Consider the following 57,281-nt stretch of genomic DNA (forward strand, 5'->3'; position numbering starts at 1 on the left):
GGCATCCGCGAGGGCCGCTGAACACGTCGGCGCAGCATGGTCTTTCGGTCGGGCCGTCCTGTGCGGCGGTCCGGCCGTCCACACGTCAGTGCGTCGCCACCCCTCGCCGGACGTGAGCGGTTCCCCGACGTGCGGGGCCGATCTGGAGTGGTGTTCCTCTTCCGGTGCGGTGGGACTCGGAGCGGACGTGCTCCCTGGACGTGAGGAGGACCCGTCACGGCGCGGCCGACGCGCCAGGGTTGATGCGCGGCGCGGGACAGATGCGTGGTCAGCGGACACGACGGTCGCAGCATCCTCCCTCGAGTAGTGTGGTTTGAATGTCAAACCACACGAAGCATACACGTCATGGTTTGGAATCCAAACCTCAAAGGGATGTGCTGGCAGTCGCCTTGGACGCGATCAGCGATCGATGGTCCTTGCACATCGTGCGCGCCGTCGCCTTCGGCGCCTCCCGCTACACCGACATCCTCCGGGACGTCGGTGCTCCCAGAGACGTCCTGTCCTCAAGGCTTCGAAAGCTCACCGCGTCAGGGATTCTGCAGCCGCACTCGCCCGAGAAGGGCCGACTGGCCGGGTACGAACTCACCCGGAAGGGGCGGGAACTCGGACACGTCATCCTGGTGCTCAAGCGATGGGGTGATACCCATGGCGAGGAGGCAGTGCCCCGGGGCGACTTCCTGCATGACGTCTGCGGCGCGGTGTTCGTCGCCGAGGTCTGCTGCCAAGCGTGCGGCAGGCCGGTCCGGTCGGGAGAGATCTCCGTCCATGCGTCCCAGGGGTGCTGACGAGGCGCAGGTTCCCGACTTCGGGCCCCGCGGGCCTCAGGTGGCCTCGTAGAAGGCCCGGTTCTGGGCGACGAAGGATTCCGCGGTAAGGGGGTCGGCGCCGCCGATCCTCTTCACCACGTCGTTCATCCCGGAGAAGACGCCGTTGCGGTAGTCGACCGCCACGGCGAGGAGGTGCTGGACGAGGTGGGGCGAGGCCCCGCGCTTGTCCAGGATGGCGGTGAACTCCTCAAGTTCGATGGGCGTGTAGGTGACCTTTCGGCCCAAGGCCCGGGACATCGCCTCGGCGATCTCGTAGTGGTCGAGCTCGACGGCTCCGTGGAGCGGGTAGGTCCTGCCGGCGTGCGGGTCGGGATCCGCGAGGATCGCCGCGATGACCCTCGCCTGGTCGGCGGCGGCGATCGGTGCATGCCGCGCGTCGGCGAACGGAAGACGCAGTTCGCCTGTCCCGTCCCACATGTTGGTCAGCCATTCGGCGAAGAACGTGGGACGCAGGTGGGTGACTGCGGCCTGAGCGCGGTCCAGCAGCCGCTCGGCGACCCAATGCTGCCGTGCCGCGTTGCTGCCGGCCTCGCGGCGAGCGGAGATCTGGGACATGTTGACGATCGCGCCCACCCCGTTCTCCTCGGCAGCCTGGGCGAGGTTCGCGGTGGCGTCCATGAGGCCGGGGGCGATCGGGTAGGTGAAGTAGACGGCGTCGATTCCTTCGGTCGCCCGAGCGAGGGAACCGAGATCGTGGACGTCTCCGATCGCAATCTGCGCACCGAGGCCGGCGAGCTTCGCGGAGCGCTCGTCGGCCCTTCGGGCGAGCGCGCGGACACGGTGGCCGCGCTGGAGGAGTATTTCGGTGGTGTGCCGGCCGGTCTGGCCGGTCGCTCCGATGACCAGAAGATTGCGCGTCATGGACAAGGGTCTCCTTCTCCTCGATGTGCTCCGCTCCCCGCGTTCAGGGGCGGAAGGTGGTGTGCGTGTGCTTGCGGGGCGGGGCGCGTACGGCCATGACCGGCGTGGTGGCCGGCATCAAGGCAAACCGTCGAGGCGTGCCCGTTCGGGCTCGCGCACCGTCGCCGGAGGCAGGATCAGTGAGAAGGCGCTTGATGGCCGTCGGGCAGGGTGAACAGCGCAAAGAACAACCGTGCGGTGGCAGGGTCGCCCTCGACGACGAGGTCTCCGCGAGCAATCGCGCCATCGACATCGGCCTGGCCCTTGGCGAGGGCGAAGAGCGTGGTCTTCCCGCAGGTCAGCCGCATACCCGGTGCCACCGGTGCAGGCCCGATCCCGGCCCGAACCTGCTCACCGTCGCCTTGCAGCCACAGAGTCTCCTCGCCCACGACCAGCTCCGTGAGCGTGGTGAAGCCTGCCGCCTCCCCGGGAGCGGTGAGGCGCATGGCCACCAGACTCCATGCGGCACGGTCGGTGTATCCGGGCGGCGAAGGCTCAAGGCCTCCGCCCCAGGAGGCCAGGGAGGCCAGGAGCGGCATCAGGGCCTCGCCCCGGGTGCCCAGCTCGTAGGCCGCGGCGCGTCCCGGGCCGGGCAGTGTCGTACGGCGCACGACGTCGTATTCGCCCAGGTGCTTCAGCCGTGCGGCGAGAAGGCTGGTACCCATCCCCGGCAAGGCATCGAGCAGATCGCTGTAGCGGCGTGGCCCCAAAGTGAGCTCTCGCACGATGAGCAGCGTCCACCTCTCGCCCAGCACGTCGAGTGCGCGGGCGATGTGACACACCTGCTCGTAGGAGCGGCTCATGACGCGTCCCGGACGAGTGAGGCGCCCGACCCCTCGAGGGGCAAGGGGGCGGACAGTCCGACCCTGCCCAGCGGGTCCCGCACGACGCGCTGCACCTCCACGTGCAGAGTGTCGTGCGCGGCACCGTGCCGACCCGCAAGATCGGCAGCGTGCCCGGCCTCGCTGACGGCAGCGCTGCGTGCTTCCACGACGCTGACCGCCCCGTCCACCAGGTAGAAGTGGCGGACTGCGCTCCGTGCGGCAGAGGGGAGGCGGACTCCCACCATCCACGTGCTTCCCCGGTCCATGAGCCCGTCCTTCCGTGTGCGGTCAAGCATCTCGACGCAAGATCGAAAGATGCTTCTAAAACATATAGTCAATGCTACTGGTTTTAGAACTACCGCACGAGCGGAAACCTTCCCGACCGGCCTAATGGAGATTCGTTCGTGTTTCAACATGTCATCGGTCCGTCGGTGACCAGGAGGGAGCGGCATGAACGTGGCGGGCACCCGGAGTAAGAGGCGCGCGGGGTCTCCGTCCTCGCCGTCATCTGCCTCGCCCGTGTGCGGGTCGAGCAGCCGCCGGACACGGCACGGCCGCGAACTGCTTGACGGCGGCGTCGGTGTACAGGCTGTCGAAGAGCACTACGGCAGGGCCAGGCCGAGTGCGTCGAGCCTGCCCTGTCCGACATGGCCGACTCAGTGGCAGGTCCGCCTGCGATGCCGAAGTTCAGCGGGAGGACATGCTCCACGACGTCCTCGGCCAGGATCGTCGGCCCGGGGTGTCGGACCAGGAGCCACGGGCGACTCGGGTCACCAGGTCGCTCGCAGCCGGCGACGGCGTTGGCCGTGGCCGACCGCGGCGCCACGGCGGATATTCAGGCTTCGGATCCCGGGATGTTCAGCAGGGCCAGTGCCTCGGTGCCGGGGGATCCTGGTGGCGCGCTGTAGAGCACGAGGTACTGGTCGCGGTCGGTGAGGGCGAGCGTGTCGCAGTCGACGGTGATCGGTCCGACGACCGGGTGGAGGAAGGTCTTGGTGAGCATGGGTGCGGCCTGTACGTCGTGCCGTTCCCAGAGCCGCGCGAAGACGGGGCTGGCGTCGCGCAGTTCGTCGACGAGGCCGACCAGTACAGGATCCGTCGGATAGTGGGCGAGGGCGGCGCGCAGCTGCATGACCACCTGGTGGCGGAATTCGGCGGCGTCGGAGATCCCGTACAGCGGCGCCTCGGTGCCTTGCGGCTCGAGGAATGCGCGGCGTGCGAGATTGCGGTCCTCGGGGGCGCGCTGGGCGAAGTCCTCCATGAGTGCGGCCGCGAGGTCGTTCCATGCGAGCACCTCGAACGCGGCGGACATCACGAAGGCCGCCGTCTGCGGCAGCCGCTCGAGGAGCGCCAGGATGCTCGGGCGGACGTCGCGTCGGTGCATCCGGTGACGAGTCGGCGCGGTGCCCGCGAGGACGTGGAGGTGGTCGGACTCGGCGTCGGTGAGCCGCAGCGCGCCCGCGATCCCGGCGAGGACCTCGCCCGACGGCCAGGGGGCCCTGCCCTGCTCGAGCCGGATGTAGTACTCCGTGGAGATGTGCGCGAGGACCGCGGCCTCCTCGCGGCGCAGCCCCGGTGTCCGGCGTCGTGGTCCGGAGGGAAGGCCGACATCCTCCGGCCGCAGCCGCTCGCGACGGCTGCGGAGGAACGCCCCGAGTTCCTGCTTGTCCATACCCCGAGTCTGCACGCTGTGCGGTGAGGCATCCTGGTACAGCCTGTGCCTCCATCCGGCCCGCGGCCGATCTGACACTGGCGTCATGACGAACACCACTGACCTCGCACCCATCGGCCTGCTCACCGGCAAGGTCGTTTTCATCACCGGCGCCAGCCGCGGCATCGGGGCGGCTGCGGCCCGGCTTTTTGCCTCCGAGGGCGCCGCCGTCGTGCTCGCCGCGCGCAGCACCGACGCCCTCGATCGCCTCGTCACCCAGATCCGCGCCGACGGCGGCCTCGCCGACGCCGTCACCCTGGATCTCGCCGACACCGCGAGCATCCGCGCAGCTGTCGACCACGTCGAAAAGCTGCACGGACGGCTCGACGGCGCCTTCAACAACGGCGCGGTCCCTCAGCAGCAGTTCGGCCCGGTCGAGACCACCAGCGACGAGGACATCGACGAGCAGTTCGCCGTGAACTTCCGCTCGCACTGGACCGCCATGACCGCCGAGGCCTCACTCATGCGACGGGGCGGCGGCGGGGCGATCGTCAACACCTCGAGCATCGGCAGCCGCCGCGCGAACCCCGCCCTGCCCGCCTACGGCGCCATGAAGCGCGCTCTCAACAGCCTCACCGAGACCGCCGCGGTGAACTGGGCCGGTGACCGCATCCGGGTCAACGGCATCACCCCCGGTGGCACCTCCACGGAGATGATCGACACTTGGGAGGCGGCGACTCCCGGCGTCGTCGAGCAGATGACCGCGAAGATTCCGCTCGGCCGGATGGCCGAGCCGCGCCAGATCGCCGAGGCGGCCGCGTGGCTGCTCAGCGACCGGGCCTCGTACGTGACCGGCGCGATCCTGCCGGTCGACGGGGGCGCCGGCGCCTGACAAGAACGGCCCGGGCCGTGGGCCGCCGGGTCCCCCTGGGCGAGAGCAAGCCCCGCAGCGCCATCGCGGCGGGGTCCGGATCAGGTGTCGTAGGAGCATTCCCAGGGTGCGCTGAGTCCCAGGCGGTTCGGGTGGACCCGGACGTTCACAGGTCCTGTGTCCATACCCCGCCAGGGTGTTTGTCGGGGTGCAGGTCCAGTCGGGGTTGGAGATCCAGGAGGTCTTCTCCGCCGGACTGCCAGGGGTAGGTTCCGTCGCGGTTCGGCCAGACGACTTGGAGGAAGGGGAAGGGCGGCTTGGTGTAGTAGCCGATTGCGGCACCGAAGAACGCCTTGTACCAGCGGTAGTCGACGGTCTTGAGCACGACGGGCACGCTCGCGGCATCGTCCCGTTTCTGGTCGGCCCCCAGGGAGTGCCCTTCAACAGCGCGCTGTCCGAGGTCGTTGAGGACCGTCTGCATCAAGCGGATGTCCAGGCCGAACATGGCAAGCCCGGGCATACGGTGGTTGTGCCAGAGGCCGATGGTGTAGGCCCAGCCGGGTCCCCGGTCGTCGGCGGGGACCATCATGACCTGCCACCCGTGCTGATGGATGGCGTTGACAGTCGCTCGGGTGCGGGGATCCAGTTCGGTGTTGTCCTGGCAGACGACGCAGTGGCAGGCGGTGTGACCGGTGGGCATGGCCGTGAGGATACTTGTATGGCTTGGCCCCAACTCCCGATTCCTCGCGCCACAACGACCCCGCACGTGCGCACACAACCACGGACGCTCGCGGACGGTCCGCCCAGGTCACAAGCGGTTCGGCTGCAAGTCGCACAGTCGCTCGCAGTGCTTCGGGACGAAGAAGTCCCGGGCTAAAGGCCGTCGCGTTCGATGAGTGAGCCGTCAGGGCCCAGAGAGAAGAAGCGTGGTGGGCCCATGACTTCCATGGCTCTTTGCAGTGCCGCTTCCCGCTCCGCGGGGTCAGGGCCGTGCGGGTCCCGGACCCGGAAGCCGTGCAGTCGGATGCTGTTCGCGTTGATGTCGGCCGGCTCGGGGCGGCCCTCCCGTACGAAGCCGCAGAGCGCGCGCAGTGCTTCTTCGCCCAGTTCCAAGGGGTGGAACGGCAGCGGGTAGGGCTCTTCGTCCTCGTCAGGCCAGGGGATGACGTCGGCCGGGCGGTCTCCGGCCCAGTAGGGCAGCTCGAAGGGGAGAGGTTCGCCGATGTTCTCCATGATGCCGCTGTCCGGGGACAGGCTCAGAGAGCGGACGAGTCGGCCGTCCTCCCAGACAGCGAACGCGAGCCAGTCCACAACGCTGTGCATCGCGTGCAGCACGAGCCGCCGGCCGGCGCTTGCCGCCACGAGGTGTTCCGGGAGCTGGGAAGGAAAGTCGATCATCACCCTCTGGTCGCCGATAACCTCGACGCCGGGCCAGCTCGCCGCGTACGCCGTCCCCTCCGGGGGGTATACGCCGTTCCAGAGAGTCGAGCCCGCGCTCTCCTCTATCTCCCAGCCCGGGTAGAGCAGTCGCATCATGTCGGCCGTGCGTGCGAGGTCCGCTGCGCCCGCTTCTCGCAGCAGCACCGGTACGTCGCCTTCGGCGTACACGAGAAAGCCCGTCTTGGCTCCCAAAACCCCTCCTCAGGGCGTGGCCCTCGTTGGTGGGTGCACAGTAGCCGCCCCCACTGACAACGCGAGATGGGCCGGCTCCGGTCCATTCGACTCCGGGACGAAGGGCGCACTCGACCAAGGCCCGATCGGCAGTCAGCCCCAGCACCGCCGGGCCCACCGACCCTCATCCGGGGAGGCATAAGGGCCAGGCCAGGTCCGCGCCACATAGAGCGCGTCAAGCGGAGCGACCAAGAACCGAAGTTCACGCGCCGGCCGTGAAGGCAGAGCATGAAGCGCGAGTTCGAGGACTGCGCGTTCATCGGTCTTGTAGAAGGGATTGCACAGCGGGCAGTCGCGGTCGCCGGACAGTCCTAGAGCCGGACGGCGAGCTGTACGTGACCATTGGAGGAAGGCTTGGGCCAGCGCACCCGGCCACAGCCGCTCGCGTTCCAACTGGGCGGCAGCAGCGAACAGCGTGGGTGAACCACGGGAGAAGCCCGGCTCCGATGGTTCACCTGGCCGCCGACGAGGTGCCCGACCGGCGGCCCGGACTTGAGACGGCCTCGTCGCGCGTGTCGCCGCAGGCCAGGCCGGCGCTCGTGGCCCGCAGCAGATCCGGGCTCCATTCGGGCCGCTGCACCCGGCCGCCGTCAGTCCGGCCAGTACGAGCAGCGGACGCCGGTGTGGACGGCGTGCCGCAGGTGTTCGCCGATCACGGGGTCGGCCGCCGCGATCCTGTCCAGGGCCCGGCGGACGGCCTTGCTCACCGCGACCCGGGAGCGTTCCTTGCCCTCGGGGAAGCGGCGGGCGCGTCCGTTCAGGCCGGTGGCGCCGACGAGTTGGCCCTTGAGCCAGTCGTGCTCGGCCTGGGCGGCGGCCGCCCGGTCGTCGTCGCCGGCCGTCCTGAACTCGTCCAGCTCCGCACGCAGCCGGGCCAGGCGGTCGCGGTACTCCTGCGTCGCCACCCGGTCCAGCACCGGCTGCCCGGACAGGGCCGGACGCTCGGGAGCCTCGCTGAGCGCGGTCAGCCCCGCCACCAGGTCGACGGCCCGGATCTCCTGGCGCGGATTGGCGATCAGCACCACCAGGTGCAGCATCCCCACACTGTGCTCCACCAGCACGCTGCGCCCGCCGAGCCCGATCCGCCATTTGCGGCCCAACCGGGTGCAGACCGCCGTCGGCGACGGGGCGCTTCCGCGGTCGTCCACCGGTGGCCCCGCGCTCTGCTCCGCGACCGCGGCCATCTCCTGCCGGACGGCGTCCGCCTCCGCAGGCCGGCCGGCCCGTTCGAGTGCCGTCGCCAGCCGCTCGCGGGACGCCGTGACCGCGGGCCAGTGCGCGAGGGCGAGGTTCTGCCGTACCGCGTCCCGCAGATGGGCCACGGCACGGTCGACGTCCCCCGTGGTCAGTGCCGCGACCCCCAAGGCGTGCTGGGCCGAGCCGAAGCAGGCCACGGCGAGACTGCCCACCATAGGCAAGTGCCCGTACGGACTGAGCAGTTCGTACACCCGCGCCGCCGTGGCGGTGTCGTCGAGGAGGTAGGCGGCCTCCGCGACACCGTGCATCGTCACCATCCAGCTGCTCGACCGGGGCAGGTCGCCGAGGTCGCGACCGCACAGGGTGGCCAGCGCGCTGACCGCCTTGCGCCGGTCCCCGGCCGTCACCGCGGCCACCGCGAGGGCGGCCAGGGCATGGTCGTCCACGGCGCTCAGCGTGGGGGAGTTGACCACTTCGCTGAGCAGCGGCACCAGTTCCACCACCCGGCCCTGGTACCAGCGGATGGTCACCAGCTGAGCGGCCTGCCACACGGTGGCGTTGACGTCCCCCGCGGCGGTCCCGCGCTCGGTGCAGGCCCGGGCCAGTTCCTCGGCCTCGTCCAGGCGGCCCGCGCGGACGGCGAGCATGACGCCCATCGCGTTCACGACGAAGCCCACCGCGAGGTGGTCCTGCTCGGCCAGCAGGCCGCGCAGTTCGGCCAGGCAGCGTTCCGCGTGCGGGTCGCCGTCCAGGAACATGTCGACCGTCTGCCACAGCAGGCCCATCAGCAGATCGCTGCGGCGCGAGGTGCGGAAGCTCTCCGCGACGAGTTCGGCGGCCAGTTCGCGGCGCAGCGCGCCGTGCTCCGGGCCGATCAGGCAGTGGTGGGCCAGGCTGAGGGCCTCCGCGCGCGCCATGGGACTGCGCCGGGACCGCGCCTCTTCGAGCAGCGCCAGCACGGCCGTCTGGTCGCTGCGGCGGTAGTCGCCCTCCCCGGCCAGCCGGATCCGCAGCCGCAGGGCCAGCGACGACTCGGGGTCCAGCACGCCCAGTGCCTGGCGTATCCGTGATTCCAGGAGCACCGAGCCCGCCACGGTGCGGTGCTCGTGCACCCACAGGCCGCCGAAGCCGAGGGCCGCCACCGCCATCGCCCGCGCGTCACCGGCCGACTCGGCCATCCGGTAGGCCCGTTCGAACCGGTCGCGGCCGGCGCGCAGATCGCCGTCGTCGACGACGGCACGGGTGCCCTCGTCGAGCAGCGTCCGGAGTTCGGCGGACCGTTCCGCCGCCGGCGCGTCCGGACCCGTCGCGTCCCGCGCGGGCGCATCGACATCGTTCACGGCAGCGTTTCTCTCCTGGGTGCACTCGACAACGCCAGGGGGAAGCCCGCCGGACCGCCGTGTCGGTCGTGATCGGTGGCCTTGCCACAGGCGGAGGACGGCGAGTAAGGCTATCGCAGAGGCCGGATCCGGGGAACAGCCGCACGTCGTACGGCGGGTTGACGCCCCGTGAGGTCCTGGCTCCGGCCGCTTCCGGGGACCGGCGGGGAAAGCGGCGGCACGGCGCGGCACGGGATGGCACGGCCTGGAACGCCCACCTGGCAGGGGGCAATCCATTCGTCCATTCCTTCGAAGGGGACTCAGTCGTGGGCTTTTTCGGGCTTCGGCGCTCCGCCTTGGGCGGCGCCGTGGCGCTCGCGTTCGGGCTGCTGCTCGGCGGAGGTCCGGCGGCGTCCGCCGCGCCCGCCGCGGCGCCGGCCTTCTCCATCACCTCCAACAGCCAGCAGGACCTGTTCGTCCAGGCGATCGCGACACCGGACGCGGTGGTGCGCATCGCCGGGAACGTCGACCTGGACCTGACCGGCCGGGAGTCCCTGCCGGTCGCCCCGGGCGTGCAGATCCTGGGCGACCGTTCGCAACGTCCGCGGGGGCCGCGGCTGCTCACCACCTCCTTCCCGCGCATCCTCTTGATGGTCGGGAACGACGGGGACGGCACACACAGCGACAACGTGCGGATCAGCGGCATCCGGTTGCAGGGCGGGGAGAGCGACGATCCGTACTCGGCGGTCGACACCAGCGACTCCGACGGAATCCGCGTGAATTCGAGCCTGAACGTGGAGATCGACCACAGCGAGATCGACCACTGGCGCGGAGCGGCGGTGAGCGTCCTGGACGGCCAGAACCGGATCGGCCTGCAGAACGCCCGGACCGTGTGGGTGCACGACAACTACATCCACCACAACCAGCACCCCACCGGCACCTTCTGCTGCGGTCACGGCGCGGGCTACGGCGTGGTGATGAGCCACGGCGCCTACTCCCTGGTCGAACGGAACGTGTTCGACTACAACCGGCACGCGATCACCGGCGACGGTTCGGCCGGCGACGGCTACCTGGCGTACCGCAACCTGATCTGGGGCGGCGGCGGGGACAACTCCCATGTCTGGCACACCCATGAGATCGACATGCACGGCAACGACTCGTCGTGCAGCTACGAGTGCGGCTCGGCCGGCGAGTACATGGACGTGGAGTACAACACCGTCTGGTACACCAACGGGACGGGCGTCAAACTGCGCGGCACCCCCAGCGTGGGCATGACGGTGTCCCACAATGTCTTCCAGCACTCGAGTCTCTGGGTGGGCTCGATCCTGCCGATCCACGCGGCGCTGGACCAGACCGAGACCGGGCTGCACCAGTCCGCCAACACCCTGGACTCGTACACCGGCGGCCAGCGCAAGTACTGCGACTTCGACGGTGACGGGGTCGGCGACGCCTTCATCGCCACCGGCATCACCTGGTGGTACCAGTCCAGCTCGCTGGGCGGCCGCTGGAGTTACCTCAACCAGTCGACGACGCGGCTCGCGGACGTCTCGCTCGGCGACGTCGACAGCGACGGCCTGTGCGACGTCGGCTATCCCGGCGGGGTGTTCGTCAACCCAGGGCAGGGCGTCTCCTCGACCACCGCGACCGCGGCCGTCTCCAGCGGCGACTTCAACGGCGACGGCCGCACCGACATGGCGCTCAGCGCCTCGGACGCGTGGCAGGGCCTGCCCGTGGCGTCCTCCCAGGGTGACGGCGGCTTCTCCCAGGACTTCGCTGCTGCCGGCGACTTCCCCCGCCTCGCGGCCGCACCCGGAGCGCGGACGTACAGCGGGGACTTCGACGGAGACGGCCGCACCGACCTCGCCGCGCTGGGCGCGGAGGGCTGGAACACCCTGCCGGTGGCCCTCGCCGCCGGCGGCGGGACGTTCCGGGCCACGAGGACCAGTGTCGGCGACTTCGCCGGCTGGGCGTCCCTGCCGGGGGTGAAGCCGCAGGTGGGCGACTTCGACGGGGACGGCCGCTCGGACATCGCGCTGGCCGGCGGTCCCGGCTGGGGTTCGGTCCCGGTGGCGTTCTCCAACGGGGACGGTTCCTTCCGCATCACCAACGGCTCCGTGGACAGCTTCGCCGGATGGGCTCAGGTCCCCGGGGCGCAGGTCGTCCCCGGCGACTTCGACCACGACGGCCGCACCGATCTCGCGCTGGTCGGCGGGAACGGCTGGGGTTCGGTGCCGGTGGCGTTCTCCAACGGGGACGGTACGTTCCGGGTCACGAACGCCTCCTCCGTCGCCTTCGCGGGCTGGGCCTCCGTGCCGGGGGCGAAGATCGAGGCGGGCGATGTCGACGGGGACGGCCGCACGGACATCTCCCTGGTACCGGGGCCCGGTACGCCGTGGTGGTACACGCTGCCGGTGGCGTTCTCGGGCGGCGACGGCACCTTCCGGGTGACCAACACGCCCTCGTCCGACTTCGCGGCGTGGGCTCAGGTGGCGGGGGTGCAGCCGGTCGGCGGCGACTTCAACCACGACGGGCGGGCGGACGTCGCGCTGGTCGGGGGGAGCGGCTGGGGTTCGGTGCCGGTGGCGTTCTCCAACGGGGACGGTACGTTCCGGGTCACGAACGCGTCGTCGGTCGACTTCGCCGGCTGGGCCTCCGTACCCGGAGTGAGGGTGCAGGCGGGCGACTTCGACGGGGACGGCCGTACGGACGTCGCCCTCGTCCGCGGCCCGCACACCCCGTGGTGGTACACGCTGCCGGTGGCGTTCTCGGGCGGCGACGGCACGTTCCGCGTCACCAACGCCCCCACCGACCGCTTCGACCGATGGGCATCGGCCCCGGCGCACACCCCGGACCCGTCGAGCTCGGATGCGCAGGCCGTCGCCGGACTCTGACGACCGGCGCAACCTCCCTCGGGTTGCCGCGCACCGACACGTCGCCCTCCCCAGCACGGGGGGGGCGACGTGTGCGTTCCGGCCGTCGCGCGGGGGAGGGCTTCGCCTCTAAAGAAAAACGAACGTTCGTCTAGACGCTCAACCGCCCGGTGCCTCAGGATGGGCAACGCGAAACGAATGATCGTTCTCGGAAGGGAGGGGGTGTACGTGCGAGCAAGGACCCGTTACGCGGCCGGACTGCACGACAACGTTGCTCACGGCACCCCGGCGCGATTAACGGCCGCCTAACATCTCCTGGCTAACCTCGGGGAAATCAACGGTCGAGCGAGTTTCCGCGCCGCACCAGAACGTGCCGTCGACGCACATCGAGCAAGTCGGACGGCCGGTCGACGCGGCGCTGATTTCCCGTACTCCGAGTCGTTGAAAGCGAACGGGCTCCCGGAATTCCCGGACGGTATCCGCCGAGGGAAATTCCGGGACGACCCGGCAGGAGCGGGCCATGCACGACGGTACTCGGTGAAGTGGGAAGGCGGCATTCAATGCGAACTGGCGACCAGTACTTGGAGTCCCTCAGGGACGGACGCGTTGTCTGGGTCGGGGGCGATCGGGTCGACGACGTCACGACGCACCCGAAGACCCGTGCAGCGGCCAAGACCTTCGCGAAGTTCTACGACCTGCATCACGAGCCCGGGATGCAGGACGCCATGACCTTCGTCGACGACGACGGGGTGCGTCGTTCGATGATGTGGTTCAAGCACGGGGACGCCGAGGGGCTGCGGCGCAAGCGGGTGTATCTGGAGACCGTGGTCCGCGAGCTCGACGGCGGATCGATCGGGCGCACCCCGTGCGCGAACAACTACGGCCTGGTCACCTACGAGGAGGACCCGCAGCCGTGGAGCGACCAGTCCGTGGGCACCGGCGGGCGCGACCTGACCGCGGGCATCCGGAAGTTCCTGGAACTGGTGAAGGAGTGCGACCTCAACTGCGCCTTCGCCTTCATCGACCCCCAGATCGACCGGTCCAAGCAGCACGCGGCCACGACCGCGCTGCGTGTTGTGGAGACCCGCGACGACGGCATCGTGGTCAACGGTGTCAAAGCCGTCGCCACCGGTGTGCCGTTCGCCGACTACATCCACATCGGCGTCTTCTACCGCCCTGGAATCGAGAGCGAACAGGTCATCTACGGCGCCTGTCCTGCGAACGCGCCGGGCGTCACGATCGTCTCCCGCGAGGCGACGGTGCGAGACGACCCCGACAACCACCCGATCTCCTCGGCCGGCGACGAGCTCGAATGCACCGTCATCTTCGACAATGTGTTCATTCCGTGGGAGCTCGTATTCCACATCGGAAGTCCCGAGCACGCTTCGCTGTACCCGCAGCGCATCTTCGACTGGACGCACTACGAGTCGCTGATCCGGCAGATGGTCCGGGCCGAACTCATGGTCGGACTCGCGATGCTGATCACCGAGCACCTCGGCACCTACCAGATTCCTCCGGTGCAGGCCCGCCTGGCGCGTCTCGTCGAGTTCTACCAGACCATGCGCGCCCATGTGATCGCGTCCGAGACGGAAGGGTTCATCTCGCCGTCGGGGCTCTACAAGCCGAATGTCCTGCTCTTCGACTTCGGCCGTTCGTACTACCTGGAGAGGTACGCGGAAATGAGGAACGAGGTGGTCGACCTCGCCGGCCGCGCCTCGCTCCTGTTCCCCACCGAGGAACAGTGGAACAACCCCGAGCTGCACCAGTGGCTGGAACCGCTTCAGGCGGGAGCGGCCGGCGAGCCCTACGACCGCGTGCGCATCTCGCGCGTCATCCGCGACCTGTTCCTCTCCGACTTCGGCGACCGGGTGAGCACCTTCGAGCAGTTCAACGGGACCCCCCTGCTCGGGACCCGCATGCGCACGATGACCCGCTCGGAGCTGTCGCCCACCGGGCCGCTCACGCAGCTCGCCCGGAAGGTCTGCGGCGTCTCGGAGCCCGCCGCCCCCGAGGCGACGGCCTACACCCAGCAGGCCGAGTACGCCCGGCGCCTCGACGGCGCACAGCTCGAGGGCTCACGGGTCCGCTGAGCCGCATGACGGTGCGGGGGGCGGTCCGCGGCGGCGGCGGCCGTCCGCGGACCGCCTGTCCGCCCCGTCGCCCCGCGCGGCTCCCGAACAGGATCAGCAGCAACTGGGCGAGGGACGCCGGCACCGGCGCCCTCGCGTGTGAACGGAGAAGTTGACATGGCTTACTACATCTCACGCGCGTCGGAGCGGACGTTCTCCGACGTCGAGGGCGTGCCGGGGCTGCGGCAGGCGCTCCTGGTCGGACACGAGCACGGTGCCGCCCACCTGGAGGTGAGTCTGTACGAGCTGGCTCCTGGGGCGACCGCGGGCTGGACCCGCTGCCCCTTCGAGGAGTCGTGGTTCATCACCGGCGGATCCGGCGAGGCCGCCTTCGCCGGATTGCGCTACGAACTGGGCAGCGGTGACTACGGTGTCGCGCCCGTCGGAGTCGCCCACGCGCTGTCCGCCGGCGACGAGGGACTGACCTGGCTCGGGGTCCGCGCACCCAAGCCGCCGACCTTCGACGGCGCCCGCAGTCGTATCGCCGCCACGCCCGCGCCGGGGGAGAACCTCGGCCGCCCCTCGGAGACGGACCCCCGGCACCGCTTCGTCGGGCACTTCCAGGACTCGGACATGGCCCCGTACGCGCAGCTGTCGATGCCGGGCTACCACGGCCCCAACGTCAAGAACATCAGCCTGAGGATGATGGTCGACCAGCTCCTGGGAGCACAGCACCACACCGTCTTCGTGTGCGAGATCGCGCCGAAGTCCGGCCCGGGCCAGGCCGCCAAGGTCCACTACCACCCGTTCGAGGAGATCTACTACTTCACCTCCGGCGGCATGCGGGGGACCCTCGACGGCAAGGACGAGATCGTCGAGACGGGCGATCTGGTGTGGGCGGGGACCAACGGCACCCACGGTTTCGTCAACGAGCGTGACGAACCGGCCCGTTGGATCGAGGTGCAGTCGCCGATCCCTCCGACCTCGGACGGCTTCTTCTTCCCCGACGACTGGCGCAGCCTCCCCGAGGAGCACTAGCGCCTCGACGGCGCGGGCGGTGTCCGGGGGCCGTGCGGGACGCCGGACCCGGACACCCCCGCGCCCGCGGCGGCACCCCCGCCGGCAGGCCGCTGACCGTCCCGGGCCAGGGGCCACCGGCCGCATCGGAACCACTCGCCCAGGGACAACGGAGGCGCGACCACCGATGGATGACTCCGGATCAGACCGGCCCCGCGGCCCCGCGGCGCCGGGCCGCCGCCCTCGCGCGATCATCAGGCGGAAACTGGCCGCGCCGCGGCCGGCGAAGGACATCGTCGTCCGCGAGCGGCTCAACCAGCGGTTGCGGGACGTGCTCGACCGCCACACCGTGGTGAACGTCTTCGCGACCGCCGGGGCCGGCAAGACCACGGCGGTGGCCCTGGCCGTCCAGGGCCTGGACCGGCCCGTCGCCTGGCTGTCGCTGGACGGTACCGAGCGCGCCGCCGGGCGCCTGCTCGTCTACCTCGAAGCGGCCGTCGAGGGACCCGTCCCCGGCGCCGCCGAGGTGGCCTCCGACGCGGTGGGCAGCGGCCTGCACATCGGTGAGGCGGCGGGTCTGCTGGCCGAGAGCCTCCAGGGCAGCGGGCTGATCCTCGTCTGCGACAACGTGGAGCGGATCGCCTCCGACGAGGCCTGCATCGCGGTGCTGTCGTCCTTCGCCCGCTACCTGCCGTCCGACGTGAACCTCGTCCTGGTCTCGCGCGTCGACGTCCGCCTCGACCTGGGCCCGACGAGCGAACGCGACCGGGTGGGCGAACTGGTCGAGAGCGACCTCGCCTTCGACGACCAGGAAGCCGGCGCGGCGCTGCGCACCGTGGGCCAATCCGACGTGCTCCCGGCCCAGGCGGTCGCGGCCACCGGGGGCTGGGTCACCGGGGTGCTGTTCGCGGGCTGGCGCCATGCGCAGTCCCACGAGCCGGATCCCGACTCGCTGCGCTCCTATGTCGCGGCGAACGTCTTCAACTCGCTCTCCCCGGCGGAGAGAACGTTCCTCCTGCACACCAGTCCGCTGGACGAGGTGTCCGTGGAGGGCGCCCGCGTCATGGGCCAGGAGAACGCGGCACAGGTCATGGCGGACCTCCGCGCCCGGCACCTCCCGGTGACGTGGTCCTCCGACGGCGCGCGCATGACGCCGCACCCGGTCTTCCGCGATTTCCTCCAGGCCTCCCTCGGACAACAGGACGCCGAGACCCTCGCCGGCGTCCGCCGCCGGCACGCCGAGCTGCTGATCGCCCGCGGCGAGCGCGAGGAGGCGGTCGACGAGCTGCTGCGGCTCGGGGACGTGGAGGAGGCCGGGCGGCTGGCCTCCGTCACCCTTCCCGCCCTCGTCGCACGGATGGACTTCGCCCCCGCGGCACGCTGGCTCGACGCACTGGGGGCGTCGGTCCGCACGCCCACCCCGGAGATCGGAGCGGTCATCCTCCGTGTCGCCTTCGCGCTGGAGCAGTGCGACCGGGGCGTGCAGCTCGTCGACCGCCACGGGTACGGCTGGCTACCGGAGCCGGGGTCGCCCGACTTCGAGGAGGCCCTCGTCCTGGCCTGCTGGTGCCTGTGGCACTCCGGCCGGATCGAGGAGGCGCGGTCCATCGCCGATCAGCTGTCCCCCGGCCGGAACTCCTCCATCGCGCACACGCTGATCGCGCTCGCCACCGGCGAGGAACCGCCCCCGTTCCCCGAGTACTCGGCGACACCGTCCGGCCCCCTCGACGGTCTCCTGATGCGACTGGCGTTCATGCGCGGCCGCCTCGAAGGACTCGACGAACCAGGGTCGTTCGACCCCTGGCGCACCACGCTCGGCGGCCCCTGGGTCGTCGCCGCGCTGCGCGCCACCGGGCGGCTCGACGCGGCGATGTCGATGTTCGAGCCGCGCAGCGGTTCCTCGCAGCCGGCCTGGCTGCACGCCATCGACGCCGTCGACCTCATGCTCGACCTCGGCCGCGGCGAGGAGGCCCGCGCGTCCGTCGTGCGGGGAAGGGACCTCATCGCGGCGACCGGCTCCAAGGTCTACCGGAACATGGGCCTGCTCGCCGAGGCCAAGCTGTTGCTGCGCTTCGAGCGCGACACACGGCGTGCCGACCGGGTACTGGCGGAGGCCGCCGCGGGCGGGATCGCGGAGTACGTCCTCACCCGGGAGGCGTGGCTGATGTGGTCGGGCCTGTCGATGCTGCTCCAGGACAGGGACGCCGAAGGGCACGAACTCCTCGCCGAATGCGTCCTGAGCATGCAGAGGGGCGACCGCCGCCTCGATCTGCCGACGGCCGCCGTCTACCTGGCCGAGGCCCAATGGCGGCTGGGTCGCGAGGACGAGTCCGACGCCACGGCCGACCTGGCGATCGCCTCGGCCACGGCACAAGGGTCGCAGCACCTGCTGCTGACCGCCCTGGCGGACGTGCCGTCCGTCGCGGCCAGAGCCGCGGACACCAGGTCCAGCCGCATGTCGCCCTGGCACGAGATCCTTGCCGCGCTCTCCGGCCAGGATCCCGTACGCGTGAACGTGAGCAGGCCCCGCCTCGTCCTGGAGGAGTTCGGGGAGCCGTCCCTCACCGTCGACGGGAACGCGGCTCAGCCCCGCCTGACCAAGAGCGTCGAGCTCCTCAGCTATCTGCTGGGAAAACCCGGCCGCAGTGCCACCCGTGAAGAGCTGCTCGGAGCGCTCTTCGGCGGCCGCAACGACGCCGCCGGCCGCAGCTACCTCCGGCAGGCCCTCTACCGGCTCCGCGAGGTCCTGCCCGACGACCTGGGCCCGACACAGGAGGGCGACGTCTTCCGGCTGGCCGGCCCCGCGCTGGCCATGGGCTCGGCACAACGCGCGGTCGACCTGGTCGCCCAGGCCGGCAGACAGGACGGTGAGACCCGCCTGCAGACTCTGTCGGACGCCCTCACCAGCGCCGACAGGGGCCCCTACCTCGCGACGGTGTCGGGCGTCTGGGTCGCCGAGCGGCGCGCGGCACTGGCCGAGACCTTCCTTTCGGCCCGGGTCGACGCGGCCAGGCTCGCCTACCGGATGAACCGGTACCGCCAGGCCAAGGGGCTGGTCGACCGGGTGCTGCGCGAGGACCCGTACCGCGAGCAGGCCTGGCGGCTGGCCATCCAGCTGGCGCACGCCAGCGGCAGCGACGACGCCGTGCTCGCGCTCTACCAGCGGTACGTCGTACGGATGCGGGAGCTCGGTGTGCCGCCGTCCGACGAGGTCCGCCGGCTCGTCGCACAACTGCGCCTGTAGGCCCGGCCGATTTCGCGTCGATAAACATGTCGCCGGTCACACTCGGGCCACTCGGCTACAGGCGACGCTCAAGCCGTCTCGTCACAGGCAACGGAGGGCCACATGGGTACATCGAGCACGCAGGGCATGGCCGCCACCTACCGCGCGGCGATGGCGCGGTTCACGACCGGGGTCACCATCGTGACCACGACGACGCCGAACGGACCGGCGGGGATGACGGCCAGCGCCGTCGCGTCCGTCTCGCTGGACCCGCTCATGCTGCTGGTGTGCGTCGGGAACAACCTGGCGTCGAGGGACGCGATCTCGCGCTCCGGAGTCTTCGCCGTCAGCGTCCTCTCCCGCGGCCAGGAGCACCACGCGCTGCGGTTCGCGAGCCGGTGCGACGACAAGTTCGCCGGCATGGCGCTGCGCCCCGGCCACGACCTTGCCGTCGTCGACGGCGCCGCCGCGTACTTCGTCTGCGACCTCAGCGAGGAAGTCGCCGCGGGCGACCACACGATCTTCATCGGCGAGGTGGCCCACTGCGGCTACGCCGCCGACGCGGACCCCATCGTCTACTTCGGCGGACGATTCGGCAGCCTCTGCGATCCCCAGTCCCACGCGCGGCTCGCCTTCGACTGGCACCTCGCCGCATCGATGTAGCGCGCGGCTCCGCCCCGGCGCCCCGGGTGAGTACAACAATCAGGAGATGAACGTGAACGTATCCGTACTGGGCCTCGGTCAGATGGGATCCGCCATCGCCGAACGGCTCGTCGAGGCAGGCCACAACGTGTCTGTCTGGAACCGGTCGAAGGGCAGGGCGGACGCCCTGGTGGCCAAGGGCGCGGTCGAGCTCGACACCCCCGCGGAGGCGTGGGACCGGTCGGAGGTCTGCATCACGATGGTCGCGGACTCCCGCGCCCTCGCCGATGTGGCGCTCGCGCCCGACACTGGGCTCGTCCGGTCCGCGTCCGGCAAGGGGCGGACCCTCATCGAGATGAGCACCGTCTCCGCGGAGGTCTCCGACGAGGTGGCTGCCGCCGCCGACAGCGTCGGGGTGCGGTACCTGCGCGCTCCCGTGAGCGGCAACCCGGGCGTCGTGCGCGCCGGGAACCTCACGATCATCGCCTCGGGCGAGGACGCCGTCTTCGCCGCCGTGGAGGGTCTGCTGCGCGACATCGGCCCCCATGTGTTCCACGTGGGCGAGGGCGAGGCCGCCCGCATCATCAAGCTGGCCCTCAACCTCATGGTGGCCGGAACGGCCGAACTCCTCGCCGAATGCGTCGCGTTGGCCGAGGGCCACGGCGTGCGGCGGGACAGGCTCCTGGAGGTCGTCGGCGCCTCGGCCGTCGCGTCACCCTTGGTGAAGTACAAGATCGGGCCCCTCCTGGCGGACGACTACACGTCCACCTTCAGCTCGCGGCTGATGCGCAAGGACCTGGACCTGGCCCTCGACGCGGCCGCGGCCGGCGGGGTCCCGCTGCCGGTCACCGGCGTCGTCCAGCAACTGCTCCAGGCGTGCATCTCGACCGGCCTGGGCGACCTGGACTTCATGGCCCTCCTCGTCCGGCTGCAACGCGAGGCCGGCCAGGTCCCCGCCTGAACGCGAGCCGCGGCGGCGCCCGGTGGCCGGCTGCCGGGCGCCGCTTCCGGCGCATTGGGCGGCTCGCGGCCCGGGCGGCGACGGCGTCCGGCCGGCGAGCATGGACAGGCCGCCGTACCCGGTGATCGCTCCGGATTCCGTGAGCGCCTCCCGGGTCCCCCGAGCCCAGGTGACCGGCTGGCCGGACCAGGAGGCGAAATCCTCGGCTGCGGCGGGGGCGTGCGCGGCCCCTACCAGTGGTGCCAGACTTCTGCGGGGGCGATGTCCCAGGAAGTGCTTGCGATCGTCCCCGTATTGAAGAACAGGGCCCAGGTCACCGCTGTGTCACCGGCACGCTGAGCGCCCAGCTCGATCTCGAATTCCTCGACGGACAGATCGCCTCCGGGGCTGGACCGGAGGCCGGCGTCGTGCTCGATCGCGTAGGTTTCCATGTCTTGGAACAGCTCCGAGGGCACGCGGCCGATCAGACGGATCCCCTTGTGGGTTACCTGCGGGCCGAGCAGGCCATCGACCAGCACGCACGTCAACCCCGCGCCTTCGATGAAGTAGCACTTCACCCCACCGGGCCGACTCCGGGCCACCCGCCTCGGCTTGAGGAATTCGATGCGCCACTGAGTACGCCCTGTCGAGTGCCAGCTTCCCATGTCGGCCTCCTTCGCGGCGAAGCCGTGGGCCGCCATGGCGGTGACGGCATCCTCCCGGTCCATCCCGAAGTGCAGCGGCCCAATGGCCTGACGTGGGACATACGTCCACTGATCCCGCTCGGAGTCTTCGAGCAGCGTCCAATAGTCCATGTTCATGACCTGATGATCGTCTACGTGGCCTCGCCGGTACGCCGGGGTGGGGAGATCCGGAAGGACGTCTCCGGCCGCATGGCCGGCCGGCATCCGGGCCGCGCCCGGGGCGGACAGTGTCGACACCGACCGCGCCCGCCAAGGGCCGGCGTCCCTCGGATCGTGCGTCGCAGCGCGGTCTCCACCGCGTCGGCCAGTGGGTCGCCCTCGGTCCGTCAAGGCGGGCCCCGGACACGCGATGAGCCGCACCCTTCACGCCCGTGACCATGACCGGATTACGCCGTTGTCATTTGTCATGGACACTGCCAATCTGGTCGCGTCCGCGAGACCGTAGGCGATGCCCCGACCACGGGGTGCCGCCCTGTCCGGGAGGCCTGATGAGGAAGTCCTTAAGCGCTGGAATCCTGTCCGTGGTGTTCATGGCGGCCGCCAGCCTGTTCGGCGCGGCCCCCACGGCCTCCGCCGCCGAGGTCCCGTGCAACGGCTTCACGAACGTGCTTTCTTGGGGGTCGTGGTACCTCCATGTGCCGTCGACGAGCAACGGCTCGGGAAACTACAACTGCGTCGTGGTCCGGGGGAACCACAACATCGCCGTGCTGGTCGTGCAGGAGAGCCTGAACGCCTGCTACGCCCAGAGCATCGGGGAGGACTCGGACTTCGGCCCCGCCACCGAGCAGGCGATGAAGAACGCCCAGACGAGGATCAACCAGTACTGGGGCACCAACGTGCTGAGCGTGGACGGCCGTTTCGGTCCCAGGACCAGCTCCTACTTCGAGTTCCAGGCCTACGACTACAGCGGCGGCCAGGACGGCGGCCACACGGGCATCTGCTACCAGCGGTAGTCCACGGCGTGCCCGTACGGCGCTCCGCCGTACGGGCACGTCGCCTGTCGTGCCGCCGGGCGATCGTGACGACCCCCTGCCCCCTCATGACGAGGCGGTCGGCGATCCGGCCGGGGCCGCGGAGTCCGGCGCCCCCGCGTAGTCGGGCAGTTCGACGCCGTTGATCGCGCGCCCGATCAGCTCGGTGAACCACTCGCCGGTGAAATCGGGGGCCGGCTCCGCGTCCGGCCCGGGGAGGTCGCGGCTGCGGGCGTTCAACCGGCCCATCTCCTGGTTGGCCTCGACGAACGAGCGCATCCGCGCCTCGTAGCGGGCGAACCCGGTGTCGGGGTCCCACTCGGCGGCGGCCAGCTCTCCGGCCAGCACGTACGCGCCGACCAAAGCGAGCCCGGTGCCCTGCCCGGACATCGGCGACGAGCTGAACGCCGCGTCACCGAGCAGTGCCACCCGTCCGTCCGACCAGCGGTCCATCACCACCTGGGCGACCTGGTCGAGGTAGAAGTCCGGGGTGTCGTCCAGGTGCGCGAGGATGTCGGGGGCGAGCCAGCCCAGGCCCGCCATCCGCTCACGCAGCAGGCGCTTCTGGGCCGCGACGTCACGGTAGTCGACGTCGAAGTCAGCCGAGCCGAAGTAGAACATGGCCATCGCGCGAGTGGCGTCCTGGATGGGCCGCAGGAGGGCCGAGCGCCCGGACTCCTGGTCCTGGTACTCGAGCAGCCAGCGGTCCAGCCCGAACTTGTTCGGCACACTGTAGAAGGCCAGCACGTGCCCGAGGTGGCGGAGGAACCGCTCATGCGGCCCGAAGACCATCGCCCGCAGCGGTGAGTGCAGCCCGTCGGCCCCGACCACCAGCTCGAAGCGGCGCCGGCTGCCGCCCGCGAAGACCACGTCGACCCCGTCCGCGTCCTGGGTGAGCTCTGCGATCCGGTCGCCGAAGACGTACTCGACGCCGTCGCGGGTGTCGTCGTAGAGCACCTGGGACAGGTCCCCGCGCAGGATCTCGACGTCCGCGATGAACCCGTCGCCACCGTCGTCGTCCGCGCGGAAGGTCTCCAGTACCTGCCCGTCCGCGTCCACGGTGTGCGCGCCGGCGGTGTCGGTGCACATCGCGCGGACCGCCGCGTCCAGCCCCATGCGCCCGATGACCTCCTTGGCGATCCCGCGCGCGTCCACCGCCTGCCCGCCGGGACGCAGCTCGGGAGCCCGCTCCACCACGGTCACCTCGGCCCCCCACCGACGCAGCCAGTGGGCCAGCGCGGGCCCCGCGATGCTCGCCCCCGCCACCAGCACCCTGGGACCGCTCACCGGCTTCCCCTGCTCGCCCGTCCGGATCGTGCGCTCCTGCGCGGAGTCGTCGACGCCCATCACTGCCTCCATGTGCTTCGCTGTCGGTGCATCCGGCAGTATCGACTGCGGATCCGCACAAGACTCATCGGTACGGCCGACACGAACTCGGCATGCGCGCGGGCCGGGCACGGTCGTGACCGTCTCGACCCCGAGGCGTGCTTCTGACGCTGAAGACCGATCGCGCTGGTCGACGGGTTTTCATGGCGTCAGCCGAGAGCAGGCCTCGTGAGGTCGAGCATCAGGCGGTTTCCCCAGTCATTGGTGAAGACGGCGCTCGTGCCCTCGTAACGCATGCTGAGGAATGGGTTGGAGTGGAACATCACGGCAACCCACCGCAACGAGCGGTCGGCGTGGAGACGGGCGAGGTAGCCGATGTTGCCCATCCCGCCGCCCCCGCCGGACATCCACCCTGAATTGTCCGGCAGCAGGCTCTCGAAGTTGGTGTCCACCGCGTCGATGCCCCCTTCTTCAATGGCCTGGGCCACATCGAACGGTCCTCCGATACGGAAGGGAACCGGCTGCCCGGCATCTGGGTGGTACGCCCCCGGGCCGTCGACATACAGCTCCAAACCGGAGTCGTCTGACCGGTACAGCCCGTCACGGAGCGGCATCTCTCCGTTCTTCCAGAGACTTTCGACCATTCCCATGGCCCATCCCACCCTCAACTACTACACGTCAGTTCCGAAGATCGGCTGCGGACGAGGACCGAGGGTGTTCAAGATCCGGTTGTGATGACCGACCTGAACAGCCTCGTGACCGCACTGTACGTGACGATCGACGACGAGATCGGAGGAAGACGGTGGATAGGGTGCCCACCTCTGCTCAGCGATTCCGAACTCGCCTGCCTCGTGCCGGCGCAGGCCTTCCTCGGCCATGTGCCACGCCCACAAGCAACGGTGTGGCATGGGGGGCCTGGCTCAACGCGTCCTGGCAAGGGCCGCCGGCATCTGTCACGATGACCAGTTCGGCGCTCCGGTCACCCGGTCGCTGATCGCCTGCGACCACTGATCACATTGCTACTCGGTCCAGAGCGCCCATGAGGAAGACACAGTATGCTTACCCGATTCGCTGCCGTACTTCTGGCGGCCCTCGTCGCACCACTCATCCTCATCGGATTCGGGATCACCCAGTGGCGCAACGGCAAGCGATGGCTTCCTGGGCTCCTGTTTTCGATGGGAGCCTCCGTGGTCGTCTACGCCGTCAATCTCTTCTGGTTCGTGATCCCGGTCGACTTCGCGAAGGGGTGCGGCAGCGAAGCAGCCCGATGGCCCCGAAACGCGGACTGGTTCGAACAAAGTGCCTTCCCGCTCACCGCTACCTGCCACTGGAACAGTGGACGCACCTACAGCTTCGTTCCGGCATTCGTTAACCCGGTCATCTACACATGGATTGCCATCACCCTCGCATGTGCCGCCATGGTCATCCGCGACCACCGCAGGAATGGACACACAATGTGAACGAGGCATCGACGCTTGTTTCCTGGTCGTCGCGGTAGACGCCTCCGGCGGACCGGGCTGCCCGGCCGGCCCCCGCGAGTCAGCGGAGGTCCGGGCACTCCTCGGCGAAACCTTGGGAAACGGGCTGCCATGCTCCGTGGTCCTCGCGGATGCTCAGGCGGTCCGCTTCCTTCGCGGTCTCGATCAGCTGAGCGGTGGTCAGGGGGACGGCCGCGGTGAAGACCCGCCCGAGGTGGTGGCAGTGGAGCATCGGGCGGAGTTCCTTGGAGTACGGCTCACCGGCCACCGCGAAGAGATCGGGCAGGGTCCAGCCGAGCGGACCCGCTATCGCGGACAGTTGCTGCCGGCGGTGCGCACTCGCGTCGAAGCGACGGACCATCCGGAGCAGTGTACTGCGGGCAAGTCCCATGAACGGCAGTTCCCGGATGCCGAAGCCGCGATTGCGGAGCAGTCCGACGAGCACGGCGGCCAGCGGGGTCTCGGCGGGATGGCGGTCCCGCTCTTCGGGCCGCGCGGCGGGCTCTGGAGCGGCAATCCGTGGCAGTGAGCGGACGAATGCCTCCAGCGCGGTCAGCCGCGCATGGTCGCAGTGGCTGACGCGGTAGGCGAACTCCCGCATGACGTCGGCGTCGCGCTCCGGGGGGAGGAGCGCCGCCGGCACGGGCCGGCCCGCGACGGCGAAGAGGTCGGCCACCGGTATGTCGAGTTCGGCGGCCAGTTCGGTGAGTCGCCGAGGGGGGAAGTCAGCTCCGCTCTCGGTAAGGCTGCTCAAGGTGAAGGCCCGGTCCATGTGAGGAACCTACCGGGCGGAGTGCCCGGAGAACCGGGGCAGGCCGGTCAGGCACCTGCCTGACCGGCCTCACTGCGGCGCGCCGTGGTCTCAGAGCTGGTTCTCCACCGCCACGGGCGCCTCCGGCATGTCCAGGTCGAAGGCCATGACACGGTGGAAGCGCGCCAGGGCGTTCCACACGCTGATGCACATCACGAGCTCGACCAGCTCGGCCGCGTCGAACGACCATTGAACGTCCTCGCGGACCCGGGCCGACACGCCGGTGAGGCCCTTCTCAAGGGGCGTGTTCGGGAGGGAGACGGTCATCTCGTCGGCCAGCTGGAGCGCCAGCCGCTCCTTGTCGGTGAAGCCGCCGAGCTCGCCCCGCGCGACGGCCGCGAGCTCATCGGCCCCGACCCCCTTGGCCAGCGCGGAGGTGCAGCGGTGACTCGCCGTGTAGCGGCAGTGGTTGAGCACGGCGACACGGACCGCGACCAGCTCCTTCACGCGCTGATCGAGCGCGCCCGGGCCGTTGAGCTGCCCGAGGAAGGGAAGGTAGGTGGCGAGCAGGCCGGGGCTGTTCCCGATGCCCGCCCAGGTGTTCAGCACTCCGCCCCAGGTACTCACCCCCTTCGCGAGGGCGGGTTGGTCGGCCGACGAGAACTGATCGGATGTGAGAAGCGGTACCAGCGCCATGGGAATCACCTTTCGACGGGGCCCGCGGGGAGACCGCAGGCTTGGGACGGGGGAGGGGCGGACGCGTCGGAAGCGGACCCGCCGCGTGACGCGGAGCCCGGCCGGCGCAGGCCCAGAGCGATCCCCGTCGTGGCGTTGAACCACGGAACGAGGAAAGTGAGGGCGATGCGCACCGCGAGCGTCCACGTGAGCGGGCCCTCCCGGACCTGCGCGTACAGGTTGACCATGAACAGGGTCGACCCGACCGCCAGGGCGGCGGCGGACGTCTGCGCCACCGCCCTTCCGCGTACGGCGCCGCGCAGCGCGACGCTCCAGGCGACCGGGGTTCGGGGGTCTTGCTCGGACAGGCTCATGGCGTCCTCGGCTCCGGCCGGGCGGGAGCGGCCGCGCGGTCAGAGGTCGGCAGCGCTGCCTCGGCGGATGTACCGGGACCCCGTGGGGGTGTTCAGGTGCGACTGCGAGTCGCGCTCGGTCGACAGCGGCCCGGAGACGGTGAAGTAGCGCCGGCCGGCGACGAGAAGCTCCTCCGCGGGGAACTTGGTGATGACCTCGCAGCCGTCCGCGGTCACCACGAGCTCCTCCTCGATCCGGGCCGCGCCCCAGCCGTCCTTCGACGGCCAGTAGGTCTCCAGCGCGAAGACCATGCCCTCTTCGAGCACTTCGGGGTGGTCCAGGGACACCAGCCGGGAGAAGACGGGCTTCTCCCAGATCGACAGCCCGACACCGTGCCCGTACTGGAGCGCGAAGGCCGCCTCCTCGTCGGCGAACCCGAACTCCTGCGCCGTCGGCCACACGGAGACGATGTCGGCCGTCGTGGCCCCGGGCCGCACGAGGCTGATGGCCTCGTCCATGTACTCACGGCACCGCGTGTACGCGTCGCGCTGCGCGGAGGAGGCACTGCCGACGGCGAACGTGCGGTAGTAGCAGGTGCGGTAGCCGTTGTAGCTGTGCAGGATGTCGAAGAACGCCGGGTCCCCGGGCCGCACGATGCGGTCCGAGAAGACGTGGGGGTGCGGCGCGCACCGCTCCCCGGAAATCGCGTTGACCCCCTCGACGAACTCCGAGCCCAGGTCGTAGAGGGTCTTGGCCACCATGCCCACGCACTCGTTCTCGCGCACGCCCGGCCGGAGGAACTCGTACAGGTTCTCGTAGGCGGCGTCGACCATCGAGCAGGCGTGGGTGAGCAGACGGATCTCGTCGCGGGTCTTGATGCGCCTGGCCTCCAGGAACACCTGCTGGCCGTCGGCCACCGTGACGCCCGCGTTCTGCAGGGCCGTCAGCACCGGGAGCTCGATGACGTCGACGCCGACCGGCTCGTCCAGGAGGCCGTAGAGCTCCAGCTCGTGCTTGATCTTCCGGGCGACCGAGTCGGCCATCCCGACCAGCGGGTTGATGGCGCCGCGCAGCGTCGAGATGCCGGCGCGGGCACCGCTCGGGTTGCGGGGGTCGGCTCCGTGGTGGGCCCCGTGCGGATCGGCGTCGGGGTGGGCCCCCGAGTGGTCCAGCCACGGGTTGTACAGCTGGTGGTGCCTGGCGGCCGAACCGAAGTCCCAGACGATCGGCTCACCTCCCCGCACCAGCAGGGAGAAGCGGATCATCTTGTCGATCGCCCAGGTGCCGATGTTGGTCGAGGTCATGTAGCGGATGTTGGCGAAGTCGAAGGCGAGGACGGCGCCCAGGTCGGACTCCTCCAACGACGCGCGCAGCCGGGCCAGCCGCTCGTCGCGGAGCCTGCCCATGTCGACGCGGGTTTCCCAGTCGACTGCGTTCGGTCCAAACGTGGGTATCGCCATCTCAAGTCCTTTGCCGAGCGGACACTCGCGGGTGGGGAGAGGCACGCGCACCACCTGCACTCACTCGGTGAGGGTGCCGCGTGCTCTGTTAACCATGCGAAAGGTGCGAAGCGGTCGCTCCGGCCCGCGTGTGAACCATGTGTTAACCGCGCTTGCCGCCCCTTCGGCCCTTCGGTTCCACTCTCGGCACAAGCACCAAAGCGCTGACTGGAGGACTGAAACATGGCTGCAGGGTGGAACTTGGAGGGCCGCACGGCCTTCGTGACCGGCGGTAGTCGAGGCCTGGGCTTCGCCATCGCGCGGGCACTGCTGGAGCGCGGCGCCAAGGTGGCGATCGCGGCCCGGGACGAAGCGGCCGTCAAGGCTGCCGCGGGCCGCCTCGCCGCCGGATTCGCCGCCGGGGACGTGCTCTCCGTCGTCGCGGACGTCAGCGACGCGGAGTCCGTCAACAGCGCGCTGGCGGAGGTCCAGGCCTGGCAGGGCGGCCTCGACATCCTCGTCAACAACGCGGGACCGCAACTCGCCCCGGCGTCCCTCGCCCAGGTCGACGAGGAGGTCGTCGCGGCGGCCTTCGACACGAAGCTGCTCGGCTTCCTCCGCGTCTCGCAGGCCGCTCTCCCGTTCCTCAGCCGGTCCGGCAGCGGCAGCATCGTCAACGTCGTCGGAGCGACCGCGCACATGCTGGTCCCCAACGCCGGCGCCACGGGCATCGTGAACGCGGGCGTGGTCGCCCTCACCAGCTACCTGGCGAGCGAGGCGGCCGCCGACAACATCCGGGTCAACGCGATCTCCCCCGGAATGACCAAGACCGAGGGCTGGCTCACCAAGACCGAGGCCATGGCCAAGCAGCAGGGCAAGAGCGCCGAGGAGGTCCGGGCCGGCATGGTGCAGGGACTCGGCATCCGCCTCAACCGCTGGGCCGAGCCCTCCGAGGTCGGTGCCGCGGCGGCGTTCCTGGCGTCCGACGACGCCAGCTACATGACCGGACAGGTGCTGCGCGTCGACGGCGGTCTGACGAAGCCCGTCGCCTGATCGCGGCCCCCAGGCGGACGCCATCCGAGGCGCCCTCACCTTGGATGGCGTTCCTCGTCCTCGTCGTCGTCCTCGTCGTCGTCCTTTTCCGCGTCCGCGGGGCGCGGACGTCCGGCGAGTGCCCCGCACCATCGACAGCTGGGAGTTACGGGAATGCTGATCGGAATCGTGAGTGAAGCCCGCCGCGGCGAGACGCGCGTTGCCGCGACCCCCGCCACGGTGGTCCAGCTGGTGAAGCTGGGGTACGACGTCGTGGTGCAGCCGGGCGCGGGCACGCTGTCCAGCTTCCCCGACGAGGCCTACGCCGAAGCCGGCGCGAAACTCGGCGACCCGCTCGCCGCCGACGTCGTGCTCGGCGTGAACGCCCTGTCGACCGAGCAGTTGGACGCACTGAAGCCGGGTGCGACGGTCGTGGGCATCATGGCCCCCGCGTTCGAGCCCGCGCTGGTGGCGGACCTCGCCAAGCGCCCGATCACGGCGCTGGCCATGGACGCGGTGCCGCGCATCTCAAGGGCGCAGTCGCTCGACGTGCTCTCGTCGATGGCGAACATCGCCGGCTACCGGGCGGTGGTGGAGGCCGCCCACGCCTTCGGGCGGTTCTTCACCGGTCAGGTGACCGCCGCGGGCAAGGTGCCGCCGGCGAAGGTCCTGGTCTGCGGCGCGGGGGTGGCGGGTCTGGCCGCGATCGGTGCCGCGGGCAGTCTCGGCGCGGTCGTGCACGCCACCGACCCGCGGCCGGAGGTCGCCGACCAGGTCAGGTCGCTGGGCGGCGAGTACCTCCCCGTCGAGGCCGGTGACCCCGGCGAGGTGGAGGTCTCGGCGACCGGCTACGCCAAGGAGATGTCGCGGGACTACAACGCCCGCGCCGCCCAGCTGTACACCGACCGGATCCCGGAGATGGACATCGTCATCACGACGGCCCTGATCCCGGGCCGTCCGGCACCGACGCTCATCACGGCCGAGATGGTCGCCTCGATGAGGCCGGGCAGCGTGATCGTGGACCTGGCGGCCGCGAACGGCGGCAACGTCGAGGGCACGGTCAGGGACGAGTCGGTGGTCACGGCGAACGGCGTGACCATCATCGGCTGGACCGACCTGCCCGGCCGGCTGCCCGCGCAGGCCTCCCAGCTGTACGGCACCAACCTGGTCAACCTCGTGAAGCTGATGACCCCGGGCAGGGACGGCCGGCTGGTACTGGACTTCGACGACGTGGTGCAGCGGTCCATCACCGTGGTCCGCGACGGCGAGTCGACCTGGCCGCCGCCGCCCGTGGAGGTGTTGGCCGCTCCGGCGGCCGCTCCCTCCGGCGCGGCCCGCGCGCCGAAGCCCGCGGGCTCCCGGGCCGAGACGCCGGTGCCGGCCCGGAGGCGGTTCGCCGTGGTCGGAGCGGGCGGCGCCGCGCTGTTCCTGCTCGCGGCCATGTCACCACCCGCCCTGCTGGGACACCTGACGGTGTTCGCGCTCGCGGTGGTGATCGGCTACTACGTGATCGGGCAGGTCCACCACGCCCTGCACACGCCCCTCATGAGCGTGACCAACGCGATCTCCGGGATCATCGTGGTCGGCGCCCTGATGCAGATCGGCCACGGCGAGAGCCCGAACGGCGCGGCGGTCACCGCGCTGTCGACGATCGCGATCCTGCTGGCCTCCGTCAATGTCTTCGGAGGCTTCGCGGTGACCCGCCGGATGCTCTCCATGTTCTCGAGAAGCTGAAGGGCTGTGCGATGTCCGATCTGATGACTGTCGAGACCGGCGCGGCGGCCGCCTACATCGTCGCGGCCCTGCTCTTCATCCTGGCACTGGCCGGGCTGTCCCACCACGAGTCCGCCAAGGCCGGCAAGACCTTCGGTATCGCCGGCATGGCCGTGGCCCTGGGCGCGACGGTCGTGCCGGCGATCGACCACGACATCTCCGGCGTCGGTCTCGCCCTGCTCATCGGCGCGGTCGCGGCCGGTGCCGCGATCGGGCTGTGGCGGGCCCGGGTGGTGGAGATGACCGGGATGCCCGAACTGATCGCCCTGCTGCACTCCTTCGTGGGACTGGCGGCGGTGCTGGTCGGCTGGAACGGCTACCTGCACGTGGAGGCCGCCCTGGACGGCCCGGGCAGCGCCGAGGCCGCGGCCCTGCGGGCGCAGGACCTGCTCGGCATCCACTCCGCCGAGGTCTTCATCGGCGTGTTCATCGGCGCGGTCACCTTCACCGGCTCGATCGTGGCCTTCCTCAAGCTCTCGGCGCGGATCAAGTCGTCGCCCCTGATGCTGCCGGGCAAGAACCACCTCAACCTCGGGGCCCTCGCCGCCTTCGCCGTGCAGACCACGTGATTCGTGATCGACCCCGGGCCGTGGCCGCTGGTCGCGGTCACCGTCGTCGCGCTGGCCCTGGGCTGGCACCTGGTCGCCTCGATCGGCGGCGGCGACATGCCGGTCGTGGTCTCGATGCTGAACTCCTACTCCGGCTGGGCGGCCGCGGCGTCCGGGTTCCTCCTGGAGAACGACCTGCTGATCATCACCGGCGCCCTGGTCGGCTCCTCCGGCGCCTATCTGTCCTCCGTCATGTGCAAGGCGATGAACCGCTCCTTCCTCTCCGTGATCGCCGGCGGGTTCGGCATCGAGGCCGGCCCGGCCGGCGACAAGGACTACGGCGAGTACCGCGAGATCACCGCCGAGGGCGTCGCCGAACTCCTCGGCTCGGCCGACTCGGTGGTCATCACCCCCGGCTACGGGATGGCCGTCGCGCAGGCCCAGTACGGCGTCGCCGAACTGACCCGCAAGCTCAGGGACCGCGACGTCAAGGTGCGCTTCGGCATCCACCCGGTCGCGGGCCGGCTGCCCGGCCACATGAACGTCCTGCTCGCCGAGGCCAAGGTCCCCTACGACATCGTGCTGGAGATGGACGAGATCAACGACGACTTGGGCAGCACCACGGTCGTCCTCGTCATCGGCGCCAACGACACCGTCAATCCCGCTGCCGCCGAGGACCCGGGCTCGCCCATCGCCGGCATGCCCGTCCTCCAGGTCTGGAACGCCGAGAACGTCATCGTCTTCAAACGCTCCATGGCCTCCGGGTACGCCGGCGTCCAGAACCCGCTCTTCTACCGCGAGAACTCCGCCATGCTCTTCGGCGACGCCAAGGACCGCGTCGAGGACATCCTCCGCGTCCTGTGACAGACAGACCGCACCCAAGTGAGAGGACTCTGATGACGAACAGCGCGGACGGCGTCCGGAGCGGCGGCGTGGAGCGGGAAGTGGTCGGTGCCACCTGCGTGCTGACGCTGCGCAACGGCGAGCGGAACCTGCTGAACCCAGGCATCCTCGGCGACATCCGTGCCCGGTTGCAGGAGTGCGACGACAACCCGGACATCCGCGCCGTGCTGCTCACCGGCGCGGGCGACATCTTCTGCGGCGGTCTCGACATCGCTGCCGTCAAAGCCGGCGCCGACCCCGCTCTGTTCGGCAAGGCGCTGATGGAGACCCTCCGGATCTTCCCCCGTCTGGGGCTGCCTGTCGCGGCCGCCGTCAACGGCGACGCGCTCGCCGGGGGCGCCTCGTTCGTCGCGGCCTGCGATTTCGCCGTCGCAGTGGACAGTGCGCGCATCGGCACCGTGGAGGTCGGCGCCGGGATGTGGCCGATGATCGCGCAAGTGCCCCTCATCCAACGGCTCGGGCCGCGCGTGGCGATGGAGAACATAGGCTCCGGTGAGCCGTTCACCGCGGAGCGGGCCCGCGAGGTCGGTCTCGTGCAGGCCGTGGTCAAGGCCGGCCGAGCAGCCGCGGTCGCCCAGGAGTGGCTCGACAAGGCACTGAGGGCGGCCGGCGCGGGTGCCCGCGGCCGGCGCTCCCTCTACGAGTTCGCGTCGATGTCGTACGACGAGGCTTTCGACGCGTCGCTGCCACGTTTCATCGAGCTCTTCGAGCACTGAACTCCTCGGCGCACCTTTCGCCATCGGTACGCTCAGGGGACGCGCAGGCACTGTCGGTGGTGTCCGTTACCTTCGGAGCATGTCGATCACCGCACAACTGCGCGACTCGGTGAGGCTGCCGGGTGGAGGCGTTCTCGTCAACGGCTTCGCACTCGAAAGCCGCGCGAACGGGTCGCACCGCGCGCTTCTCCGCAACGGGCACGGGCTGGAGGTCCACGACCTCGACGAGGTGTTCGCGGGGGAGCGCGCGCCGTCCGCGGTCTTTGCCCTGCCCTGGCCGGGGTGGGACCGCGGAGTCGACTCGGTGAGTCCCGACGGCACCTTCGCGGTGTTCTCGGGCCAGCGCGCGGTGCGTGCCGTGGGGACGGACGGGCAGACCCTGTGGGAGTACCGCCACGCCTGCTGGGGACCCGAACTCGACCACCCGCACTCGGGGGACGAGCAGGAGGTCTGCCGCGGCAGCGAGCACGGATCCTGCCGGGTCTCGGACGACGGCCGGCTTGTCTGGGCGCACGTCGTGGCCGGGTCCGCGGAAGGAGACTGGCAGGAACGCTGGGTCGTCCTGGACGCCCGGGACGGACGGGAACTGGCCCGGCTGCCGCTGGACAGCGTCGCAGAAGGCTCGCACCACCTCTGCCACCCCGACGGCGTGCACATGGGGCTCTGCATCGGCATGGGCCAGGACGGCATCCTGCTGCACTGGGCGCGCCGGGACGGCGAGGAGCTCACCGGCTGGGACCTGAACAAAGGCATGGACCGCATCCTGATGGACGTCCACGCGGCGCACCCCGGCTTCCTGACGGTGGAGCACTACGGAGGGGACCTGCGCCTGCACGCTCTGGACGGCACCGTGCTCGCCGAGGCGGTGCCGGAATCGGCCGACGACGAGGAGCGGGATGACGCCTGGGGCTACGACTGCGGCTTCGTCGACGCCGCCACCGTCATCGCCTCGCTGACCGACGCCGACGAAGACCTGACGCGCCACTGGCTGCTCGACGCCCGCACCCTGGAGATACGCGGGGAGGTCACGTATCCCGCGGGCGCGGTCGACAGCTGGATCCGCCCGCTCGGCGACGGGACCTGGCTCACCTACGACGCCCCGGGTGAAAGGCTCAACCGCTGGGCGCAGGGCGCGGATTGAGCACTGCCGTACGGGCCGGACGTGCAGCGCCCGGGGTGTGATTGCGCCGGCCGGCGCAATCGCACCCCGGGCGGTGGCCTGTCAGCCCTTCCAGACCGTCTTGAGGTTGCAGAACTCGCGGATGCCTTCCGCGGCGAGCTCGCGCCCGATACCGGAGTCCTTCACGCCGCCGAAGGGCAGCTCGGGGAAGGAGATGCTCATGCCGTTGACGAAGACGGCACCGGCCTCGAGCCGGCTGATCAGGTAGCGCTCCTCGTCCGGGTCGGTGGTCCACACCGACGAGCTGAGGCCGAAGGACGTGTCGTTGGCGAGGGCCGCGGCCTGTTCGATGCCGTCGACCCGGTGGACCGCGGCCAAGGGGCCGAAGGCCTCCTCCCGGTACAGCCGCATCTCGGCGGTGACCTCCTCCAGCACCGTCGGCTCGAAGAACCACCCCTCGGTGCCGACCGCGGATCCACCGCAGCGCAGGACGGCACCCTTCGCGACGGCGTCGTCGACCAGTTCGGCGAGCTCGCGCCGGCCGGACTCCGTGGCGATCGGCCCGATCTCGGTCTCCTCGTCGAGCGGGTCGCCGACCCTGAGCGCCTTGGTGTCCGCGACGAAGGCCTCGACGAACTCCTCGTACACCTCGGTATGGACGATGAACCTCTTGGCTGCGATGCAGGACTGGCCGTTGTTCATCGTGCGGGCGGCCACGGCGGTACGGGCGGCGGCCGGGACGTCCGCGGAGGGCAGCACGATGAACGGGTCGGACCCGCCCAGCTCCAGCACCGCCTTCTTCACCTCCGAGCCCGCGACGGCCGCGATCGAGCGCCCGGCCGGCTCGGACCCGGTGAGCGTGACGGCGGCGACGCGCCGGTCCCGGACGACGTCCTCGACGTGGGCCGCTCCAATGAGGAGCGTCTGGAACGACCCCTCGGGGAAGCCCGCTCGCTCGAAGAGCGTGTCGAGGTACAGCGCGGACTGCGGGACGTTCGAGGCGTGCTTGAGCAGGCCGACGTTGCCTGCCATCAGCGCGGGCGCGGCGAAGCGGATCACCTGCCACATCGGGTAGTTCCACGGCATCACGGCGAGCACGATGCCCAGGGGCTCGTACGAGGTGTACGCGGCCGAGGCCCTGACCGCGCCCGGGTCGGCGAGCGGCTGGTCGGCCAGCAGGCTCTCGGCGTTCTCGGCGTAGAACCGCATCGCGTGCGCGCACTTGAGGACCTCCGCGCGGGCCTGCGCGATCGGCTTCCCCATTTCGATCGTGAGCCGGCGCGCCGTCTGGGCCGCCTCGGTCTCGACCAGGTCGGCGGCCGCCCGCATCCACCCGGCGCGCGTGTCGAAGCCGGTCGCCCGGAGCGTCGTGGCCGCGAGCTCCGCTCGCGCCAGGCGCCGGTTGACCTGATCCTTCGTGAGGGGAGCGAACTCTTCGACGAGTTCACCGGTGGCGGGGTTCACGGTGGCGATCGGCACGGCGTTCTCCTCTGAGGGTAGGGAGGGGGTGGATCAAGATTGGATCCATAATAGGACTCGCTTGGAGGGTGAACCAGTGATGATGCGACTTACTTGCTGGGAGTCGCGCAAGAATGGATCCATCTACTGATCCGAGGTGGTTCGGGATTTCGCGGGAACCCCGACGCCGCGACGCGAGCCGGTTCGCTCAGAGAGCCGGGGCGGGGGCCGGGCTTCCGGCCCGCGTCACTGCTTCTCGGCGAAGAGCTCGGGATGCGCGGTGAGTTCGACCCTGGTGCGACGGATGTGCCCCGTGAGGTAGCGCTCGCCGTCCTCGGGATCGCGGCGCCGTACGGCGTCCAGGATCAGCCGGTGTTCGGCGTTGACGATCGTGGCCCGGTCGGGGTCCGCGAGCACCATGAACGCGCGGCGGTAGTGCTGGGTGGAGTTCCACAGCCGCTCGGTGATGGCCAGCAGATGGTCGCTGGGGCAGCCCGCGTAGGTCGTCATGTGGAAATCGCGGTCCAGGAGCAGGAAGCGGTTGACGTCGCTCTGGCTCTCGATCTCGTCCTGGAGCTGTTCGAGGCGTTCCATGTGCTGGTCGCTGAGATGGGGGAGGCTCATGTTCAGCGTCAGCGGCTCCAGCCGCTCGCGCATGCGGTAGTTGGTGTTCACCTCTTCGAGGCTGAGCATCGGAACCCGCGACCCGCGGTTCGGGAACGACTCGGTGAGGCCGTCGGACTCCAGGATCCGCAGCGCCTCGCGCACCGGGATCCGGCTCGTGCCCAGGCGCGCCGCGATCTCGTCCTGGCGCAGCCAGGTGCCGGGCGTCAGTTCGCCGGCGAGGATCTCCTCGCGGAGGATGCCCGCGATGTGCTGACTCCTGACACTCTCCGACCCGCGGGGATCGCGAGCGTGCGGGGGAGTCAAGGACGGTCACCTCTGAACTGGGACGGGGCGCGGTCGAAGGCCTTGCCGTCAGGATACGACACCAGCTCGAAGTGCATCCCCCACGGTGAGAGGAAGTAGACCCACCGCTGCCCCTTCGACGGTCCGGTGCTCGTGGTGGGGCCGCCCAGCACGGGAACGTTCCTCGCCCGCAGGTACGACACGGCCTCGTCCAGGTCCTCGACGTACAGGGCGACATGGTGGCCGCCGACATCGCTGTTGCGCGGCACGGCGGTCCGCGGCGACTCCGCCCGGTACTCGAACACCTCGAAGACGGCCTGCGTGCCGCACCGGTAGAAGCGCAGTTGGCGCATGACGGTGCGCGCGTCGACGTTCAGGTGCTCCGCCATCCAGTCGTCCGTCGCGCCGAACGGGCCGAGTGAGTACAGGTATTCGCAGCCCAGGACGTCCACGAGCCATGTGTGGGCTTCGTCCAGGTCCGGCACGGTGAATCCGATGTGGTCGAGGCGTATGAGGCCGGGCAGAGCCATGATCTTCCTCCTTTGGATCCGAAAGCATCACGATGATGGCCTGCTGGCGGCGAGAAGTCGAGAGAAGTCTTGTTATTGGATCCAACCTTATGGCAGGGTCGTCCGGGCCGGTCCACTCCGGACGATCGAAGGGGGCACCCGATGCCTGCGGAACACAGACTCGAAGCGAAGGCCGCGTGGTCGGAGTTCGTCGTCACCCAGGACGACTGGGACGCCGCGGCTCCTGACCTCCTGACGGGCATGCTCAGCCAGCTGGTGCTGATCAGGACCTTCGAGGAGTACGTCCTGGAGCTTGCCGCGGACGGGCTGATCCATGGTCCCGCGCACTCCAGCATCGGCCAGGAGGGCGGCGCGGTCGGCGCATGCTTCGCGCTGACGACGCAGGACACCGTGAACGGCTCGCACCGCGGCCACCACCAGTTCCTCGCCAAGGTGCTCGCCCATCTGCACCCGAAGGGCATCGACCCCACGAAGCCGTTCCCCGAGGACGTGGAGGCCGTGCTCCTGCGCAGCCTGCGCGAGATATGCGGCCTGGACCGGGGGTTCAGCCACGGCCGGGGCGGCAGCATGCACCTCCAGTGGCACGAGGCCGGCGCCATCGGGACCAACGCGATCGTCGGCGGCGGGGTGCCGCTCGCGGCCGGATCCGCCTGGGCGCACAAGAGGTCCGGCACCGACGCCGTCGCGTTCACGTTCTTCGGCGACGGCGCGATCAACATCGGATCCACTCTGGAGACCCTCAACCTCGCGGCGGCCTGGTCGCTGCCGCTGTGCTTCTTCGTCGAGAACAACCAGTACGCCGTCTCCACCCACGTCTCCGAAGTCACTGCCGAGCCGCGGCTGTCCGGTCGCGGCCCGGGCTTCGGTATCCGGAGCTGGAAGGTCGACGGCATGGATCCGCTGGCCGTGTACCTGACGACGCAGCAGGCCCTCGGGCACATGCGCCGCGGCGACGGACCGACGCTGATCGAGGCCGATGTGTACCGCTACTTCCACCAGAACGGTCCCTTCGCCGGCTCGGCGTTCCGGTACCGCACCAAGGAGGAGGAAGCGCAGTGGCGTGCCCGCGACCCGCTCGACACCGTCGTACGGCACCTGGTGCGCCGCAGAATCCTCACCAAGAAGGCGGTCGCCGACACCGTCGCGCGCGCCAAGGCACTGATGTCCGGACTCGGCGACGTACTCATGGAGGCACGGCCCGGCGGCAAGCCGGGGGAGCGGCGCATCGTTCCCTCGGAGTGGCCGGACCCGGCCTTCGTCGACGAAGGCGTCCGCGGCGACCTGTCGGAGCTGGCCGGCATCGAGTTCACCGACACCGAGGACCACGCCGGTGAGCTGACCGAGGTGAAGTTCATCGGCGCCGTCGCCGGCGTGATGGGACGCCGCCTGGAGACCGATCCCCGTGTCGTGGTGATGGGGGAGGACGTGCACCGGCTCAACGGCGGCACCAACGGCGCCACCCGCGGACTGAGCGAGGACTTCCCCGACCGCGTCATCGGGACGCCGATCTCGGAGAACGCGTTCACCGGCCTCGGCGGTGGGCTCGCCCTCGACGGCCGCTACCGCCCGGTGGTCGAGTTCATGTACGCCGACTTCATGTGGGTGGCGGCCGACCAGTTGTTCAACCAGATCGGCAAGGCCCGTCACATGTTCGGCGGCGAGGGCAAGGTACCGTTCGTCCTGCGCAGCAAGGTCGCCACCGGCACCGGCTACGGATCGCAGCACTCGATGGACCCGGCCGGCGTGTTCGCGACGGCGGCGGGCTGGCGCATCGTCGCCCCCTCGACGCCGTTCGACTACGTCGGCCTGATGAACACGGCCCTGGCCTGCGACGACCCGGTCGTGGTCCTGGAGCACGTGGACCTCTACAACTCGACGGGGCCAGGACTGCCGGACAACTACGACCACCACCTGCCGGTCGGCAAGGCCGCCGTACGCCGCGAGGGCGCGGCACTGACCGTCCTCACCTACCTGGCGATGACGCCGGCCGTGCTCGACGCCGTCGCACAGACGGGGGTGGACGCGGAGGTCGTCGACCTGCGGTGGCTGGACCGCGCCAGCCTGGACTGGGACACGATCTCCCGTTCGGTGATGAAGACCAACCACGTGCTCATCGCCGAGCAGGGCGCCCTCGGCACCTCCTACGGCGGCTGGCTGGCGGACGAGGTCCAGCGACGGCTGTTCGACTGGCTCGACGCCCCGGTCGAACGCCTGACGGGCGGCGAGGCGTCGCCGAGCATCAGCAAGGTGCTGGAGCGCGCCGCGTTCGCCTCCACGGACGAAGTCGTCGCCAAGCTCAGCGAGTTCGCACGGGAGCAGAACCATGGCTGAGCTGCTGCGCATGCCCGAGATCGCCGCCAACACGGCCGAGGCGGTCCTGGAGTCCTGGAACGTCGCGGTGAACACCCCGTACGCGGCGGGCGATCCGATCGTCACGGTGGAGACCGAGAAGGCCGTGGTCGACGTCGAGTCCGAGCACGACGGCGTACTCCTGCGCCTCCTGGTGGACGCGGGCACGACGGTCGCGGTCGGCACCCCGATCGCGGTCTGGGGGGCGCCGGACGAGCCCGCCGCCGACGTGGACGCGCTGGTGGCCGCCCTGGGCGGCCCCGGTGGGACTCCCGCCGATCCGCCACCGCGAGCTCCGGTCGCCGGTCGAACCGAGCGGGAGACGACGTCCACGCGCCTCTTCGCGAGCCCGCTGGCCCGACGCCTCGCACGCGAGCTCTCGGTCGATCTGGGCACCGTGGCGGGGAGTGGCCCACGCGGCCGGATCAGGCGGCCGGACGTCGAGGCGGCCGCGGCCGCCGGGAGGGCGGAGCCGAAGGCCCCGCGGCAGGACAGCGGAGAGCCCCGGCCCCCGGTGGCCGCGGCGCGCTTCGTCGACGTGCCCCACACGCGCATGCGGGCGGCCATCGCCCGCCGGCTGACGGAGAGCAAGCAGCACACGCCGCACTTCTACCTGCGCGCCGGCGTACGCGTCGACGCACTCCTCGACCTGCGGCAGCAGATCAACGCCGGCCAGGACGTGAAGGTGTCGATCAACGACATGCTCGTCAAGGCGGTGGCCTCCGCGCACGCGAGGGTCCCCGCGATGAACGTGCAGTGGAACGGCGACTCGATCCGGCACTTCACGGACGTCGACATCGCCGTGGCCGTCGCCACCGACGGCGGTCTGGTCACCCCCGTGGTCCGCGCCGTCGACTCCCTGTCGCTGGGCGGTGTCGCCAAGGTGACGAAGGATCTGATCGCCCGTGCCAAGGAGCGCCGGCTCCGGCAGGACGAGCTGGAGGGCGGCACGATCTCGATCACGAACCTCGGCATGTACGGGACCGAGGACTTCGCGGCGATCATCAACCCGCCGCAGGCCGCGATCCTGGCCGTGGGCGCCGTCCGGCAGGAGGCTGTCGTCGAGGAGGGCGCGGTCGTCGTCGGCTCCGTTCTGCGGCTGACCCTCGCCGTCGACCACCGGTCGGTGGACGGTGCCACCGCGGCAGAGTGGACGAAGGCGTTCGTGGACGTGCTCGAGCACCCGCTCAGGATCCTGCTGTGAGCACCGGCGAACGCGACGAGGAGAGGACCGCGCGATGACCGAGACCACGTTCGACCTGGTGATCCTCGGAGGCGGATCGGGCGGATACGCGGCCGCCCTGCGCGCCGCGGACCTGGGTCTCAGTGTCGCCCTGGTGGAGGAGGACAAGCTCGGCGGGACCTGCCTGCACAGCGGCTGCATCCCCACCAAGGCCCTGCTGCACGCCGCCGAGGTGGCCGAGGTGTCGCGGCACGCCGCGTCGGTCGGCGTCCGCGCCTCCTTCGAGGGGATCGACCTGCCCGGCCTCCACGCCTATCGCGACTCCGTCGTCGACCGCCTCTACAAGGGCCTGCGGGGACTGGTCGCCTCCCGCGAGGTGACGCTCGTCCACGGCCACGGACACCTGGTGTCGCCCACGGCCGTGCGGGTCGGCGAAGTGACCTTCTCCGCGACGAAAGCCGTCGTCCTGGCCACCGGGTCCGTCGCCCGCAGCCTGCCCGGGCTCGACTTCGGCGGCCGGGTCCTGTCGTCCACGGAGGCGCTTTCCCTGCCCGAACTGCCGCGCAGCGCGATCATCCTGGGCGGTGGCGTCATCGGTGTCGAGTTCGCGAGCCTGTGGCGGTCGTTCGGCGTCGACGTCACCGTGGTCGAGGCGCTGCCGAGCCTGGTCCCCGGTGAGGACCCGTCCTGCGGCAAGGCCCTGGAACGTGCCTTCCGGCGCCGTGGAATCGCGGTGCGCACCGGCGTGCGGGTGGAGGCCGTCGCGCAGGACGAGAGTCGCGTCTCGGTCAGCCTCGACGCCGGCGCGCCACTGGAGGCCGACGTCCTGCTCGTCGCCGTCGGACGGGGACCCCGTACGGCCGGCATGGGCTTCGAGGAGGCCGGGGTGAGCCTGGAACGGGGATTCGTCCGGGTCGACGAGAGCCTGCGCACCCAGGTTCCCGGGGTCTACGCCGTGGGGGACATCGTCGAAGGTCTCCAGCTCGCGCACCGCGGCTTCCAGCACGGCATGTTCGTCGCGGAGGAGATCGCGGGTCTCGGCCCCACCCCGGTCGCCGACGACTGCGTTCCCCGCGTGACCTACTGCGACCCGGAGATCGCCTCCGTCGGCCTCACCGAAGCGCGGGCCAAGGAGAAGTTCGGGGTCGACCGGGTGGAATGCGTCGAGTACAACCTCGCCGGCAATGGCAAGAGCCAGATCATCGGCACCTCCGGCTTCGTGAAACTCGTCCGTGAGAAGGACGGCCCCGTGGTGGGCGTCCACATGGTCGGCGCCAGGGTGGGCGAGCTCATTGCGGAGGCGCAGCTCGCGGTCGCCTGGGAGGCCCATCCCGACGATGTCGCCCCCCTCACGCACGCCCATCCGACCCAGAACGAGGCACTGGGGGAGGCGTTCCTCGCCCTCGCGGGCAAGCCCTTGCACGCGCACGGCTGAGGGCGGTCCGGGCAGACCCCTCCTGGGCCGTTCGGCGCGGGAGGGGCCACCGGGATGTGTTCACGGTTCGAGCAGGCTCCCGAGGACGTGGGCGAACGCTGCCGGCTCGGTGCTCGCGCCGAGGTGGTTGCCGGGCATGTCGATCAGGGGGAGTTCCAGAAGTGCGGCGAGTGCCTCGGTCGCCCGGCGCGCCATCTGGTGATGGCTCAGCGAGCCGGCGCACAGCGTCACCGGGACGCGACGGACGGCCTCGATGTCGGGGGCGTAGAAGACCGTCGGTCCGGCCATCCGCCCCAGGAAGTAGCGGTTCTTGTCGAGTTCCCCGACCGGCAGCCCGGGCAGCGCCACATGGGCGGGAGGCGTCTGATCCGGTCCTGTGCGGTGGCCGGCGCCGCTGAGGTCGAAGAACTCCTGCACGGCACGCTGAGGGTCGGCCTCGGCGGCTTCGAATGCCGCCGCGGCTCGGGCCGACAGGTCCGCGTCGTTCAAGAGGGACACAAGGGGCGGCTCGTGCAGGACGGCCCGGCCGACCAGGTCAGGATGCTGCGCGGCCAGCTCCAGCAGCGTCACGGCACCGCCACTGGTCCCGGCGAACAGGGCGGGCCCTCCGGTGAACCTGTCGACAAGCGCGGCAAGGTCCTCGGCGAGAACCTCGGGCGTGGGCGCGGCCGTCCCGGGGACCGCGCGGCTGGCACCTATACCACGCGGATCATGGGTGACGACGGTGAACCGGCCTGCCAGCTCGTGCGCCAGCGCCGCGAAACCGGCCCGCCCGACCGGCGCGCCGACGAGGAACAGCAGTGGCCCCTCACCCTGGACCTCGTGGGCGATCGTGCAGTCCGGTCGGTCGAGAAGGGCCACCGGGCGCGGCATCCGATCCGTGAAGTCGGCGATCTTCCGAGTGATCACATCGAGCGCACGGTCCAGTTCCTCGCGCCTCTCGTGGACGCGGCGGCGATGGGCCGTCAGCAACTCCACGCGGAGCCCTGCCGGATCAGCCGCCTTGCCGTCGGCGCCCGTGAACTGCGCGATGTCGGCAAGGGGCATCCCCGTCTCACGGAGATGAACCAGCATGCGGATCAGCTCGACGTCGGCCGTCGTGTACTGGCGACGTCCCGCACTGTCGCGCCGCGGCGACGGTACAACGCCCTGCCGTTCGAAGTACCGCAACGTGTCGGGCGCCAGACCGATCAACGTCGACACCTCGGCGATACCGAACACCTCATCTGCCTCGCTCATGCCTCAAGCCTTGTCCCTGGACCTCGGTCCAGGTCAAGCGGCCGTCCGGCGCGGCTGAGGTGTCAGGCCGCCACTCGTGCGGGCGGGACGACGACGTCGACGAGGCCGGTGGCCACGTCGTACACCAGCCCCGAGACGAAGACCCCGGCGCGGAGGTGCCGCTTGAGGAGGTCGACGTCGAGGCGGACGGCGGCGAACGGGTCGGTGACCGCCTTGGCGGCCAGGTCTTCGGCCGGGACCTCGAAGTAGTCGGCCAGGAGTTCGGGGAACGGCGGCAGGTCCGTGATCCCGCAGTCGGTGTGCTGCAGGACCACGTAGTGGTTGTCGGCCGGGCCCGGGCCGCCGCCCGTGCGGGCCTGCACGACCTTCGCGAGCATTCCGAGCGTCCGGAGCGTCGCGGGCGTGACCCGGCCTCCGACGTTGCGGATCACCCCTGCCTCGCCGAGCTCGAGGCCGAGCATCGCGCTCGGGTCCACACGAGGGTCGACGCAGCCGATGACCGTCAGGCTGCCACTGGGCGCGAGCCTGAGGCCGGCGAACGACCCGCCTTCCGCGAAGCCGGCGTTCCGCCTGATCAGCTCGTTGGTGTCGATCACGGTGACGGCATCCCCTTCTCGCTCCGCCCGGGGTACCCGGCCACGCCGGTGCCCCGGCGGCGATCTCCGGTCGCCGCCCATCCTGGACCGCCGCTGCCGCCCCTGCCACTCGGCGTCCTGGCACGTGGCTCAATCACGCTGCTCGGCAGCGCGACCGCGCTATGGTCGCCCGGCCAAGCCGACGTGCGACGCGCTGGTCCGACGGAGGGGGGACACCTCGGTGGCCTTCTTTTGGCATGCCCTCGCATGCCGTGTGCTGCCCGCGAGTCACCACCGGTGCGTGGGCCTGGTCCAACGACGTGCGGCGGCGAGCGGCACGGGCCTGCGGGCCCGGTGTCGTCCGCCCGCCCGCACCCCGACCGACGACAGAGAGAACCGGATGCGTTTCACCATCGCGAGCACCATGCTCGCCGGCACCGCCGTGATCACGACTCTGGCCGCCTCGCCGGCCGTCGCGGCGACGCCGTCCCTGCCCGCCCCCGACATCAGCGGCATCCTGGCCGTGCAGAAGCAGGCAATGGCCGACGGCGCCCCGGGCGCCCTGACCCGTATCGACTCGGGCACCTCGAGCTACCGCATCTCCAGCGGGCAGGCGAACACCGCGGCCCGCACGGCGATGGACGCGGACCGCCGGTTCCGCGTCGGCAGCGTCACGAAGTCCTTCACCACCGTGGTGCTGATGCAGCTGGTCGCCGAGGGGCGCATCGACCTCGACGCCCCGGCCAACACCTACCTGCCGCAGCCGCTGCCGGACGACCGCATCACCGTCCGGCACCTGCTCAGCCACCGCAGCGGCCTGTGGGACTACACCAACGACATGTTCTACTACACCGTTCCGGGCTTCGAGGCCGTACGGAACAAGGTGTTCTCCTACCAGGAGCTGATAGACCTGTCGACGGCTCACGAGCCGACCAACGAGCCGGGCGCGGCCTACAGCTACTCCAACACCAACTTCGTGGTGCTGGGCGAGATGATCGAGCACCTCACCGGTGTGCCGATGGCCACCCAGTACCAGGAGCGGATCTTCAAGCCGCTGGGGCTGCGGAACACCTCGTACGTCCACCCGGACACGGCCATCTCGGGCTCCTCCGCCCGCGGTTACCTGACGCCCGACGACACCGCGCTGCCGCTGGTCGACTCGACCGAGCAGACCGTCTCCTGGGCGCAGTCGGCCGGCGCGGTCATCTCCAACGCCGCGGACCTGAACCGATTCTTCTCCGCGCTGATCTCCGGAAAGCTCGTCCCCGAAGCGCAGTTGCGGCAGATGACGGCCATGGTCCCGGTCAACGCGGACGGCACCCAGTTCTACGGACTGGGCCTGCGGGCCCGGAAGCTCTCGTGCGGTGTGACGGTGTACGGCCACACGGGCACGGTCCAGGGCTTCTACACCTACGCGTTCACCACGGCCGACGGCAAGCGCAGCATGACATCGATGGCGAACACCTCCAACAACGGAACGGTCAACACCGTCCTCGGAGGCACACTGGAGGCCGCGTTCTGCGGCGCCACGGACGCCAAGGCGGGCTTCGCCAAGTCCTCCGAGGACGAGACGTTCACCGAGGACATCGCCCCGCAGGTCGTCCGCCACAACCGCTAGTCACCTCCGTCGCGGCTCACGGAGCGGACCGCGGAACGGAGCGGAGCCCCCTGCCCCGGTGGAGTGCACCGGGGCAGGGGGCTCCGTGAGGTGACGGGACCCGTGTCAGTCGTCGGCCTCGGCCGACGGGATGTACGCGCCCGGCACGTCCTGCGGTGCGAAGATCCGGCTCTCGCCGGGGTACGGCTTCGACCACGCGTGCGTCTGGTACCACGTGAGGTGGTTCATCTGCGCGGGGTTGGCGAAGTCGGGTTTGGCGTTCGGACCGGTGAGGCGCTGCTTGGACTTCCACGCGTCCCACTGCGCCGCGAGCGCCTGCTTGTCCGCGGGGACCTTCGTCGACGGCACGGGTGCCGCGGCGGGGTTCTGCGTCGCCGGGGTGTCCAGACCGCAGGTGGGCGCGGTCTTGAGGCCGTCGGTGAGCGAGGTGCGGTTGGGCAGCGCCGTGAACGGCGTGTTGTCGGCCTTCTTGGCGAAGGCGTCCGACATCGGGGTGGCGGCGCTGTCCTTCTGGTTCATCGGGTGGATCCCGAGGATCTGCTCGATGGTGCGGATCATCGTGATCTGCGAGTAGTAGTGGCTGTCGACTGTGCCGTGCTTCGCCCAGGGGCTGATGATCTGGATCGGGGCACGGTGGCCGTCGACGTGGTCGAGCCCGGCCTGGGAGTCGTCCTCGACCACGAAGATCGCGGAGTCCTTCCAGTACGCGCTGTGCGAGATCTCGTCGACGATCCGGCCGACCGCGAGGTCGTTGTCCGCGACCTGGGCCGCCGGACCCGCGGGGCCGCCGGTGTGGTCGCTGGACAGCCAGAACATGTTGAGGTTCGCCGGACCGTTCTGCTCGAAGTCCCGCTTCCAGATCTCGGCGCGGTAGACGTCCGGGACGCTGGTGTCGAACTTCGGGAAGCCGGGCACCGAGACGCTGTTGAGCGACGGGATGGGCGAGGACGACGTCAGCTTGTAGGCGGTGTCCTGGCCGGTCGCCTGCATGTTCTTGGTGTCGCAGTACAGGTTCTGCCAGGTGGCGGCCGCCGGCTTGGTCAGGAACTGGTGGAACTCGCCGAAGTCCCGCACCGACTTGCCGACCGCCTGCGCACCGCTCCACAGGAATCCGGTCCGCTGGTGGCCGAGCGCGTCGTCCTCGGTGTCGTAGCTGCGCAGGTACTCGCCGGCCGAGGACTCGGTGTACTCCGGGTTGTCCGCCTGCATCAGCCAGTTGTGGCCCTCGGCGGAGTTGGTGCCGATGTCGTACGTGTTGTCGTACAGGCCGAACTGCTTGGCCAGGGCGTGCTGGTTCGGCGTCACGTTCTCGCCGAACTGGGTCAGCGACGGGTCGCCGTTGCCCTGCGGCATGTCGCCGAAGACCTGGTCGTAGGTCCGGTTCTCCTTGACGATCAGGAAGACGTGCTTGATCGTCGAGGGGTCGCCGAGCCGCTTCGGGACGGCCACCGGCTTCGGGCCCTTGCCCTTGCCCTTGGCGAGCTCGACCGACTTCTTCGTCCAGCCGTTCTGCCGGAAGACCTTGTCCGTCTCGGCCTTGACAACCTTGTCGCTGGGCAGCGTGAAGCGCTGCAGGCTGGACGTCGTGTCATGGGTGCCGTGGCCGGCGGCGGCGGGGCGGCGGGCGTCGATGCCGCGGGTGTTGGAGACGACCACCTGGTTGCCGACGGTGGCGATCTCGGAGGGGAAGTAGTCGGTCGGGAGCAGACCGACATAGCTGACCGGCTCCTGCGCGGACTTGAAGCGGTAGACGGCGACCGCGTTGGCCCGGCCCAGCGTCACCAGCAGGCGGCCGTCGTCGGTGAGCGTCACCGCGTTGGGCTCGTAGCCCACCGACGCCTCCGGCCACGGCTGGGTGGCGATGGTCTGCACGACCTTGTTCTTGCGGGTGTCGATGACCGACACGTCGTTGGTGGCGGTGTCCGTGACGAACAGCGTCCCGTTCTTGGCGTACACCGCGGTCGGGTGCAGACCGACGTCGATGCTGCCGACCGCGGCGGCCGGGTCCGCCAGGTCGATGACGCTGACGGTGCCGGTGGTGGTGGCGCCCGTCCTGGGGTCGGCCGGCACCTGGGTGCCGTACGAGTTGATCGTGGTGTCGCCGGCCTTCGCCGGACGGCCGCCCTCGTTGCTGACGTAGAGCTTGCCGCCGACCTGGACCATGCCGCGCGGGGCGTTGCCCACGGCCCAGCTCTGCTTGAGGGTGCCGGTCGCGGTGTCGATGGCGACCACGCGGTTCTGGCCGTTGACCGCCGCGTACACGGTGGAGCCGTCGGCCGAGAACACCGGCTGGGCCACGAGGGCGTGCTTGGAGCCGTCCGCGGGGATCTTGACGGCGACCGGGTTGGCCAGGCTGCCGTCCGCGTTGACCGTGAACTTGGTGTAGCCGTCGGTCTGGCCGAGCCACAGCTGCGTGCCGTCGGGCGAGTACGTGGGGCCCTCCTGGCCCACGTCGTTGCCGGCGATGCGCAGGTCCGCGGTGGCGGAGTTGCCGACGAGCTGCTGGACCTTCCAGTTCTTCAGGTCCACGATCGCCAGCGCCATGCCGCCGTCGGTGACGGAGGCCGCGACGTGGGTGCCGTCCGGGCTGACGGTGGACGACATGATCTTGCCCTGGTTGATGACCAGGCGCTCGCCGTAGGGGTCGATGTACTGGTTCGCGGAGACGACCTGGCCCTGGTGGGTGGTCTCGCCGACCTGGTCGTGGCCGAACTGGGTGGTCTGGGCGAAGCCGATGCCGGTTCCGGTGGCGAGGACGACGGCGGTGGCGGCTGCCAGCGTCAGGCTTCTCCGGCTGCCGGATCCGTGGCCGAGGAGGCCCAGAAGGCCGTGGGCGTTCCTCTCGGCGCGTACACGACGGCGGGTGACCTGCATGTTGAGTTATCCCTTCGAGGTGGGAAGCAGTTCGGCGTTGCCGTCGAACTGCCAGAGCGGGTTCGGCGCGTCCCCGTCGGGGGTGCGCACCAGGAAGTAGCCGTTCACTTCCTTCGGGCCGTCGCCGTCGGCGACGAACCGCCCGTCCGGTGTGATGTCGAGCTGGTAGATGGCGGAGCCGGTGGCCGCCACGCCGGGGAGATGCCAGGAGACGACGCAGCGCCAGTCGTTGCCGGCCCCCTCGGCGCCGGACGCGACCCCGGCCTTGGTGCATGCCGCCGAGGCCTTCAACTGCGCCTCGGTGACAGCCGGCCGGTTGAGCTGGTCGGTCTGCATGCGGTAGAGGTGCGCGAACGCCGTGGCGACCGAGCGCTCCACCTTGTCCTGCTCGATCCCGGAGCCCGTGGCCGAGCTCGTCGTCGCCATCAGCACCACGATCGTCGCGGCCGTCAGCCCGGCCAGCGGCACGACACCGGCGAGGACGGCGCGGCGCCCCGAGCCGTCGTCGGAGAGGTTGGTGAAGTCCCGTCGCAGGAAGAGCACGTACGCCAGCGCCGTCGCTGTCACCGCCCACACCAGGCTGACCACGACACCGATCAGCAGCGGGGCGAGCTGCTCCGGGCTGGTGAACAGGCCGTTCCAGGAGATGAAGGCGTAGCCGGGCAGCGCGACACGCACGGCGACGGGGAGCGGCATCATCTGGGCCACCTGCATCGCGAGCGCGACGACCGCGGGCAGCAGCAGGCCCATCGGGGACCGCCCCAGCGCGACCGAGCCGAGCAGACCGATCCCGGCCAGGGCGAGGGTCGGGGCGAGCGCGCAGGTCCAGGCGAGGAGGACCCGTACCGCGGCGTCCGACGGGGCCAGCAGATGGCCGTCGAGACCGACCAGCGGCCGGTTGCCGACCGCCAGGAGCCCGCCGACCGTGCTGGAGCAGGCCAGCCCGGCCACGAGCAGCACGAGGACGGTGAGGCTGGCCAGCACCTTCGCGACGAAGATCCGGCGGGGCGAGCGCACCGCCACGAGCAGATGCCGCCAGGTGCCCAGCCGGTCCTCGGAGGCGAACACGTCGCCGGCCACCACCGAGGTCAGCAGCGGCAGCGCCCAGGTGCCGGCGAAGCCGAGCATGACCAGCGGCCCGGCCCACCCCGTGGCGAGCATCCACCGGCCGAAGAGGGTGTCGACCGGCAGCGTGCTCTGCTGGCTCACCGCGGCGACGAACAGCGCCGGGGCGATCCAGCAGGCGAGCACCAGCAGACGGATGCGCCACTGGGAGACCAGCTTGACCAGTTCGAATCGGTAGCCGCGCGCGACCGACACGCGCGGAGCGCCGGCGACGGCGTCGTCGGCGGCGATGACGGCCGCGGTCATCGGCCTGCCTCCTGCTGCTCGGTGAGGGCGAGGAACGCCGCCTCCAGGGGCGACACCACGGGGGCGAGCTCGCGCACCGCGATGCCCGCGTGGACGAGTGCCGCCACCAGCGCGTCGAGGGCGGGCACCAGCCCGCGCACGACCAGCAGCTCGGCGTCCTGCCGGGCACCGGTGCCGTCGGCGAGGCGGATCCCGTCCGTCCCGGCGGCCAGCGCGCGGGCGGCCTGCGGGTCGGAGGTGCGCAGCCGGTAGTCGAGTTCACGGTTCTCGGCGGCGAGCTTGCCGAGCGGGCCCGAGAAGACGACCCGTCCGGTGGCGAGGATGGTGACCTCGGAGCAGAGCGCTTCGAGATCGTCCATGTGGTGGCTGGAGATCACCACGCTGGTGCCGTCGTGCGCGAGCCGGTTGAGGACGCCGTGCACGTGTCTCTTCCCGGCCGGGTCCAGGCCGTTGGACGGCTCGTCGAGCACCAGCAGCCGCGGTTTGGTGAGCAGGGCGGCGGCGAGCCCGAGCCGCTGGCGCATGCCCAGGGAGAAGCCGCGGGCGCGGTCGTCGGCCACATCGGTGAGCCCGACCTGGTCCAGTGCCTCGTCGATCCCGGGGCCGCGGGTGTCCTGTCCGCGCAGTGCGGCCAGCGCGGCGAGGTTCTGCCGCGCGGTGAGCGACGGGTAGAGGCCGGGTCCGTCGACGAAGCCGGCCACCCCGTCGGGGGCGGAGAGGGCCCGCCCGATCGGCGTGCCCAGGATCTCCAGGGTGCCGCCGTCGGCGACCGCCAGTCCCAGCAGCAGCCCCAGCAATGTCGTCTTGCCCGCGCCGTTCGGTCCAACGAGGCCGTGGATCTGGCCCTGCGTCACATCCAGGTCCACGCCGTCGAGTGCGACGACGTCCCCGAAGCGCTTGGCGATCCCGCGAGCGCGGACTGCGAGGAGTGTGTCCATGAGTCCCTTCTTTCGCAACGCCAATGGACCCTAGGAGGGCACCCGCCCCCCGGCAGAGGCCGCGGGTTGAACGTCCATGGAACGGATCGTCAAGGCCTTGGCAAGTCGCGGCGCACGAAGGGGACTTCATCGGCCCAGGCCGGACAGAGCCGGGCAGAACCGGGACAGCGCGACGCCGTGGCGCAATCGCGCCACGGCGTCGCAAAACATCGGCGGAACGGCCGCACCCAGGTGGAGTGCCACGTGGGTGCGGCCGGGCCGGATCAGCAGGTGGCGTTCAGACCCGCCCAGTTCGCGCGGTCGTTGTAGCCGCCGTCGCCGGCGTCGCCGACCACGAGGTCGAGGACCCGGACGCCGGTCAGGTCGACGTCGGCCTGGCGGACGTCGTCGCGGCCCAGCACACCGCTGTCGAACAGCACCTTGCCGTCACCGATGATCTGGAAGGTGGACGTGCCGCCCTCCGGGCCGACGTTGCGCACCGCGTCGTCGATGCCCGCGGTCGCGGTCAGCCGGCTGCACTGGTCGCCGAGGTAGTAGCGGATGGTGGAGGGCGAGGCGACCCCGATACCGGTCGGGTAGACCTGGCCGAGCATGCTGATCGGGGACCAGCCGCCGACACTGAGGTCCACCGTCGGGCTCATCCAGCCGCTGGTGGCACTGATCCACTCGTGGTGGGAGAGTGCGACGTCACCGTGCGGAGCCGCCGGTGCGACGACCAGCGCGGTGGACGTGTCCTGCCGCTGCCGGCCCTTGCCGATCACCTCGTACGACGTCGCGGCGGTCAGCGTCGCACTGCCCGGCGCCGCCGTCTCCGGCAGGGTGACCGTGAAGGCGAGGGTCGCGGAGTGGTTGGTCGTCAGCAGCAGCGGTGCCTTGCCGACCGGATGGGCCGTCCAGCCGGTGGGCACGGTCAGCTCCACACGCGGAGTCAGGACCGGCTGCGTGCCGTCGTTGCGGACGTTCACCTCGACCCGGACCTGGTCGCCACCGGCGGCCAGGGGAGCGCTTCCGGCCGGGACCGCGTCGGAACCGACCTGCGTCACCTGCGGCAGACCGGCGACGACGTGCGGGAGACCGAGCTTGCCCGTGGCCCGGCCGACCCGGATCAGGGCCGCGCCGTGGGCCGGGACGGCGGCACTGATGGTGCCGGCGCTCTCGGTGACCTGGTTGGTCCAGGCGTTCTTCAGGGTGAACCGGTTGCCGGACAGCCCGACCGACGACGCCTTCGTGGTGAGGGTCGCCGGGCTGTCGCCACGGTTCAGCAGCACCACGGCGCGGTCGCCGTTGGCCAGCCGCTTCACCCAGGTCTCCGTCGTACCGGCGGGGCCGACACGCACGGCCTGGACACCCGCGGGGTCCTGGTTGATCGCGATGACGTCGGGGTCGGAGAGCGTCGCCAGCGAGGTCTTGCTGAGCTTGCGGATGTCGCTGCCGATCATCAGCGGCGCGGCCGCCGCCGACCACAGCGTCATCTGGGTGCGGAACTCCTCGTCGGTCATGCCCAGTTCGGGCCCGAGGTAGTCCGGGTCGTTGAAGTGCCCGGGACCGGCGGCCTCGGGGTGCCGCGCGTTCGCGTCGTAGTTCCGCAGCACGTCCTTGTACTTGATCTCACCGACGAAGCCCACGTCGGTGTAGGTCCGCCAGGACTGCGCGATCGCCGGCGCGTAGGACCAGGAGTACGTCGACTGCTGCTCCTCCGGGTAGTTGCCCCAGTCGGGGGAGGTCACCGGGTTGCAGAGGTTGAAGATCATGGGGCGCTTGCTGGCGTTGTTCCGCAGCGCCTGGGCGAACTGGGTGTAGACGGTCTTCGGGTCGAGGTTCGCGGCGATGCCGCAGAGGTAGTCCGCCTTGACCGCGTCGAACTCCCAGGCCGCGAACTGGTCGGCGTCACGCTGGTAGTAGCCGTTGCTGCCCAGACCGCACTTGCCGGGGATGTAGGGGCCGGCGTCGGTGTAGATGCCGGCCTTGAGGCCCTTGGAGTGGATGTAGTCGACGACCGGCTTCAGGCCGTCCGGGAACTGGTCCGGGTTGGGCACCAGGTCCCCGGCCTCGCTGCGCGGCGTCGGGGCCGCCCAGTTGCCGTCGATCCAGACGTACTTGTAACCGGCGTCGCGCAGGCCGCTGCTGACCAGGAAGTCGGCCGTCGACCTGATCTCGGCGTCGGTCGGGTCGCCGCCCAGCGCGTAGTAGGTGTTCCAGCCCATGTACGGCGTCGGGCTCAGCACCTGCTGGCCGGCCTGCGTCGTGACGGCGGGCGTGGCGGCCGCCGGGGTCGCGTGGGCGGGCGCCGACACGGCCAGCATGCCGGTCACGAGGGCCAGCACGGCGGTGAGATGTCGTTTCACGTCGGATCCTTCGCTGTCCGAGCGATCAGGCGTGCCGACCCGTCCCTGGTCGTGAGTCCGAGGTACCGCACCCTCGCGAAAGGTGCGGCGGTCGTCCTCGAAGCAGTCAATGCCCGCACGCCTGCGGTCTTGTTGCGAGGATCTTCCAGCCGTCACCGGGTGCTCGTCAATAATAATTCCTAAATTACGAGTTACCAGTTGAGCCCGGCCGAGTACCGGACCGTCCCCCGCGGGACATGCGTGATTCAGGGTCTGCTGAGACATGTGCGGTGATATGCGTGAGTGTTCACATGAGTGAGGGGTGCGCGACACCGCCGCGCACCCGAACGTGCCCTCACGCCGAGCCGGGCCTCTGATGCCAGGCGGCCGACTCGCGCGGGAGCGCCCCGCGGCGCGTGGCCGCGGGGCGCTCTGCACGGGTCAGTCGATCTTCTGCCCGTCGTACTTGCCGCCCCTGCAGGTGTTGGTTCCCCAGTCGACCGTTCCGCCACCCTTCTCGCACTCACCCACGGTGGGGGCGGCGTCGCGGTGGGCGGCGGTGGCGGTAGCGGCGCCTGTCAGGCCGAGTCCGGCGAGGGCTGCCGTGGTGACGACGGCGGCGATGATTCGTCGAATGCGCATGTGGTTCCCCTTTCACGCATTGCCTCGGTTGGGGCACTAGCCAGCTTGATCTTCACCCATGTGGGTGGCACGTCGTGGTGCGCCATTCGGGTGACGGCGCCGGCTGGTGGACCGGCCCTGACGTGGTGGTTTCCTCATTTTTTCCGGAGGCGGCAAGGTTCGAAACCGCCAGTGTGCACACGTGCCCATGCCCCGGGTTTCGCACCACCGGGAACGGGCGTCCCTCGGGGAAGCCGTCCGCAGCCCCGGAGAGACCTGCGAGGGACAATGAGCAGGTGGAACTGCGCCAGCTGGAGCACTTCGTCGCCGTCGCCGAGGAAGCGAACTTCACCCGCGCCGCGGCACGGCTGCATGTCGTGCAGTCCGCGGTCTCCGCCACCATCAAGAACCTCGAGCGCGAACTCGGCACGCCGCTGCTGGAGCGCACCCCCAAACGCGTACTGCTCACCGATGCCGGCGCCGCCCTGCTCCCGCGCGCGCACGCCGCTCTCGACGCCGCGCGGGAAGCCGCGGAGGCGGTGGCCGAGGTCCGCGGCGGACTGAGCGGCACACTGCGGCTCGGCACGACGACCACGGTGGGGATCATCGACCTCCCCGCGCTCCTCGGCGCATTCCACCGGCGCCACCCCGGTGTGCTCCTGCAGACCGACGCCGCCGCCTCCGGCTCCCAGGGGCTGGTCGAGGCCCTCCTCGAACGGCGGCTCGACCTCGTCTTCGTCTCCCTGCCCGGACCGCTGCCCGCGGGCATCACGCTGACCCACCTCGTCACCTCGGTGCTCGACCTCGTCGTGCCGGCCCACCATCCGCTCGCGAGACGCCGCAGCGTGCCGATCGGCGAACTCGCCGGGCTGGACTTCGTCGACTTCGCGGAGGGCTACGGCATCCGGACCATCTCCGATCTGGCCTTCGAGGCCGCCGCCGTGACCCGTCGCGTCGCCCTGGAGATCACCGACCTCCCCACCGGCGTGGCCTACGTCCGCAACGGCCTGGGCGTGGCGCTGCTGCCACGGCCCGCCCTCGGCAGCACCGAGGGTGTCGCCACGCTGACCGTCGACGACGCCGATCTGGACTGGCCCTTCTCCCTGGCGACCGTGTCCGGACGCAAGCCCAGCGCCGCGGCATGCGCCCTGATCGCCATCGCGCACGAATTCCTCATCTGGCGAGGGTGAGGTGCCGCCCCGGCGACGAGGGACCTCCGGGACGCTGTTGCCCCGCTCCGGGCGAAGCTACGATGCGCTCATGCCTGAGCAGTCGCACGACCGCACCAGCCGCACTTGCGCGGTCGAGGACCTGGACTCCCGGTTGCGTACGGCGATCGCGACCGTGGCCGAGACCGAACTGCTGGGTGATGCCGCCGCGACCGCGGTCGCCTGCGTGGAGACCCGCAGTGTGCCCCGGCGCCGTACGGGCGTCTTCGCGCGCCTTCTCGGGGGCGGTCCCGCGCAAGAGACGCTGACCGCGGCCGTGTTGCTGCCGGGGCACCTTCTTGTGTCGGTCGCCGACCTGAGCACCGGGCGGACCACGGCACTTTCCGGGCGGCTGGCCGACATGACCGTCACCGAGGTCGATCAGCGACTGGCCGTCGACAGCGGGGTGTCGGTGCTGACCCGCTGGTCGAACCGGCCCGAGGCCGAGTCGATGCACGTCGCCCTCGGTGCCGACCCTGCCGGCGTCGCGTTCAAGGACATGCTGCGCCACGCCGTCCGGTCGGCCAAGGCCAGCTGACCGCAGGGCAGTTGCAGGAGGACCGCTGCCGGACGAACGGGGCGCGGCCGGCCGCGCCCCGCATCGCCGGTGGGCCTCACACCGAGGACGTCGGTGCCCCCGCCTTCCTGGCGTGCAGCACATGGCCGTCCAGGGGCATCGGCGTCCGGTCCACCAGCGCGAGACCGGCGTCGGCGAACAGCCGGGCGTAGTGGGCGGCGCGCCGCTCGCGACCGCCGACGTTGCACATCATGTGGAGGTCCCAGGCGGTCGCCAGCGAGGCCGAGCCGTCGGCCGGCAGCACGCGCTCGATCACGAGCAGGTCGGCGTGGTCCGGCATCGCGCGGGCGCAGTGGCGCAGGATGTCGCGGCAGCGCTCGTCGTCCCAGTCGTGGAGGACCCGCGAGAGGAGGTACACGTCACCGCCCGCGGGCACGTCCGCGAAGTCACCGGCCCGGAAGGCGCACCGCATGCCGTGGCCGGCCTCGTCGAGCCTGCGGCGTGCGGCTTCGACGGCGTGCGGGCGCTCCAGCAGCACCCCGTTCAGGCCGGGGTGCGCGGCGAGGACGCGGCCGAGCAGTTCCCCGTTGCCGCCCGCGATGTCGACCACCGTGGCCCCGGCGGGTGCCTCGGCCGCGGCGGCGAGGGCCGGGTGGGCCGGGACAGGGTCGAACATCGCGGATCCGGCGGCCATGGACTGGTCGAAGAGTTCGGCGAGCTCGGGGTCGCGGGCGAAATGGTCGAAGTGGTTCTCCCCGAAGAGGTGCTCGAAGGCGACCTGTCCCGTGCGTACGGTGTGCGCGAGCCCGGCGAAGGACTGGTAGAACGGGCCGCCGTACATCAGCGCCAGCGGGCGCATCGATCCCGGGGCACCCGCGCGCAGCAGGGCGCCCAGCTCGGTGAGCCGGAAGCCGTCGCGGCCCTCCTCCACTGCGCCCAGCATCGCGAGATAGCGCAGCAGCGTCGCCAGGTTCCGCGGTCGCGCGCCGATGTCCCGGGCCAGTACGTCGACGTCGGCGCCTCGCTCGGTGTCCATGGCGTCGGGGACCCGCAGCTGGGCGAACACGGCCAGCGCCTGAGTCGTCCACGCCCCGGTCATCAGGCGCAGGAGCGTTTCGCCAGGCTGCCGGACACGGTGTTCCTGGATATGGGCGGCGAGCACGTCGCGGTAGTCGCCGGGGACGTACAACTCCACACGCCGGTATCCGGCCTTGGTGTCGTCGGGCGCCGCGAAGTAGAAGACCGTGCCGTTCTCGTGCGGGTTGTAGCCGCCCCCGTCGGGGGTCGCACCGAACCGCGCGAAGACCGCGCACAAGCCGCGCAGCACCAGCGGATCAGGGGCCGTGACCTGGAAGGCGACATGCGCCTCGTGCTGCCGCTCCCGCTCGTACGCGGCGATCGCGTCGAGTCCGGAACCCTCCGGCACGGTCAGCGCGAAGACCTCGACCGTCCGGTGCGCCCCGTCCACGCCGACCACTTCGGGGCGCAGGATGGTCACGTCCAGGTCCGCGGCCCGCCGCCGGTGCCGCAGGGCCAGACGTTCGCGTACGACGACACTCGGTTGCGGCCGCTCGGCCGCGACGAGCCCGCAGTCGGTGAGCATGGTGCGCAACTCGCCCTCGTGGGAGGGGAAGACGAGCAGCGCGGCATGGGAGAAGTGGCAGTGCTCCACCAGGGCCCGCAGCTCCGGGCCGTCGAGACCGGGCAGTAGCAACGGGAGCAGGGTGACCGTGTCCTGCTCCTTGACGAAGTCGACTGTCGTGCGCAGGCGGGACGTGTCGCCCGACAACGTCGTGATCATTGAAGGAATCCTCATTCCGGTGTCCGGGTAGCGCGAAAGATGGCACGGAAGACGCGCGCGCAAGACGGCGCGCACGATGAAGGGGAGTGGTGACGGGTGGGAGAGGGGAGAGACGGACCTCAGATGCCGACGTAGTGCTCGGCGAACCAGTCCTGCCGACTGCGCGACGTACGCAGGGAGTTGATGCGGGAAGCCCGCAGGGAGTTGTGGAACATCGACTCGCCGTCCGAGCCGGACGGGCCGTGCAGCAGCCCGATCATCCAGTGCGAGAACTCCTGCGCCCGCCAGATGGACGCCAGGCACCGCGCGGAGTAGGTGTCGAGCCCGGTGGAGTCGCCGTGGAGCAGGTCGTCGACCAGGGCGCCCGCGAGGATCTCCGCCTCCAGGACGGCGAGGTTGGCGCCCTTCGCCGCGGACGGGCTGATGAGTCCCGCGGCGTCCCCGGCCAGGAACAGCGAACCGTGCCGCAGCGGTTCGAGCACATCGGACTCCAGGTCGACGATGCCTCGCTGCACGACGG

The 57,281-nt window shown here is 70.5% G+C and carries 46 protein-coding genes and 1 pseudogene (2 of these 47 only partly in view); 22 read left to right on the top strand and 25 right to left on the bottom strand.

Going from position 1 to position 57,281, the window contains the following annotated elements:
* Both ACIP64_RS25250 and ACIP64_RS25255 read left to right on the top strand, forming a co-directional pair.
* Positions 1–21, top strand: the 3' end of a protein-coding gene (locus tag ACIP64_RS25250) for a PIG-L family deacetylase (RefSeq protein ID WP_401590893.1). Its footprint begins 882 nt before the window's first position; the window shows 21 of its 903 coding nt (coding positions 883–903); the start codon falls outside the window, past its left edge; its stop codon occupies positions 19–21.
* A 296-nt stretch (positions 22–317) separates the two neighbouring features.
* Entirely contained in the window at positions 318–785 is a 468-nt protein-coding gene (locus tag ACIP64_RS25255; RefSeq protein WP_401590896.1) for a winged helix-turn-helix transcriptional regulator, read from the top strand.
* A 36-nt stretch (positions 786–821) separates the two neighbouring features.
* Here ACIP64_RS25255 and ACIP64_RS25260 read toward each other — a convergent pair whose 3' ends face one another.
* From ACIP64_RS25260 to ACIP64_RS25270, 3 genes are all read right to left on the bottom strand, one after another.
* Positions 822–1,688 (bottom strand): NAD(P)H-binding protein, encoded by an 867-nt coding sequence (locus tag ACIP64_RS25260; RefSeq protein WP_401590899.1) that lies wholly within the window; start codon positions 1,686–1,688, stop codon positions 822–824.
* Between the two features lie 176 nt (positions 1,689–1,864).
* Positions 1,865–2,530, bottom strand: coding sequence for a winged helix-turn-helix transcriptional regulator (locus ACIP64_RS25265; RefSeq protein ID WP_401590901.1), 666 nt, complete (start codon positions 2,528–2,530; stop codon positions 1,865–1,867).
* An 856-nt stretch (positions 2,531–3,386) separates the two neighbouring features.
* Positions 3,387–4,223, bottom strand: coding sequence for a helix-turn-helix transcriptional regulator (locus tag ACIP64_RS25270; protein ID WP_401590904.1), 837 nt, complete (start codon positions 4,221–4,223; stop codon positions 3,387–3,389).
* An 85-nt stretch (positions 4,224–4,308) separates the two neighbouring features.
* On the opposite strand from ACIP64_RS25270, the gene ACIP64_RS25275 reads away from it, so the two are divergent.
* Positions 4,309–5,094 carry an SDR family NAD(P)-dependent oxidoreductase gene (locus ACIP64_RS25275; protein ID WP_401590906.1) on the top strand — a complete coding sequence of 262 codons (786 nt, stop codon included), beginning with the start codon at positions 4,309–4,311 and terminating at the stop codon, positions 5,092–5,094.
* Between the two features lie 145 nt (positions 5,095–5,239).
* On the opposite strand, the gene ACIP64_RS25280 is transcribed toward ACIP64_RS25275, so the two are convergent.
* From ACIP64_RS25280 to ACIP64_RS25290, 3 genes are all read right to left on the bottom strand, one after another.
* The gene (locus tag ACIP64_RS25280; RefSeq protein ID WP_401590909.1) at positions 5,240–5,773 is read right to left on the bottom strand and encodes a DUF4262 domain-containing protein; all 534 of its coding nucleotides are present in this window, start codon (positions 5,771–5,773) and stop codon (positions 5,240–5,242) included.
* A gap of 173 nt (positions 5,774–5,946) precedes the next feature.
* Positions 5,947–6,705, bottom strand: coding sequence for a DUF6928 family protein (locus ACIP64_RS25285; RefSeq protein WP_401590912.1), 759 nt, complete (start codon positions 6,703–6,705; stop codon positions 5,947–5,949).
* A 629-nt stretch (positions 6,706–7,334) separates the two neighbouring features.
* Entirely contained in the window at positions 7,335–9,281 is a 1,947-nt protein-coding gene (locus ACIP64_RS25290; protein ID WP_401590915.1) for a hypothetical protein, read from the bottom strand.
* Between the two features lie 305 nt (positions 9,282–9,586).
* Between ACIP64_RS25290 and ACIP64_RS25295 the strand changes: the two genes are divergently transcribed.
* The 6 genes from ACIP64_RS25295 to ACIP64_RS25320 all read left to right on the top strand — a co-directional run bounded on the left by ACIP64_RS25295 (position 9,587) and on the right by ACIP64_RS25320 (position 20,042).
* Positions 9,587–12,151 (top strand): FG-GAP-like repeat-containing protein, encoded by a 2,565-nt coding sequence (locus ACIP64_RS25295; RefSeq protein ID WP_401590918.1) that lies wholly within the window; start codon positions 9,587–9,589, stop codon positions 12,149–12,151.
* A gap of 539 nt (positions 12,152–12,690) precedes the next feature.
* Complete coding sequence (locus tag ACIP64_RS25300; protein ID WP_401590921.1) at positions 12,691–14,220, top strand: 4-hydroxyphenylacetate 3-hydroxylase family protein; 1,530 nt, start codon at positions 12,691–12,693, stop codon at positions 14,218–14,220.
* A gap of 156 nt (positions 14,221–14,376) precedes the next feature.
* Entirely contained in the window at positions 14,377–15,237 is an 861-nt protein-coding gene (locus ACIP64_RS25305) for a cupin domain-containing protein (RefSeq protein ID WP_401590924.1), read from the top strand.
* Between the two features lie 166 nt (positions 15,238–15,403).
* On the top strand, positions 15,404–18,460 hold the full coding sequence (locus tag ACIP64_RS25310; protein ID WP_401590926.1) for a BTAD domain-containing putative transcriptional regulator: 3,057 nt from the start codon (positions 15,404–15,406) through the stop codon (positions 18,458–18,460).
* Between the two features lie 102 nt (positions 18,461–18,562).
* Positions 18,563–19,102: a flavin reductase family protein gene (locus ACIP64_RS25315; protein ID WP_360908094.1), complete on the top strand. Its 540-nt coding sequence runs from the start codon at positions 18,563–18,565 to the stop codon at positions 19,100–19,102.
* 46 nt (positions 19,103–19,148) lie between these two features.
* The gene (locus tag ACIP64_RS25320) at positions 19,149–20,042 is read left to right on the top strand and encodes an NAD(P)-dependent oxidoreductase (protein ID WP_401590929.1); all 894 of its coding nucleotides are present in this window, start codon (positions 19,149–19,151) and stop codon (positions 20,040–20,042) included.
* 230 nt (positions 20,043–20,272) lie between these two features.
* On the opposite strand, the gene ACIP64_RS25325 is transcribed toward ACIP64_RS25320, so the two are convergent.
* Positions 20,273–20,842: a hypothetical protein gene (locus tag ACIP64_RS25325; RefSeq protein WP_401590932.1), complete on the bottom strand. Its 570-nt coding sequence runs from the start codon at positions 20,840–20,842 to the stop codon at positions 20,273–20,275.
* A 371-nt stretch (positions 20,843–21,213) separates the two neighbouring features.
* On the opposite strand from ACIP64_RS25325, the gene ACIP64_RS25330 reads away from it, so the two are divergent.
* Positions 21,214–21,678, top strand: coding sequence for a peptidoglycan-binding protein (locus ACIP64_RS25330; protein WP_401590934.1), 465 nt, complete (start codon positions 21,214–21,216; stop codon positions 21,676–21,678).
* Between the two features lie 84 nt (positions 21,679–21,762).
* Here the strand turns inward: ACIP64_RS25330 and ACIP64_RS25335 are convergent, their stop codons facing one another.
* Positions 21,763–23,043: an FAD-dependent monooxygenase gene (locus tag ACIP64_RS25335; RefSeq protein WP_401590937.1), complete on the bottom strand. Its 1,281-nt coding sequence runs from the start codon at positions 23,041–23,043 to the stop codon at positions 21,763–21,765.
* A gap of 188 nt (positions 23,044–23,231) precedes the next feature.
* On the bottom strand, positions 23,232–23,672 hold the full coding sequence (locus ACIP64_RS25340) for a hypothetical protein (protein WP_401590939.1): 441 nt from the start codon (positions 23,670–23,672) through the stop codon (positions 23,232–23,234).
* 405 nt (positions 23,673–24,077) lie between these two features.
* Between ACIP64_RS25340 and ACIP64_RS25345 the strand changes: the two genes are divergently transcribed.
* Positions 24,078–24,482, top strand: a complete 405-nt coding sequence (locus ACIP64_RS25345) for a hypothetical protein (protein WP_401590942.1) — start codon at positions 24,078–24,080, stop codon at positions 24,480–24,482.
* A gap of 79 nt (positions 24,483–24,561) precedes the next feature.
* On the opposite strand, the gene ACIP64_RS25350 is transcribed toward ACIP64_RS25345, so the two are convergent.
* The 4 genes from ACIP64_RS25350 to ACIP64_RS25365 form a co-directional block, all read right to left on the bottom strand.
* Complete coding sequence (locus ACIP64_RS25350; RefSeq protein ID WP_401590945.1) at positions 24,562–25,272, bottom strand: hypothetical protein; 711 nt, start codon at positions 25,270–25,272, stop codon at positions 24,562–24,564.
* A gap of 90 nt (positions 25,273–25,362) precedes the next feature.
* A complete protein-coding gene (locus tag ACIP64_RS25355) occupies positions 25,363–25,947 on the bottom strand; it encodes a carboxymuconolactone decarboxylase family protein (RefSeq protein ID WP_401590948.1) in 585 nt (194 codons plus the stop codon).
* Between the two features lie 5 nt (positions 25,948–25,952).
* Complete coding sequence (locus ACIP64_RS25360) at positions 25,953–26,300, bottom strand: hypothetical protein (protein ID WP_401590950.1); 348 nt, start codon at positions 26,298–26,300, stop codon at positions 25,953–25,955.
* A 39-nt stretch (positions 26,301–26,339) separates the two neighbouring features.
* Positions 26,340–27,740, bottom strand: coding sequence for a M24 family metallopeptidase (locus ACIP64_RS25365; protein WP_401590952.1), 1,401 nt, complete (start codon positions 27,738–27,740; stop codon positions 26,340–26,342).
* Between the two features lie 222 nt (positions 27,741–27,962).
* Between ACIP64_RS25365 and ACIP64_RS25370 the strand changes: the two genes are divergently transcribed.
* From ACIP64_RS25370 to ACIP64_RS25390, 5 genes and pseudogenes are all read left to right on the top strand, one after another.
* The gene (locus ACIP64_RS25370) at positions 27,963–28,772 is read left to right on the top strand and encodes an SDR family NAD(P)-dependent oxidoreductase (RefSeq protein WP_401590954.1); all 810 of its coding nucleotides are present in this window, start codon (positions 27,963–27,965) and stop codon (positions 28,770–28,772) included.
* 153 nt (positions 28,773–28,925) lie between these two features.
* Positions 28,926–30,485: a Re/Si-specific NAD(P)(+) transhydrogenase subunit alpha gene (locus tag ACIP64_RS25375; protein WP_401590957.1), complete on the top strand. Its 1,560-nt coding sequence runs from the start codon at positions 28,926–28,928 to the stop codon at positions 30,483–30,485.
* A 23-nt stretch (positions 30,486–30,508) separates the two neighbouring features.
* A pseudogene (gene pntB / locus ACIP64_RS25380) lies at positions 30,509–31,936 on the top strand (Re/Si-specific NAD(P)(+) transhydrogenase subunit beta).
* 32 nt (positions 31,937–31,968) lie between these two features.
* Entirely contained in the window at positions 31,969–32,691 is a 723-nt protein-coding gene (locus tag ACIP64_RS25385; RefSeq protein ID WP_401590959.1) for an enoyl-CoA hydratase/isomerase family protein, read from the top strand.
* A gap of 79 nt (positions 32,692–32,770) precedes the next feature.
* Positions 32,771–33,832 (top strand): hypothetical protein, encoded by a 1,062-nt coding sequence (locus ACIP64_RS25390; protein ID WP_401590962.1) that lies wholly within the window; start codon positions 32,771–32,773, stop codon positions 33,830–33,832.
* Between the two features lie 81 nt (positions 33,833–33,913).
* On the opposite strand, the gene ACIP64_RS25395 is transcribed toward ACIP64_RS25390, so the two are convergent.
* The 3 genes from ACIP64_RS25395 to ACIP64_RS25405 form a co-directional block, all read right to left on the bottom strand.
* Positions 33,914–35,290: an NADP-dependent succinic semialdehyde dehydrogenase gene (locus ACIP64_RS25395; protein ID WP_401590965.1), complete on the bottom strand. Its 1,377-nt coding sequence runs from the start codon at positions 35,288–35,290 to the stop codon at positions 33,914–33,916.
* A gap of 225 nt (positions 35,291–35,515) precedes the next feature.
* The gene (locus ACIP64_RS25400; protein WP_401590968.1) at positions 35,516–36,199 is read right to left on the bottom strand and encodes a GntR family transcriptional regulator; all 684 of its coding nucleotides are present in this window, start codon (positions 36,197–36,199) and stop codon (positions 35,516–35,518) included.
* Positions 36,196–36,708, bottom strand: coding sequence for a VOC family protein (locus ACIP64_RS25405; protein ID WP_401590971.1), 513 nt, complete (start codon positions 36,706–36,708; stop codon positions 36,196–36,198). The genes ACIP64_RS25400 and ACIP64_RS25405 overlap by 4 nt, the downstream gene beginning before the upstream one ends.
* A gap of 141 nt (positions 36,709–36,849) precedes the next feature.
* Between ACIP64_RS25405 and ACIP64_RS25410 the strand changes: the two genes are divergently transcribed.
* Genes ACIP64_RS25410 through lpdA form a run of 3 tightly spaced genes read left to right on the top strand, consistent with a single transcriptional unit; the run spans position 36,850 to position 41,675 of the window.
* Positions 36,850–39,039 carry a thiamine pyrophosphate-dependent enzyme gene (locus ACIP64_RS25410; RefSeq protein WP_401590973.1) on the top strand — a complete coding sequence of 730 codons (2,190 nt, stop codon included), beginning with the start codon at positions 36,850–36,852 and terminating at the stop codon, positions 39,037–39,039.
* Positions 39,032–40,261, top strand: a complete 1,230-nt coding sequence (locus tag ACIP64_RS25415; RefSeq protein ID WP_401590976.1) for a dihydrolipoamide acetyltransferase family protein — start codon at positions 39,032–39,034, stop codon at positions 40,259–40,261. Before ACIP64_RS25410 ends, ACIP64_RS25415 begins: the two co-directional genes overlap by 8 nt.
* Positions 40,262–40,295: 34 nt before the next feature.
* Positions 40,296–41,675 (top strand): dihydrolipoyl dehydrogenase, encoded by a 1,380-nt coding sequence (gene lpdA, locus ACIP64_RS25420; protein WP_401590979.1) that lies wholly within the window; start codon positions 40,296–40,298, stop codon positions 41,673–41,675.
* A 60-nt stretch (positions 41,676–41,735) separates the two neighbouring features.
* Here the strand turns inward: lpdA and ACIP64_RS25425 are convergent, their stop codons facing one another.
* Complete coding sequence (locus ACIP64_RS25425; RefSeq protein WP_401590982.1) at positions 41,736–42,914, bottom strand: alpha/beta fold hydrolase; 1,179 nt, start codon at positions 42,912–42,914, stop codon at positions 41,736–41,738.
* Between the two features lie 62 nt (positions 42,915–42,976).
* Positions 42,977–43,510: a carbonic anhydrase gene (locus ACIP64_RS25430; RefSeq protein WP_401590985.1), complete on the bottom strand. Its 534-nt coding sequence runs from the start codon at positions 43,508–43,510 to the stop codon at positions 42,977–42,979.
* A gap of 379 nt (positions 43,511–43,889) precedes the next feature.
* Here ACIP64_RS25430 and ACIP64_RS25435 point away from each other — a divergent pair, with 379 nt between their 5' ends.
* Complete coding sequence (locus ACIP64_RS25435) at positions 43,890–45,107, top strand: serine hydrolase domain-containing protein (RefSeq protein ID WP_401590988.1); 1,218 nt, start codon at positions 43,890–43,892, stop codon at positions 45,105–45,107.
* A gap of 105 nt (positions 45,108–45,212) precedes the next feature.
* Here ACIP64_RS25435 and ACIP64_RS25440 read toward each other — a convergent pair whose 3' ends face one another.
* The 5 genes from ACIP64_RS25440 to ACIP64_RS25460 all read right to left on the bottom strand — a co-directional run bounded on the left by ACIP64_RS25440 (position 45,213) and on the right by ACIP64_RS25460 (position 53,256).
* Complete coding sequence (locus ACIP64_RS25440) at positions 45,213–47,981, bottom strand: alkaline phosphatase family protein (protein WP_401590990.1); 2,769 nt, start codon at positions 47,979–47,981, stop codon at positions 45,213–45,215.
* Between the two features lie 6 nt (positions 47,982–47,987).
* The gene (locus ACIP64_RS25445) at positions 47,988–49,352 is read right to left on the bottom strand and encodes an ABC transporter permease (RefSeq protein WP_401590993.1); all 1,365 of its coding nucleotides are present in this window, start codon (positions 49,350–49,352) and stop codon (positions 47,988–47,990) included.
* The gene (locus tag ACIP64_RS25450; RefSeq protein ID WP_401590996.1) at positions 49,349–50,290 is read right to left on the bottom strand and encodes an ABC transporter ATP-binding protein; all 942 of its coding nucleotides are present in this window, start codon (positions 50,288–50,290) and stop codon (positions 49,349–49,351) included. The genes ACIP64_RS25445 and ACIP64_RS25450 overlap by 4 nt, the downstream gene beginning before the upstream one ends.
* A gap of 263 nt (positions 50,291–50,553) precedes the next feature.
* A complete protein-coding gene (locus ACIP64_RS25455) occupies positions 50,554–52,635 on the bottom strand; it encodes an NPCBM/NEW2 domain-containing protein (protein WP_401590998.1) in 2,082 nt (693 codons plus the stop codon).
* Positions 52,636–53,055: 420 nt separating this feature from the next.
* Positions 53,056–53,256, bottom strand: coding sequence for a hypothetical protein (locus ACIP64_RS25460; protein ID WP_401591001.1), 201 nt, complete (start codon positions 53,254–53,256; stop codon positions 53,056–53,058).
* 275 nt (positions 53,257–53,531) lie between these two features.
* Here ACIP64_RS25460 and ACIP64_RS25465 point away from each other — a divergent pair, with 275 nt between their 5' ends.
* A complete protein-coding gene (locus ACIP64_RS25465; RefSeq protein ID WP_401591004.1) occupies positions 53,532–54,425 on the top strand; it encodes a LysR family transcriptional regulator in 894 nt (297 codons plus the stop codon).
* A gap of 70 nt (positions 54,426–54,495) precedes the next feature.
* The gene (locus ACIP64_RS25470) at positions 54,496–54,981 is read left to right on the top strand and encodes a hypothetical protein (protein ID WP_401591007.1); all 486 of its coding nucleotides are present in this window, start codon (positions 54,496–54,498) and stop codon (positions 54,979–54,981) included.
* A 76-nt stretch (positions 54,982–55,057) separates the two neighbouring features.
* On the opposite strand, the gene ACIP64_RS25475 is transcribed toward ACIP64_RS25470, so the two are convergent.
* Positions 55,058–56,761, bottom strand: coding sequence for a methyltransferase (locus tag ACIP64_RS25475; protein ID WP_401591009.1), 1,704 nt, complete (start codon positions 56,759–56,761; stop codon positions 55,058–55,060).
* Between the two features lie 119 nt (positions 56,762–56,880).
* Positions 56,881–57,281, bottom strand: partial view of a 4-hydroxybenzoate 3-monooxygenase gene (locus tag ACIP64_RS25480; RefSeq protein ID WP_401591119.1) — the end only. The gene runs 766 nt beyond the window's last position; 401 of the gene's 1,167 nt are visible here — the last part of the coding sequence; the start codon falls outside the window, past its right edge; it ends in the stop codon at positions 56,881–56,883.

The organism is Streptomyces sp. NPDC088733, assembly GCF_044751185.1.
Taxonomy (GTDB): domain Bacteria; phylum Actinomycetota; class Actinomycetes; order Streptomycetales; family Streptomycetaceae; genus Actinacidiphila.

What these genes read in the sequence shown, in the direction of transcription:
- ACIP64_RS25410 (WP_401590973.1), top strand. Translation starts at nt 36,850, where the DNA reads ATGCCTGCGGAACACAGACTCGAAGCGAAGGCCGCGTGGTCGGAGTTC.
- ACIP64_RS25345 (WP_401590942.1), top strand. Translation starts at nt 24,078, where the DNA reads ATGCTTACCCGATTCGCTGCCGTACTTCTGGCGGCCCTCGTCGCACCA.
- ACIP64_RS25385 (WP_401590959.1), top strand. Translation starts at nt 31,969, where the DNA reads ATGACGAACAGCGCGGACGGCGTCCGGAGCGGCGGCGTGGAGCGGGAA.
- ACIP64_RS25270 (WP_401590904.1), bottom strand. Translation starts at nt 4,223, where the DNA reads ATGGACAAGCAGGAACTCGGGGCGTTCCTCCGCAGCCGTCGCGAGCGG.
- ACIP64_RS25350 (WP_401590945.1), bottom strand. Translation starts at nt 25,272, where the DNA reads ATGGACCGGGCCTTCACCTTGAGCAGCCTTACCGAGAGCGGAGCTGAC.
- lpdA (WP_401590979.1), top strand. Translation starts at nt 40,296, where the DNA reads ATGACCGAGACCACGTTCGACCTGGTGATCCTCGGAGGCGGATCGGGC.
- ACIP64_RS25330 (WP_401590934.1), top strand. Translation starts at nt 21,214, where the DNA reads ATGAGGAAGTCCTTAAGCGCTGGAATCCTGTCCGTGGTGTTCATGGCG.
- ACIP64_RS25405 (WP_401590971.1), bottom strand. Translation starts at nt 36,708, where the DNA reads ATGGCTCTGCCCGGCCTCATACGCCTCGACCACATCGGATTCACCGTG.
- ACIP64_RS25470 (WP_401591007.1), top strand. Translation starts at nt 54,496, where the DNA reads ATGCCTGAGCAGTCGCACGACCGCACCAGCCGCACTTGCGCGGTCGAG.
- ACIP64_RS25445 (WP_401590993.1), bottom strand. Translation starts at nt 49,352, where the DNA reads ATGACCGCGGCCGTCATCGCCGCCGACGACGCCGTCGCCGGCGCTCCG.
- ACIP64_RS25305 (WP_401590924.1), top strand. Translation starts at nt 14,377, where the DNA reads ATGGCTTACTACATCTCACGCGCGTCGGAGCGGACGTTCTCCGACGTC.
- ACIP64_RS25390 (WP_401590962.1), top strand. Translation starts at nt 32,771, where the DNA reads ATGTCGATCACCGCACAACTGCGCGACTCGGTGAGGCTGCCGGGTGGA.
- ACIP64_RS25260 (WP_401590899.1), bottom strand. Translation starts at nt 1,688, where the DNA reads ATGACGCGCAATCTTCTGGTCATCGGAGCGACCGGCCAGACCGGCCGG.
- ACIP64_RS25435 (WP_401590988.1), top strand. Translation starts at nt 43,890, where the DNA reads ATGCGTTTCACCATCGCGAGCACCATGCTCGCCGGCACCGCCGTGATC.
- ACIP64_RS25375 (WP_401590957.1), top strand. Translation starts at nt 28,926, where the DNA reads ATGCTGATCGGAATCGTGAGTGAAGCCCGCCGCGGCGAGACGCGCGTT.
- ACIP64_RS25280 (WP_401590909.1), bottom strand. Translation starts at nt 5,773, where the DNA reads ATGCCCACCGGTCACACCGCCTGCCACTGCGTCGTCTGCCAGGACAAC.
- ACIP64_RS25460 (WP_401591001.1), bottom strand. Translation starts at nt 53,256, where the DNA reads ATGCGCATTCGACGAATCATCGCCGCCGTCGTCACCACGGCAGCCCTC.
- ACIP64_RS25255 (WP_401590896.1), top strand. Translation starts at nt 318, where the DNA reads ATGTCAAACCACACGAAGCATACACGTCATGGTTTGGAATCCAAACCT.
- ACIP64_RS25275 (WP_401590906.1), top strand. Translation starts at nt 4,309, where the DNA reads ATGACGAACACCACTGACCTCGCACCCATCGGCCTGCTCACCGGCAAG.
- ACIP64_RS25440 (WP_401590990.1), bottom strand. Translation starts at nt 47,981, where the DNA reads ATGCAGGTCACCCGCCGTCGTGTACGCGCCGAGAGGAACGCCCACGGC.
- ACIP64_RS25425 (WP_401590982.1), bottom strand. Translation starts at nt 42,914, where the DNA reads ATGAGCGAGGCAGATGAGGTGTTCGGTATCGCCGAGGTGTCGACGTTG.
- ACIP64_RS25365 (WP_401590952.1), bottom strand. Translation starts at nt 27,740, where the DNA reads ATGGCGATACCCACGTTTGGACCGAACGCAGTCGACTGGGAAACCCGC.
- ACIP64_RS25475 (WP_401591009.1), bottom strand. Translation starts at nt 56,761, where the DNA reads ATGATCACGACGTTGTCGGGCGACACGTCCCGCCTGCGCACGACAGTC.
- ACIP64_RS25370 (WP_401590954.1), top strand. Translation starts at nt 27,963, where the DNA reads ATGGCTGCAGGGTGGAACTTGGAGGGCCGCACGGCCTTCGTGACCGGC.
- ACIP64_RS25340 (WP_401590939.1), bottom strand. Translation starts at nt 23,672, where the DNA reads ATGGGAATGGTCGAAAGTCTCTGGAAGAACGGAGAGATGCCGCTCCGT.
- ACIP64_RS25315 (WP_360908094.1), top strand. Translation starts at nt 18,563, where the DNA reads ATGGGTACATCGAGCACGCAGGGCATGGCCGCCACCTACCGCGCGGCG.
- ACIP64_RS25300 (WP_401590921.1), top strand. Translation starts at nt 12,691, where the DNA reads ATGCGAACTGGCGACCAGTACTTGGAGTCCCTCAGGGACGGACGCGTT.
- ACIP64_RS25310 (WP_401590926.1), top strand. Translation starts at nt 15,404, where the DNA reads ATGGATGACTCCGGATCAGACCGGCCCCGCGGCCCCGCGGCGCCGGGC.
- ACIP64_RS25450 (WP_401590996.1), bottom strand. Translation starts at nt 50,290, where the DNA reads ATGGACACACTCCTCGCAGTCCGCGCTCGCGGGATCGCCAAGCGCTTC.
- ACIP64_RS25265 (WP_401590901.1), bottom strand. Translation starts at nt 2,530, where the DNA reads ATGAGCCGCTCCTACGAGCAGGTGTGTCACATCGCCCGCGCACTCGAC.
- ACIP64_RS25360 (WP_401590950.1), bottom strand. Translation starts at nt 26,300, where the DNA reads ATGAGCCTGTCCGAGCAAGACCCCCGAACCCCGGTCGCCTGGAGCGTC.
- ACIP64_RS25415 (WP_401590976.1), top strand. Translation starts at nt 39,032, where the DNA reads ATGGCTGAGCTGCTGCGCATGCCCGAGATCGCCGCCAACACGGCCGAG.
- ACIP64_RS25335 (WP_401590937.1), bottom strand. Translation starts at nt 23,043, where the DNA reads ATGGGCGTCGACGACTCCGCGCAGGAGCGCACGATCCGGACGGGCGAG.
- ACIP64_RS25325 (WP_401590932.1), bottom strand. Translation starts at nt 20,842, where the DNA reads ATGAACATGGACTATTGGACGCTGCTCGAAGACTCCGAGCGGGATCAG.
- ACIP64_RS25320 (WP_401590929.1), top strand. Translation starts at nt 19,149, where the DNA reads ATGAACGTGAACGTATCCGTACTGGGCCTCGGTCAGATGGGATCCGCC.
- ACIP64_RS25355 (WP_401590948.1), bottom strand. Translation starts at nt 25,947, where the DNA reads ATGGCGCTGGTACCGCTTCTCACATCCGATCAGTTCTCGTCGGCCGAC.